The sequence below is a fragment of the Roseovarius sp. CAU 1744 genome (assembly GCF_039839345.1).
In the GTDB taxonomy this organism is placed as follows: Bacteria; Pseudomonadota; Alphaproteobacteria; order Rhodobacterales; family Rhodobacteraceae; genus Roseovarius.
Genome location: NZ_JBDOQV010000011.1, coordinates 1 through 56,765, shown reverse-complemented (window position 1 = coordinate 56,765; position 56,765 = coordinate 1). Strand labels below are relative to the sequence as shown.

The following is a 56,765-nucleotide window of genomic DNA, read 5'->3' as shown; positions in this document are numbered from 1 at the left end:
CAGTCTCTGCCACAGATCCGCCAGCAAATCCTCGTCGGCCCCGCCGCCGATGAAAACGGCATCCGGGCGCGGCAGCGCCGCCAGCTGTGCGGGCGCGCGGCCCTCGATCACGTCGATCCGGTGGGTCAGCCCGAAGCGCCGGGCGTTTTCGCGGATGAATGCCAGCCTGTCGGCGCGCGGTTCGATGGCTGTGGCTGTGCACCCCGGTGCGCTCAGCGCCCATTCGACCGAGATCGAGCCCGACCCGGCCCCGATATCCCACAAATGCCCGCCGGCGCGCGGGGCCAGCGCCGACAGGGTCAGCGCGCGCATCGGGCGTTTGGTGATCTGCCCGTCCTGCGCGAATAATTCATCCGCCAATCCGGATGCACGCGGCAGCCCGGCGGCGCCCCGGGGCGTGATCGCCATTGCCACCGGCGCGGTGATCCCGGTAACGGCAAACCCCTCGGCGGTTGTCTGGCGCAGCTGTTCACGCGGCCCGCCAAGTGCCTCCAGCACCGTAAGTTCGGACGCACCGAAACCTTCCTTGGCCAGCCATTCGGCCAGCGCCGCGGGGGCGGCACCGTCGCGCAGGGTACACAGGATGTTCTGGCCGGGGGCAAGCAGCGACACCAGCTGTTCGAATGGCGCGGCGTGCAGGCCGATGCAGACCGTGTCCTCGAGCCGCCAGCCCAGCCGTGCGGCGGCCAGCGAGAATACCGATGGTGCGGGCAGGGCGCGCCAGCTTTCGGGCGGCAGATGCGCGGCCAGAGAGCCCCCGGCGCCATGCCAGAACGGATCGCCCGAGGCCAGCACCGCCACCTTCTGCCCGGCCAGCGCCAGCACCGGCTCGACCGTAAACGGCACCGGCCAGGGGCGGCCTTTCTTTCCCGCGCCGACCAGTTCCAGGTGGCGCGGCCCGCCAAAGATGATTTCGGCCTCCGATAGTGCCTCGCGGCTTGCATCCGACAGGCCCGCCGGTCCATCTTCGCCGATACCGATGATGGTCAACCAGGGGTCAGCCATGCCACGCATCCTTGTTCTGGGCGGCACCAGCGAAGCGTCGCGCCTGGCACGCGCCCTGGCCGAACGCGGTGATGAGGCGGTGTTTTCCTATGCCGGGCGTACCTTGTCGCCGGTGACGCAGCCGCTGCCCACGCGGATCGGCGGGTTTGGCGGCGCGGACGGGCTTGCGGCCTATTTGCGCCACGAGAAGGTCACTGCGGTGATCGACGCCACGCACCCCTTCGCCGCGCAGATGAGCACCAACGCGGTTCACGCCTGCGCACAGGCCGATATCCCGCTGGCCGCGTTCGAACGTGCGCCGTGGCAGGCCGCGGAGGGTGACAGATGGCAGCATGTGCCGGATATCGAGGGCGCCGCCGACGCGCTGCCCGACGGGGCAAGGCGGGTGTTCCTGGCGATCGGCAAGCAGAATCTCGGCGCCTTTGCCGGCAAGGCCCAGCACCACTACCTGGTGCGCCTGGTCGATCCGCCCAAAGCGCCGCTGCCCTTCGCCGATGTGGAGGTGGTGATCGCGCGGGGCCCGTTTGAGGCGGACGAGGACCGGGCGCTGATGCGCAAGCATCGCATCGACATCATCGTGGCCAAGAACTCCGGCGGCACCGGCGCACGGGCAAAGCTTGATGCCGCCCGCGCGCTTGGCCTGCCGGTGGTCATGATCGACCGCCCCAAGGTGCCCGCGCGCAAGACCTGTGCGCGGCTCGGGGATATCCTGCACTGGCTGGATCATTCCGCCCGCCTTGGGGTGTAGACATGCCGCCCGACCCGGCGCGTATCGGCATTGCCCAGGATCACGACGGTGCGCATATCCGCCATCTCAGGTGTCGCCTCGGACAGGGTGACGGTGGTCATTTCCTCGCCCTCCTTCGAAACGTTCCGCGCGAAAGAGATCAGCCGCTCCGGGCCGCATTCCGCGCGCAGGATGGCCAGCGCCTCGGCGAACTGATGCGGGCGTGAGGCCGAGCGCGGATTGTAGAAGGCCATCGCAAACCCGGCCTGCGCGGCCAGCCGCAGACGATGTTCGATCAGCGACCAGGGCTTCAGGTTGTCCGACAGGTTGATGGCGCAGAAATCATGGCCCAATGGCGCGCCCAGCCGGGCGGCGGCGGCCAGCATGGCGGTGATCCCGGGCAAAACGCGGATGTCCAGCGACAGCCACGCGTCGGGGCCCGCCTCCAGCGCCTCGAACACGGCGCTGGCCATCGCGAAAACGCCCGGATCGCCCGAGGACACGACCACCACGCGCTTGCCCCCTGCGGCCATTTCCAGCGCATGGGTCGCACGCTCGACCTCGACCCGGTTGTCGGTCTCGTGCAGGGTCAGGCCGGGGCGCGGGGCAACGCGGCGCACATAGGGGATGTAGCCCACCACATCGGTGGCCGCCTCCAGCGCGGCGCTGACCTCGGGCGTGACCAGCGCGTCGTCGCCCGGCCCAAGCCCGGCTATGACCACCCAACCGCTCATGGCCGCCGCCCGTTCCCGTGCACCAGGGCGATCGAGAAATAGGGGACATCGTCCGGCGCATCGACCAGCCGCTGCACGGTCTGGTCCGGCATCGTGCCGCGTTCGACCAGCCAGGCATCCTCCAGCCTGCCCGCGGCGGTCAGCGCGCGGCGCAGCTTGCCGATATTGCGGCCGATTTTCATCACCACCAGCGCGTCGGTATTGGCCGCCCGCGCGGTCAGCTCTTCCTCGGACAATGTCGCCATCGCGACGGTCAACACGTCATCGCCCCAGGTGATCGGCACATCGGTCGCCGTCCAGCAGCCCGACATCCCGGTGATCCCCGGCACGACCTCGACCATCGCCTTGCCCCGAAGACGGCTGTGCAGGTGCATGAAAGAGCCAAAGAAGAACGGATCGCCCTCGCACAGCACGATCACATCATCCGTCCGGCTCAATTCGGCCAGCTGTTCCGCCCAACCCTCGTAGAACTCGGCCAGAACGCGGTTGTATTCCGGGTCATCCAGCGGGATTTCCGTGGTAACGGGATATTCCATCGGGTGCTCCGCCACATCCCCGGCCAGAAGCCCCTCGACGATCTTGCGGGCTTGTCCGCACAGGCCCTTCTTGCGGAAGAATGCGACATGGCGCGCAGCCGAGATCAGCCGATGGGCGCGGACGCTCATCAGATCGGGATCTCCGGGGCCCAGCCCGACGCAGATGACCTTGCCCATGCTCATTCCTTCCAGCTTGCCAGCGCGTTGACGGCAGCCACGGTGATGGCGCTGCCGCCAAGACGGCCCTGGACGATCATCGACGGCACCGGCAGGACCTGCATCAGCGCCTCTTTCGATTCCGCGGCGCCGACAAAGCCGACCGGGCAACCGATGATGGCCGCAGGACGCGGGCAGGCGGGATCTTCAAGCATGTTCAGCAGGTGAAAGAGCGCGGTGGGTGCATTGCCGATGGCCACGACCGCGCCGTCCAGCTTAGGGCGCCACAATTCCAGTGCGGCGGCTGACCGGGTGTTCGACATCTCTTTGGCCATGTCCGGCACGCGCGGGTCGCGCAGCGTGCAGATAACCTCGTTATCCGCAGGCAGGCGCGGACGGGTGATGCCCTCGGACACCATATAGGCGTCACAGAGGATGGGCGCGCCGGCCGCCAGCGCCGCCCTGGCCGCCTCGGCCATGCCGGGGGAGAATCGCACATGTTCCTCCAGCCCGACCATGCCGGCGGCGTGGATCATGCGCACCACCACGCTTTCCTCATCGCGTGAGAAACGCCCGAGCGTGGCCTCGGCCCGGATGGTGGCAAAGCTTTCGGCATAGATCGCGGCGCCATTGGTTTCGTAAAGATGCGGCATTCACAGCTCTCCGCTTAGAAGATCGGTCAGGGACAGCCCGGGGCGGGCGGGCCGGTCGGTGGTACGGCCGTCGCGGATCAGGTCGAACCTGTCGCCGCCGGTGGCGACGATGGTGTGGGCGGCGGGGCCGGGATGAGCACAGCCCTTGGCGCAGCCCGACACATGCAGGTCGCCGGGGGCTCGACCCGCCAAGGCGCGGGCGATGTCGCGCGTGGCCGCCAGCGCCTGTGGGCATCCCGGTGCGCCGGTACAGGCGGTGACCTGCAGCCGCGGGTCGTCGGGATCCGCGATCAGGCCGGGCAGTTCCGGGGCCTGCGCCGCACCCTCGATCAGTACCATGCGCCAAGGCGTCAGGCGCAGGGCGCCAAGCTTTGCAAGACCATCCAGCGTTTCCGCCGGTATCTGCCCGAATTCCAGGGCCACCAGAAAACCGCGGTCGCATTTTCCGGGCTTTGGCTGGGTGACGCCGGTCACCCGTTGCGCATCATGTCCCTGCGGCGCGCCAATCCGGTCGATATGCGCGGCCATGCGGCCCCGCCCACCCGGCGCGCCACCCGTTTCCAGGAACCAGCGGGCCATGCCAAGGGCCATGCCGGCGGCGGTATTCTCGGTCACGGGCTGTCCGGTTTCGGCGCCGTCTGCGCGGCAGATCAGCACGTCCTCGACATGCTCGATACGGATATCGGCAGAGGTATCCTGCAGGCAGGGAGTCGGCCCGCAATCGACGGCAAAACCGAATTTGCCGGGCAGGTCGGGCGCGTCCGGGGCGGCCAGCGCGCGGGTCAGCGACTGGGCAATGATCTGGGTCGCGTCGCCGGCGGACCAGAAGGGCTGGATGACCAGGTTGCGGCGGGTTTCCACGGCAATATCGCGGTCGATCAGGCCGAGACCGCGCAGCGCGTCGATCAGGGCCGGGTGCGCTTCTTCCCGCAGGCCGCGGATCTGGATATTCGCCCGGGCCGACAGGTCAATCAGCCCGTTGCCGTGGCGTGTGGACAATGCCGCGATACCGCTGGCCTGAACGGGTGTCAGCCGCCCCATCGGCGCGCGCACCCGCATCACCAGCCCGTCGCCCGACATCATCGGGCGCAAGGCACCCGGACACCAGCCATAGACGCGGGGGGCGCTCATGCGATCCGCTCCAGGTCGGCGGCGATGGAATTGCGGCGTGTCTGCCACAGCCCCGCATCACGCAGGGCATTGAACCTGTCGCGCATGGCGGCCAGTGCCTGCGGGTTCTCCGTCTTCATGAACTCGACCAGCGTGTCGCGGCCCAGAGTGGCCTCGTAGTAAAGGTCGAACAAATGCGAGGGGACCACCCCGGCGAGATGCGCGAAGGCGGCCATGTGATCCAGCGTGGCGGCAACCTCGGCAGCGCCGCGGAACCCATGGGCCATCATGCTGCTGACCCAGTCGGGATTGGCGGCGCGGGCGCGGGTGACGCGGGCAATCTCTTCGCCCAATGTACGGGCGCGGGGCGTGTCGGGGCGGGTGGCATCTAGGTGATAAAGCGCAGGCGCGGTCTGGCCCAGCCGCGCCATCGCGGCGGCGAACCCGGCCTCGTGCGCGGCATAGTCCGAGGCCAGCAGCAGATCGGTCTCGGGCAGATCCTGAAGATGCACAAACGCATCTGCGCCCTTCAGGCGCAGTTCCAGTGCCTCGCGCGCCGGGTTGACCTCACCGGCCGCGTCGATCGCGTAGGAGGAGGCCGCGAGCCAGGCCTCGCCCGCGGCTGTCCGGCCAGCCTCGGAATAATCCTCCAGCGTTTCGGTCATGTTCAGCCCGTACTGGCCGGGCCGGGGGCCAAAGACGCGGGGGGCGACCGACAGGTAGGGGTTGTCCGGCGCGGCCTCGTCGCGTTCGGCCAGGGCCGCCGCTGCCGCTTCGAACATCTGCGCCAGGCCGGGAAACACGTCGCGGAAAAGGCCCGAAACCCGCAGGGTCACGTCGATGCGCGGGCGACCCAGCAGCGCAAGCGGGATCACTTCGAAACCGCTCACCCGTTCCGAGCCGTCATCCCATGTCGGTGCAAGGCCCGCCAGGTGCAGGGCCATGGCGAATTCCTCGCCCGCCGTGCGCATCGTAGCCGAGCCCCAGAGGTCGACGACCAGCCCCTGCGGCCAGTCACCATGATCCTGCAGATGCTTGCGCAATAGCTCTTCGGCCAGTTTCACGCCCTGCGCATGGGCGGCGCGCGAAGGCACGGCGCGGGGGTCGGTGGTAAAGAGGTTGCGCCCGGTGGGCAGCACGTCGGCGCGCCCCCGGAAGGGCGAACCCGAGGGGCCGGGGGCCACGAACCGCCCGGCCAGCGCGGTGGTGATGCCCGCAATCTCTGCGGCGCCGCAATCGCCGGTGCCCAGCACATGCAGCCCCTCGCCATACTGGCTTTCCTTGATATCACAGACAAAGCGGTCGATGCGGGTGATCGCCTCGGCGGCACAGGCATCACTTTGCAGGCCCAGATCGGCCTCGACCCCGCTGGCCTGTGCTTCTGTCCGTATGTCGGCGATCAGGCGGTCACGGCGGCCCGGGTCCAGACCGTCGGCGGTGGAATATTCATCCAGCAGGCTTTCCAGACGGCCCATGCCCTCGGGCAGGCTGGTCTGCGCCAGCGGCGGTGGCAGGTGGCCCAGGGTGGCGGCGCCGATGCGCCGCTTGGCCTGCGCGGCCTCGCCCGGATCGTTGACGATGAACGGGTAGACCACCGGCAGCGCGTCGATCAGCGCCTCGGGCCAGCAATCCTCCGACAGCGCCACCGACTTGCCCGGCAGCCATTCCAGCGTGCCATGTGCGCCCATGTGGATCAGCGCATCCGCCTGTTGTCGCAGCCAGAGGTAGAAGGCGACATAACCGTGGCGGGGCGTGCGCGACAGGTCATGGTAATCGTCGTCGCGCGTCTTCACATTGCCGCGCTCGGGTTGCAGGGCGATCAGCGTCTTGCCGGAACGGATCGCCGGGAAATGGAAAGCCCCGTCGCGGATCATCGGATCGGCCTCGGGGTCGCCCCAGGCGGCGGCGAGGTCTTCGCGCAGGGTTTCGGGCAGGCTGGCCAGTGCCGCCTGATATTCCCGCAGGGGCCACGTTAGGGCCTCTTTCGTCAGGCGATGGCCAAGTTCCGGCACGGGTTCAATGTCATATCCCGCCCGCGCCAGCTCGTCCGAGAGGGCCGAAGTTGAGGCCAGCGCATCCAGCCCGACCGCATGGGCCAACTGATAGGTCTTGCCGGGATAGGTCGACAGCACCAGCGCCAGCCGTTTATCGCCATTGCCAAGCTTGGACAGGCGGTGCCACGCCGCCACCCTGTGGGCCACGGCAGCGACCCGCGCCGCGTCCGCCCGGTGGGCAAAGCGGCTATATTCCAGATCCGGATCGCGTTTGTCCGGTTGTTTGAAGCTGACGACCCCGGCAAACAGCCGCCCGTCGACCTCGGGCAGTACCACGTGCATCGCCAGATCGGCGGGGGACAGGCCGCGTTCCGCCGCGGCCCATTCCTTTCTGCGTGCGGTCGAAAGAGCGACCTGAAAGACCGGGCAGCCGGCAATATCCAGAGGTGAGGGGTGCCCGTCGCCCGCCTTGGCCGAAAACGCCGTCGCATTCACGATTGCCGCCGGTGCAAGCGCCGCGATCTGGTCGCGCAGCCAGCCGGTGCAGGACGGCGCCTTGAGGCTGGGCGCAAAGATACCAAAAGCGTCGAATCCCTGTGATCGCAGTGCGTCGATCAGCGCGTCGACAGCGTCGGTGTCCGCCGCCGTCAGGTACGACCGGTAGAAGCTGACCAGCACCAGCGGCCGGCCGGTTTGTTCCGGGGCGGCGACGACACCCAGACCGGGCGCATAGAACCCGGCCTCGGGCACGGTCTTGGCCCCGGCCACCGGCCCGGCATAGAGCCCCGCGGCCAGCGACAGTTGCGCCAGCGCGGCCTGGGCGGCCACCGCACCGCCGGTGTCGCACAACGTCTGCAGCCGCCGCAGGGTCGATACCGGCAGGGTCGACAGCGCATCCAACCGCTCATCGGGCTGGCCATCCGCAGGCAGGATCGCCAGCGCGATCCCTTGCCGGCGGGCCATGTCCTGAAGCGTTGCCAGCCCGTAGGGCCAATAGCTTTCGCCGCCGATCAACCGCACCAGAACCGCCTTGGCACCGCTGAGCGTCTGTTCGGCATAGGTGTCGACCGACAGGGGATGTTTCAGCGCCACTAGATTTGCCAGGCGCAGCGTGGGCAGCTTGCCGGCGGCCCGATGCCAGCCTGCCGCGAAAGCCCCCAGGTCGCTGTCGGAGAAAGACAGCACCACCAGATCCGCCGGGCTCTGGCCCAGGTCCCGGGGGGTGTCGGTCTCCTCTAACCCGTGGCTTTCGCGAAAGACGACATGCATGGATCAGGCGGCCAGGACCGCGCGAATGGCATCGGGATTGATATCGTCATGCTCGGCGATCACCACCAGTTGCGAACGGCGCGGCGTGTCGCCCCAGGGCTGGTCGAACTGGGCGCGCAGCCGTTCGCTGACGGCCTGGACCAGCAGGCGCATCGGCTTGTCCCTGACCGCGACATAGCCCTTGACCCGCAGGATGTTCTGTTCGCGCGCCAACCGGATGATCGACGCCTTCAGCGCTTCGGCATCCTCGACCTCGCCCAGTTCGATCACGACGCTTTCGAAATCGTCATGCTCGTGGTCGTCATGTCCGTCATGGTGCGAGGGACGGGCGTCCAGGTCATCCTCGGCGGCGGCGCCCAGCCCCAGCACCACGCGCGGGTCTATGATACCGTCGGTCATCGGGATCGTTGGCAGGCTGCGCGGGGTTTCGGCCTCGATCACGGCGCGGGCCCTGGCCAGGCCTTCTTCCCCGGCCAGGTCGGCCTTGGACAGAAGCACGATATCAGCGCAGGCGATCTGATCCTCGAACACCTCAGACAGTGGCGTTTCGTGGTCCAGGCTGTCATCCGCTTCGCGCTGCGCCTGAACGGCATCCTCGTCGGGCGCGAAACGTCCCGCGGCGACGGCCTCGGCATCGGCCAGGGCAATCACGCCGTCCACCGTGATGCGCGAGCGGATCGCGGGCCAGTCGAACGCCTTCAGGAGCGGTTTCGGCAGGGCCAGACCGGAGGTTTCGATCAGGATATGATCGGGGGTTTCCGGCAGCGCCATCAGCGCCTCGATCGTCGGGATGAAATCATCGGCCACGGTGCAGCAGATGCAGCCATTTGCCAGCTCGACGATATTTTCCGCCGGGCAGTTCTCGTCGGCGCAGGTCTTGAGGATATCACCATCCACGCCGGCGGTGCCGAACTCGTTGACCAGCACCGCCAGGCGCTTGCCCTGCGGGTTCTGCATCAGGTGGCGAATAAGCGTCGTCTTGCCCGAGCCGAGAAAGCCGGTGACGATGGTGACAGGAATTTTCGTGAGATCGGACATGGGGGCTTACTCCTGCGGGGGGATACGGGCGATGGATTGCTTGCGAAAGACTTCGGGGCGCTCACGCCAGGGAACAAGGCCGTCTTCGGTGCCGGCATAGGCGCGGATGCCGTCCACGATCTGTGGCACGTGCAGGTCCGGGTCCATGTCGCCATAGATGTAGGTCCAGCGGTCCGGTCCGCCGGCCACGATCATCGAACAGCCGCGCTTGCAGGCCGACAGGCACTCGACCGGGCGCAGGCGCACACCCTCGGGCAGTTCCTCGCCCGACAGCGCCTGATAGAGGCGCGAACCGGGGCGCGGCCCCTCGTCATCGGTCGGCTGGCCCGCGCGGCAGGTGGTGCAGATCGTCACGACAACCTCGGCCATCTTATCCCTTTCATCTTGTGGCGAATGGGGAATAGGCCAGCAGGGACACCACGTCAGGTCGTCCAACAGCCGGTCGCGACACACCCCGTTCGCCCGTCACATCACTTGCGCTGGCAGGTTTCCCGGCTTGCGGATTCCGGGCCATCGGCCCATCGGGTTGCCCACCTTCCCAGCTTGCGGGCCAGTGGTTGGGCACCCTCTCCGGTCACGGTCGCGGGGGCGGCTGCGGTTCGGCTTTGACCTTGCAAAGGTCGCCTGGCCTATCGCATTCCCTCTTCGTCTGTCCTAAGACAGAAACCAGCACGTGCCTCACCTGCGGCATTGCGCCCCGTTTTGTCAAGCAAAGGATACGCCATGTCAGATGCCGATACCGACGACGAAGCCCGCCACGCGGCGAAAATGGCCAAGAAAAAGGCCGCGCGCGACAAGCTGATGGCGGACAAGACCGATGAGAAGGGGTTGATCATCGTCCATACCGGGCCCGGGAAGGGCAAGTCTTCCTCGGGGTTCGGGATGATCCTGCGCTGCATCGCGCACGGGATGCCCTCGGCGGTGGTGCAGTTCATCAAGGGCGCGTGGCAGACCGGCGAGCGCACGCTGATCGAGGCGCATTTCAGCGATCTCTGCCAGTTCTACGCGATGGGCGAGGGGTTCACCTGGGAAACCCAGGACAAATCCCGCGATATCGCCGCCGCCCGCAAGGGCTGGGAAAAGGCCAAGGAGTTGATCCGTAATCCCGAAAACCGCATGGTGTTGCTGGATGAAATCAACATCGCCATCCGCTATGAATACCTGGATATCGACGAGATCGTGGACTTCCTGAGCACCGAGAAGCCCGAGATGACCCATGTGGTCCTGACCGGCCGGAACGCCAATGAGAAACTGATCGAGATCGCCGATCTGGTCACCGAAATGGCGGTGGTCAAACACCCGTTCCGGGCCGGCATCAAGGCACAGAAGGGCGTGGAATTCTGAGATTTCACGCCGGGCATACCTTACACCTTGTCAAGTTCGGGCTTCCGCGCGGAATCAAGGCCGCAGGCCGCCGCGCGATCGCCGGCGCGCCCCCACGCGGCGGCGATTGATCGAAGTGAAGAAACTGCGGTGAAGCTATCACCCCGCCCGTGGCGCGTCTCTGGCGCGACGGCGGGCGCTTCGCTTCCGCCCGCGGTCAGGCGATGTCCTTTAGGTGGGAAGTGGTGCGTGCTAGCACACAAATTACGCTTGCTATTCTTCACGACCTAGGAATGTTATCGCCGCCACGCTTTCCCACGGTACCTGCAACACGTTACCTGTATTGGGATTATAAACCACTGGGCCGCGCTCTAAGTTTCGCAACATTAATGCTGCAGATTTCCCGTTGTTCAAGGCGAGTACTTCAGGTGCGGCATCTCGCTTGATCGCTACAAATGCTCCCAATTGAGAACTCATTGCGAATGTGATTGGGACACTGACGACTCCAGCAAAGAAAACAATAATCGTAACAGAACACAGAAGTCTGCTTATTCTAAGAAGAACGCGAATTTCAAATGTCTCCTGCGCTTCTATGAAACGACTAATGACGAAGTCCAAAAAGCCGAACAAAACCGTCAAACCGCCAGCAAAGGCTACGCTCATTGGCAGATCACCATACGCCCAGCTTATCAACAACAGCGGACCCGATATCAAGAAAAGCCAGTCGAATCTTGAGCGAGTCTCATATTTTTTCCCCGGGGCAGGATTTCTAATCCCAGCGGCCAATAGCGCTAGAATGACCACTAACAAGATGACAGGAGCCGAAAAGAACAACGCGCTCCTAACCAAGTCTGATACAGAAAATGTATAAGCAAAGTTGGCATTGAGTGTCGCGAAGAAAGCCCACTCGAACACAAACGCATATGCAATGCTAATTGGCGGAACAAAAGCGATTAGCTTTAAGAGTTTGTTGAGCCAATTGTTTTCACTCAAACATCCAACTCCTCCACGAACCGCGCGTTTTCCTGGATATACTGGAACCGCAATTCCGGCTTCTTGCCCATGAGGCGTTCGACGAGGTCTGAGGTCTCGCCCGGTTCGTCCTCGTCGATGGTCACGCGGATCAGTTTGCGGGTCTTGGGGTCCATCGTGGTTTCCTTGAGGTCCTTGGCGTCCATCTCGCCCAGACCCTTGAAGCGCTGCACATCGATCTTGCCCTTTCCGCCCAGGCCCTTTTCCAGCAGCGCGTCTTTTTCCGCGTCGTTGGCGACGTAGACGCGTTTCGCCCCCTGCGTCAGCCGGTAAAGCGGCGGGCAGGCGAGGTAGAGATGGCCTGCGTCGATCAGCGGGCGCATCTGGGTGTAGAAGAAGGTCATCAGCAACGAGGCGATATGGGCGCCGTCCACGTCGGCGTCGGTCATGATGATGATCTTCTCATACCGCAGATCGTCGATGTTGAATCGCGTGCCCATGCCGCAGCCGAGGCTTTCGCAAAGGTCGGAAATCTCGGCATTCGAGCCCAGTTTCGAGCTGGCCGCCCCAAGCACGTTCAGGATCTTGCCCTTGAGCGGCAAGAGGGCTTGCGTTTCGCGGTTGCGTGCGCCCTTGCCGGAGCCGCCCGCCGAGTCCCCCTCGACAATGAACAGTTCCGTGCCCTCGCGGTCTTTTGACGAACAATCGGTCAGCTTGCCGGGCAGGCGGAGTTTCTTGGTGGCGGATTTGCGTTGGGTTTCCTTTTCGGCGCGGCGGCGCAGGCGTTCCTCGGCCCTGAGCACGAGGAAATCGAGGATCGCGCCGGCGGATTTGGTGTCGGCCGCCAGCCAGTTGTCGAAATGGTCACGGACGGAATTTTCAACCAGCCGCTGCGCCTCGGTCGTGGCGAGGCGGTCCTTGGTCTGGCCCACGAATTCCGGCTCGCGGATGAAACAGGAGACCAGCGCGCAGCCGCCCGCCATCAGGTCATCGCGGGTGATCTGGGCCGCCTTGCGGTTATTGACCAGCTCGCCATAAGCCTTGATCCCCTTGAGGATCGCGGCCCAGAAGCCCGCCACATGGGTGCCGCCCTCGGGCGTGGGCACTGTATTACAGTAGCTTTGCAGGAAGCCGTCGCGGGAAGGGGTCCAGTTGATCGCCCATTCGACCTTGCCGGGGGTCTGGAAACGCTCCTGGAAATCGACCGTGCCGGCAAAGGGGTTCTCGGCATAGGTCGAGGCGCCGTTCATCGACTCGCGCAGGTAATCGGAAAGCCCGCCGGGGAAGTGGAACGTGGCCTCGGTCGGGGTGTCGCCGTCCTGAATCGCCGATTTCCAGCGGATTTCGACGCCCGAGAAGAGATAGGCCTTGGAACGGATGGATTTGAACAGCCGCGCGGGTTTGAACCGGTGGTGGCCAAAGATCTCCTCGTCCGCGTGGAAGGTGACGGTGGTGCCGCGGCGGTTGGGCGCCTGGCCGACCTTCTCGACCGGGCCAAGGGGGATGCCGCGTGAAAACCGTTGTTCGTACAGTTCCTTGTTGCGTGCGACCTGCACCACCATCGAATCGCTGAGCGCGTTGACGACCGAGGCGCCGACCCCGTGCAAGCCCCCCGAGGTCTGGTAGGCTTTGCCTGAGAACTTGCCGCCTGCGTGAAGGGTGCAGAGGATGACCTCCAAAGCGGATTTGTCGGGGAATTTCGGGTGCGGGTCGATCGGGATGCCGCGGCCATTGTCGCGAATGGTGATCGCGTAGTCGTCATGCAGCTCGACCTCGATCCGATTGGCGTGGCCAGCCACGGCCTCGTCCATCGAGTTGTCCAGAACCTCGGCCACAAGGTGGTGCAGCGCGCGCTCATCGGTACCGCCGATATACATGCCGGGGCGCTTGCGGACCGGTTCCAGCCCTTCGAGCACCTCGATTGAATGGGCGTCGTAATCGTTCGGATCGGGCTGCCCGGAAAGGAGATCGTTCATACCGCTGCTCTTTGTTTTCTTGATTGGCGGACATTATGGCAGAGCATGGCGCGCTGGAAAAGCGGCTTTGAACAGAAGTTGGCCCGGAATATCAATCGACCGGCGGCATACCATCCTGTGGATCGGGCCGGTCGTGCTGGCCGCGAACGCTGCCCAAACCTCAACCTCGCTAAAGGCAGTCTGGATATTGCGCCCTTTGATGGGAAGGTTTTTCGCTGCCGATGTGCCGGGCCTTCTGGGGTTGCAGAGCCGAATGGACGCTTTCGGCGCCATCGCGCAGCCGTTGACGGGGATCACCTATCCAGCCGGAACGAACATGCGCGGTATTCGCGACAACAACAACGATTCCGCCTTGATTACGGGGGACGGTTTCACCCTGCGCTTCAGCCTTGCCTCCGGAAGCGGATTTGTTGACGGGTTTCGTATCCATCGTGACCACCGGTCACACGATGATCCCGGTGCAATTGGCGGCAGAGACTGCTGACAGGTTTTGTGAGGAGGGAGCAACAAAGCGCTTCGGAACGCTAACGTTTCGGCATACCGTCGGGATCGGGCGTTTTGCCAGTATCGAAGGAGGTCGGACATGCGGGATTTTCAGGAGATCTTCGAGATCAGCGCCGAACGGCAGGGCGGTGCCGGGGCGCTGGAGGAAAAGCTGGGCAAGCCCAAAACGTCGGCGGAACTGGCGGCGATACCGGAGGATCGCTGGCTGGCGGAGATGTCGAAATTCGTCTTTCGTACCGGGTTGAACTGGAGCGTGATCGAAAACAAGTGGCCGGGCTTCGAGGCGGCGTTTCATGGCTTTGACATCGGCCGCTGCGCGATGATGGATGACACGATGTTCGATGCCTTGCTGACCGACACGCGGATAGTGCGCCATGGGGCCAAGATCGCCTCGGTGCGCGATAATGCGGCGTTCATGCTGGAGCTGCGCGACGAGGGCGGCATTGGCAGGGTCGTGGGCGACTGGCCCAATGAGGAATATGCAGGGCTGCTTGAGATGTTGAAGAAACGCGGCTCGCGGCTTGGCGGCACCACGGGTGCCTATGCGCTGCGATTCATGGGGCGCGATGGTTACATCCTGTCCAAGGACGTCGTGGCCCGCCTGGTCGCCGAAGGCGTGGTGGACAAGCCACCCACATCGAAATCCGCGATGAAAGCCGTGCAGGACGCATTCAACACCTGGGCCACACAATCCGGGCGATCGCTGACCGAGATCAGCCGGGTTCTGGCCATGAGCATTGGCTAGGGGCCGATGAACACCCGGTAAGGCAAATCCATCATTGGCCCCGGCCCTGACGTCCGGTGAGCGCCCCGCGGACCGGCAATAAGCGGTTTCGGACAGGCAAGTTGAACGGCAGCTCAGCTGGGTTTCGTCGGCATTGTGTGCCTATCGCACCGGGTTCCGATGCCCAGGGCAGGTCGTGACGACATCCCGGGTCTGCGTTCGGTCAATGCGCGGCCAGTAATTGCCGCAGGTAGCGGGCGCAGCCGTGCAGGGCGGCGCTGTCGTCGTCGATGAGGAAAACCGGTATGTCCCGCATGATCGGCGTGTAAGGCCCTTTGGCGATGAAGTGATCCAGGAATCCCAGCCCGGCCAGGTGCGGGGCCACGGCGCGGGCGGTGCCGCCGATAAGATAGACCCCTCCCATCGGCAGATGCGCCAGCGCGATGTTGCCTGCGACCGTGCCCAGTATCTCGGAAAACAGTGTCAGCGCGGCGGTGGCCTCGATATCGCCCCGGGCGTGCCAGTCGACAATGTCGGCAGCGGACAGCGTGTCACCGGTGAGATAGCGGAAGATGCGGGACAGTCCAGGCCCGGAAAGCGCCGCCTCGAGCGGCTTGTGGTAATGGGTCTGGGCAAGGTGGCCGATCAGCGCGCCCGCATCGCCCTCCAAATGCGGCAGGCTGGAATGGCCGGTCTCGGACGGGGGCACAAAGAGCCCACCGGCCAGGCGATGCGCCACGGCGATGTTGCAGCCTGTACCAAGGCCCAAAACCAGCCGGCTGGAATCCCGCGGGGCGGGAGCGCCGGGAAAGAGGCGGATGACACTTTCGGGTGCCAGGTCGTCCAGCGCATAGCCCTGCGCCTGGAGGTCGTTGAGCAAATGCACCGTTCCGGCGCCGGTGATCCGGCGCAGATCCTGCGTGTCGATGAGCCAATCAAGATTGGTCAACTGGGCTTTCCCGCCCCGAACCGGACCGGCGACACCTGCGCAGAACGCCGTTACCGGGCCGGGTTCCAGCGCCAGATAGATATCCAGAATGGCGCCAAGATCCGCGTGTCCGGCATTGCTGAATATCTGCACGCTGGCGGGATCGACCCCCTGGGCATCGCCCAACCCGACGCGGGTATTGGTACCGCCGACATCGGCCAGAAGGTACCTCTCAGCCATCGCGCCAGCGGTTCATGGTGGTGCGCGCCGCGCTGGCCAGCATCAATACGTCGATCCCCACCGCCAGAAACTGCGCGCCCCAGTCGCGATAGGTAAGCGCGGTGTCATGGTCCACCGCCAGGATACCCGGTGCCTTGCCCGCCGCGCGGATATCCGACAGGGCGGTCCTGATCGCGGCGCGAACCTCGGGATGGGTGCTGTCGCCCAGATGGCCCATATCCGCCGCCAGATCAGAGGGGCCGACAAAAACGCCGTCCACGCCCTCGACATGGGCAATCTCATCCAGCGCGGCAAGGCCTGCACGGGTTTCGACCTGCACCAGCAGGCACATCCGGTCATTGGCCGTGGCGGCATAATCGCCGATATCGGAGAACCGCGAGGCGCGCGCCAGTGCCGCGCCCGATCCGCGGATGCCCTGCGGCGGATAGCGCATGGCGCGTACCAGGTCGCGGGCTTGGGCAGCGCTTTCCACCAGAGGGATCAGCAGGGTTTGCGCCCCGGCATCCAATACCTGCTTGATCTGCCACGGCTCGCCCATCGGCAGGCGCACCACCGGGGCCGAGCGCCTGCCCTCAAGCACCTGCAGCTGTGCCATAATGGTGCGCAGATCGTTGGGGGCGTGTTCGCCGTCAATCACCAACCAGTCAAAGCCGGCGCTGGCCAGGATTTCGGTCGCGTAAGCATCGGCAAACCCCGCCCAACAGCCATAGAGCATCCGGCCCGAAGCAAGTGCCGCCTTGAACGTGTTTTCCGGTGCGGGCATGTGGCGTCCCCTCCCTGTCTTCAAGCATTACCCGGGCGTGGTGGGAAAGGCGAGGGGGGATCGTCGGGTACCGTTGAGATGCGTCCAACGACCTTGGGCGGTGGTGCCTATCGTCCCCGGAGGCGCGGATCGAGCGCATCGCGCAGACCGTCGCCCATGTAATTGACGCTGAGCACGGTCAGCGAAATCGCGAGCCCCGGCCAGATCACCCGCTCGGGGTAGTCCTGAAGATAGACCGTCGCATCGTTCAGCAGCCGCCCCCAGGTGGGGAAATCGGGCGGAAATCCCAGCCCCAGGAAACTGAGCGCGCTTTCGGTGATGATCGCGTTGGCGATGCCCAGTGTGGCCGAGACCATGATCGGGGACATGACATTGGGCAGGATGTGGCGGGTTATCAGGTGGAAATTCGATGTTCCGATGGACCGGGCGGCCAGGATGAACTCGCGTTCCTTGATCGCCAGCACGTCGCTGCGCACGATCCGTGCGGTGGGCATCCAGCTGGTGATCCCGATGGCAAAGACGATGAGGATGAAGATCCCGGTCTCGGGTCCGAAACGGGCGTTGAGCGCCTCGCGGAAGAGCATGACCATGACCAGCAGCAGGGGCAGCAGCGGCAGCGACAGGAACAGGTCGGTCAACCGCATCAACGGCCCGTCGAGCCAGCGGAAGAACCCGGCCAGCACGCCGATCAGGCTGCCCAGCACCAGCGCCAGCAGCATCGCCGTCAACCCAACCGTGATCGAGCTGCGCCCCCCCGACATGATCCGCGCCAGCGTATCGCGGCCCAGTTGATCGGTGCCGAATGGATGTGCCCAGCTGGGCCCCTGGTTGCGGGCGCGGATGTCGATATGGGTGGCGTCTATGCTCCAGATCAGCGGGCCCAGGAACACCGTGACGATGATGAACAGGAATACCCCCATGCCGATCAGCGCCCCGCGATGGGCGCGGAACTGCAGCCAGACATCACGCCATTGGCTGCGCGGCGGGGTGGCGATGGCGGGTTCAGTCATAGCGGATCCTCGGATCCAGCATGCCATAGAGCAGGTCGGCAATGATGTTGAAGAGAACGATCAGGACCGCCAGCATGAAGGTGACGGTCTGGACCATCGGCAGGTCGTTGGCCTGAATCGCGGTGATCAGCAGCTGCCCCAGCCCGTTTACCTTGAAAATCTGCTCGGTAATGATGGCGCCGCCGAAAATCTGCGGCACGCCAAGGGCGATCACCGTCACCACGGGGATCATCGAATTGCGCAGCACATGCACCATCACAACCGTGCTTTCGCCCAGCCCCTTCGCCCGTGCCGTTCGGACGTAATCCTGCCCCAGATTGTCCAGCATCGAGGCCCGCATGAAGCGGCTGATCTGCGCCGTGGTCTGCAGCGCCAGCACCATCACCGGCATGACCATCTGCTTGAGCTGAATGACGAAACTGTCCCAGTCCACGACCCGGTGGGTGGTGTCGTAAATCGACGGCAGCCAGCCCAGCTGCACCGAAAAGATCACGATGACCAGCACGCCCGAGAAGAAAGGCGGCACCGAATAGCCCACCATGGTGACGAAGGTGCCGACCTGATCGAAGACCGAATATTGCCGGTAGGCCGAATAGATGCCGATGGGCAGGGCGATCAGGATGCCGACCACATAGGACATCGCCACCACCCAGAGCGTCTGCGGCATCCGCTGAATGACGATATCCATGACCGGCGAGCGCGTCTGCCAGCTGATGACGCGCTGCTCGCCGGCTGCCAGTGCGGTGCCGAATGTACTGTCAAACCAGACCGACGGTTCGACCACGAAGAACTGATAGAGCCATTTGCCGAACCGGATATGGGTGGGCTGGCCCAGGCCCAGGGCCTCGCGCATCTGCTGCTTGACTTCCGCGGGGACGGTCAGCGGCACCTGCGCCATCGGGTCGCCCGGCGCAAGTTCCAGCAGCAGAAAGATGACAAGTGCGATGAAAAGCAGCGTCGGAACGGACAAAACCAGTCGCCGGACGGTGTAAGTCAGCATTCGAGGGCGCCTTCAAGGATCGGGTGTTTCCTGTATCCACGCTTGCGGCGGAAAAATCAACGTGGGGCGGCGCTTGGATGAAAGCCGGCCTCATGAATTTTCCGGCACCCCCCGCTTTCGTTGGTGTCAAAGCGGCGGCGGGGAGCGGCATTCTGCGGCAGCGGCCAGTGATGACCGCTGGCCGTCTTATGCCCGAACTGCGCCGGTCAGCGCAGGCGGCTTTCGATCAGCTGGTCCGCGATCACGTGCGGCGGCTGGTCTGTTTCATCGGCGCGAACGAACACGTCTTCCAGGGTCGTCGCCAGCCCTGCGATGCGGCTTTCGCGATAGGCAGGGTCCGAGATTTTCAGAATTTCCATTGCCACGTTCACGATACCGCCGCCGTTGACGATGTAGTCGGGCGCATAAAGGATCCCGGCATCCTTCAGCCGCTGACCGCAAGTATCGTCGGCAAGCTGGTTGTTCGCGGCGCCAACGACAAAACGTGCCTTCAGCGCGGCGATGGCATCTGCGGTCAGCGCACCGCCCATGGCGCAGGGGGCAAAGACATCGGCGCGCTGATGCAGGATTTCATCCGGCGCAACAACCGTCGCCCCGAAACTGTCTTGCGCGATGCGCACGGCCTCGTCGTTGATGTCGCTTACGATCAGCTCTGCGCCGGCCTCGTGCAGCATTCCCGCAAGGCTCATGCCGACATGGCCCAAACCCTGGATCGCGATGACCTTGCCGGTCAGATCATCTGATCCCAGGCCGTGTTTCAGGGTCTGCTTCAGGCACAGGAACACCCCGCGCGCGGTGACCGGTGACGGATCGCCACTGGCAAATTCGCCGCCTTCAAGACCCGCGACATACGCGGTTACTTCGGCGACATGCGCCATGTCCTGCGGCGAAACGCCGACATCCTCGGCGGTGTAATAATCGCCGGCCAGCTGATCGATGAACCGGCCGAAGGCACGCATCAATTCGGGCGACTTCTGGGTTTTGGGGTCGCCGATGATCACCGATTTCCCGCCGCCGAGGGGCAGTTCGGCCGCGGCGTTCTTGTAGGTCATGCCGCGCGACAGCCGCTCGACATCATAGATGGCGTCTTCGATCTTGGCATAGTTGAACATCCGGCAGCCGCCCGCGGCCGGCCCCCGTTTCAACGAGTGGATGGAGACAAGCGCGTGCAGTCCCGTATCGGCATCACGCGCCTCGACCAGCCGTTCGTAACCGGCACTGGGTTTGAGTTCGCGGATGATGACGGATGTGTCGGTGGCGGCGTCGTTCATGTGCTGACCCTCATGATGGCAAAGGCTGTATGGTCAGGACGCGCCGGTTTGCGGCAAGCTGCACCTTTCAGCCGGGATTTTCATTTGTTACCCGCGCATTGTCAGAATAGGTGTTTGAACTTATAAGAGATACGCTCGGATTCAAAATCTGATTTTGCCGCACCGTCAAACAACGAAAGAAAATTCGTGAAACCTTTGGACTCGACAGATATCCGAATCCTTCGTGCCTTGCTGAAAGAAGGCAATATCCCCAACACGAAGCTTTCCGAGATCGTGTCGCTGTCGACCAGCCAGTGCTGGCAGCGCGTACAGCGGTTGCAGCGCGACGGATATATCAAGGGGTACAATGCGGTCATCGACCACCAGTTGCTGGGGTATTCCGATATCGTGCTGGTCGAGATTTCGGCGGCGCGAGACGAGGTCACCCGGATTACCGAGCTCTGTGAAGAGTTGAGCAAGATCCCCGAGGTTCTGGAAGTCCACCTGACATCGGGCGAATTCGATTGTTTCATCAAGGTGGCCGTTGACGGCACGCGGGGTTATGAGCATTTCCTCAACCAGAAATTATATCGCATCAAGGGAATTCAGAACTCGCGGTCGTCATTCTCGCTAAAGTGCTTCAAGAACGAGACCGGGTTTGTGCCTGATACGATGTAGCGAGGCGGGTAGGCAAATTAAATTTTGCATACGGCTACCTGGGCAAAATAAAAACCAGAGTTACTAGTGTTTGCCCCTAAAGAACGGGCAGATATTTGATTGGTGATAAACTATGTTCGACCTATGGGATTGGGTGCGAATACGCATCCCTTGCGCTGCTGGCAGTCGGTGCGGGAAATCGCGCGGCCAGGCCGGCAGGCAGGGCGGCTGCATCGCCAATCACAGCTAAACCGAGGACGCCATGAACGACACGCCACCGCTTTCACTCAAGGTTCCACAGCCCGAATACCGGCCGGGCGACACGCCGGATTTTTCCGGGCTCGAGATCCCCGCCGCGGGATCGGTGCGCCGGCCACCGGTGGATGCGAACCCCGAGGATATGCGCGATCTGGCCTTTACGATCATCCGCGTGCTGGATGACGCGGGCAAGGCGCAGGGCGACTGGGCCGGCAGCCTGAGCGATGACGAGATCGCCCAAGGGCTGCGGGACATGATGACGCTCCGCATTTACGACGCGCGGATGATGACGGCGCAGCGCCAGGGCAAGACCTCTTTCTACATGCAGCATCTAGGCGAAGAGGCGATCAGCTGCGCGTTTCAGCGGGCGTTGCAGAAGGGGGACATGAACTTTCCCACCTATCGGCAGGCCGGTCTGCTGATCGCCGCGGGCTATCCGATGGAAACCATGATGTGCCAGATCTACTCGAATGAGGCGGATCCGTTGCACGGCCGGCAATTGCCGGTGATGTACAGTTCCCGGGAATACGGGTTCTTCACGATCTCGGGCAATCTGGCGACCCAGTATATCCAGGCGGTCGGCTGGAGCATGGCCTCGGCGATCAAGGGCGACACCAAGATCGCCGCCTCGTGGATCGGGGACGGGTCCACCTCTGAGAACGATTTTCACGCGGCGATGGTGTTTGCATCGACCTACACCGCGCCTGTCGTGCTGAATGTCGTCAACAACCAGTGGGCCATCTCGACCTTTCAGGGTATCGCCCGGGGCGGCGCGCATACATTTGCCGCGCGCGGGCACGGGTTTGGCATCCCGTCATTGCGCGTGGATGGTAACGACTATCTTGCGGTCCATGCCGTCGCGAAATGGGCGGCCGACCGCGCCCGGCGCAATCTGGGCCCCACGCTGATCGAACACGTCACCTATCGCGCCGGGGGGCATTCCACCTCGGACGATCCGAGCGCTTACCGTCCGAAGAGTGAAAGCGAGGCCTGGCCGCTTGGTGACCCGATTGACCGGCTCAAGAACCACCTGATCGCCAAAGGTGCGTGGTCCGAAGAGCGTCACAAGCAGGCGGAGGCCGAGATTACCGACATGGTGATCGACTGCCAGAAGCGCGCCGAGGCCATCGGAACGCTGAATTCGGGCCATGTGCCGTCGCCGCGCGACATGTTCGAGGATGTCTATGCCGAGATGCCGCCGCACCTGGTCCGGCAACGTCACGAAGTGGGGTATTGACCATGACACAGTTGACGATGATCGCGGCAATTCAGAATGCCCATGATCTGGCCATGGAACGCGACGACAACGTGGTCGTATTCGGCGAGGATGTCGGATATTTCGGCGGGGTGTTCCGCTGCACCGCGGGTTTGCAGCAGAAATACGGGCCCGAGAGATGCTTCGATGCGCCGATCAGCGAATTGGGGATCGTCGGCGCCGGGATCGGCATGGCGGCCTACGGCCTGAGGCCGGTCGTCGAGGTGCAGTTTGCCGACTACATGTACCCCGCCTATGATCAGATCGTGTCAGAGGCCGCGCGCCTACGCTATCGGTCCGCTGGTGAATTCACCTGCCCGATGGTCATACGCATGCCGACCGGCGGCGGCATCTGGGGCGGGCAGACCCACAGCCAGAGCCCCGAGGCGCTGTTTACCCATGTCGCCGGGCTGAAAACGGTCATTCCGTCCAATCCGCAGGACGCCAAGGGGCTGTTGCTGGCGGCGATCGCCGATCCGGATCCGGTGATCTTTCTGGAACCGAAGCGGCTTTATAACGGCCCGTTCGACGGCCACCATGATCGCCCCGTCCAGCCGTGGAAAAAACACGCCCTGGGCGAGGTTGATCCCGACTATTACGAGGTGCCGCTGGGCAAGGCCGCGGTGGCGCGTGCAGGCAGCGATCTGACCATCGTGACCTATGGCACGATGGTTCACGTGGCGATAGCAACGGCCGAGGAAACCGGGATCGACGCCGAGGTGATCGACCTGCGTACCCTGATTCCGCTGGATACGGAAACGGTGATGGCCTCGGTGCAGAAAACCGGGCGCTGCCTTGTCCTGCATGAGGCGACGCTGACCTCGGGCTTTGGCGCCGAACTGGCCGCGCAGATCCAGCAGGAATGTTTCTATCACCTCGAAGCGCCGGTGCTGCGGGTGGCCGGCTGGGACACGCCCTATCCGCATGCGCAGGAATGGGCCTATTTCCCGGGGCCTGACCGGGTGGGGCGCAACATGAAGAAACTGATGGAGGCGTAGATGGGAATTCATACCATAAAGCTGCCGGATGTCGGTGAAGGCATCGCCGAGGCCGAGCTGAGCGCCTGGCACGTCAAGGTCGGGGATGTCGTCAGGGAAGACGACCTGCTGGCCGAAGTGATGACCGACAAGGCCGCCGTCGAAATCCCGTCGGCGGTTGCCGGCAAGGTCGTCTGGCTCGGCGGCCAGGCCGGTGACACGCTGGCCATTGGCGCCGACCTGGTCAGGCTGGAGGTCGAGGGCGCGGGCAACACGTCACCCGAAGAGGCGGCCGCAGCCGCATCCGGGGCGAAACCCGACGAGCCTGCCGCCGAAGAGCCGGCCCCGTCCCGGGCCGAACCGGCCGCACCGCAGCTTGACCTGCAGGTTGCCGAGGGCAGGGGGGTTCATGAGATCAAGGTGCCCGATGTCGGCGAAGGCATTGCCGAGGCAGAGCTGACAGGCTGGAATGTCTCGGTCGGCACAGAGATCAAGGAAGACGACATCATCGCCGAGGTGATGACCGAGAAAGCGGCGGTCGAGATCCCGTCGGACATTTCCGGCAAGGTTCTTTACCTCGGGAGTGAAGCCGGGGAAACCGTTGCCATCGGAAGCACATTGCTGCTGATCGAGGTGGACGGGCCCGGCAACATCTCGATCGAGGAAGCCGCCAGGAAGCTGGCATCGGCTGCGCCTGCCGCCACCGCGGCACCGGCAAAACCGGCCGCGCCGGCCCCCGCGCCCAAGGCGAAAGAACCTCAGGCCTCCGCACCCAGGGCGAAACCGGCCGCGCCCGTATCCGGCGGCACGCAGCGCCGCGCCGAGGGTGAAAGACCCCTGACGACCCCATCCGTGCGCAAGCGTGCACGCGAGATGGGCGTGGATCTGCGCCAGGTGATGGGCAGCGGCCCCGCCGGGCGGATCAGCCATGAGGACCTGACCCATTTCCACCAGACCGGCGGGCAGGCCGCGGCGGGGGCCGCGCGCCCGCGGCTGACCGGCGAAACCGAGGAAAAGGTCATCGGCCTGCGCCGCAAGATCGCCGAGCGCATGGCCCTGTCGAAATCCCGCATCCCCCACATCACCATCGTCGAAGAGGTGGATGTCACCGATCTGGAAGATCTGCGCGGCAAGCTGAACGCGGCCAGGGCCGAGACCAGGGGCAAGCTTACCGTGCTGCCCTTCGTGATCCGCGCGATCGTGAACGCGGTCGCGGAACAGCCCAACCTGAACGCGCATTTCGAAGATGACGACGGCATTTTCCGCAAGTTCGAGGCTGTGCATGTGGGCATCGCGACTCAGACGCCGAACGGACTGATCGTCCCGGTGGTGCGCCATTCCGAGGCGATGTCACTGTGGGAAAGCGCGGCAGAGCTTGGCCGCCTGGCCAATGCTGCCCGCGACGGCAAGGCCAAGGCAGAGGAACTGAGCGGTTCGACCATCACCATCACCTCGCTCGGGCCGCTTGGGGCGCTGGCCACGACGCCCATCATCAACCACCCCGAGGTGGCGATCGTGGGCATCAACAAGATGGCAGTGCGGCCGCATTGGGACGGGAACGCGTTTGTGCCGCGCACGCAGATGAACATCTCCTGCAGCTTTGACCACCGCGTCATCGACGGCTGGGATGCGGCGGTTTTTGTCCGCAAACTGAAATCGCTTCTCGAAACGCCCGCGCTGCTGTTGCTGGAGGACTGATGATGGAAGAACTGAGTTGCCAACTGCTGGTGATCGGCTCGGGGCCGGGGGGCTATGTCTGTGCCATTCGCGCCGGGCAATTGGGTGTGGACACGATCATCGTCGAGGCCAAGGCCCATGGCGGCACCTGCCTGAACGTCGGGTGCATCCCGTCCAAGGCGCTGATCCACGCCGCCGAGGAATATTCGCGGGCCGTGCATTTCACCGGCGACAACAATCTTGGGATCTCGGTGCAGAAGCCGCGGATCGAGCTGAAGAAAACCGTCGCCTGGAAGGATGGAATCGTGGCGCGGCTGAATGGCGGCGTCACGGCGCTGCTGAAACGTGCAGGGGTTCGGGCGATCATCGGCCAGGCCCGGTTTCGCGACGGCAAATCCGTGATCGTCGAAACGGATATGGGCAAACAGCTGATCCGTGCGCAAAAGATCGTCATCGCGACGGGCTCGGAACCGTTCGAAATCCCGTCTCTGCCGTTCGGTCGCGATGTGATCTCGTCCACCGGGGCGCTGGCGCTGACCGAGGTGCCGAACCGGCTGATCGTTGTCGGCGGGGGGTATATCGGGCTTGAGATCGGCACGGCGATGTCCAAGCTGGGCGCCGAGGTGACGGTGGTTGAATTCGTGGATCGCATCCTGCCGCAATATGACAGGGAACTGACCAGACCCGTCGCCGACCGGCTGGCCGCGCTTGGCGTCACCGTGATGCTGAACGCCAAGGCCGAGGGGCTGAACGCCGCCAAAGATGCGCTGAAGGTCACGCTGGAGGGCGGTGACGAGGCCGCGCTGCCCTTTGACAAGATCCTGGTCGCGGTCGGGCGCAAGGCGCGGACCCATGATTGCGGGCTGGAGGAACTGTCGCTCAGGATGAACGGGCCGTTCATCCAGATCGACGACCGATGCCAGACCTCGATGCACGATGTCTACGCCATCGGTGACGTGACCGGCGAGCCGATGCTGGCGCACCGCGCGATTGCACAGGGCGAGATGGTCGCCGAGATCGCCGCCGGCGGCCCGCAGGCCTGGGACAGGCAATGTATCCCGGCGGTGTGTTTCACCGACCCCGAAATCGTCACGGCGGGCCTGTCGCCCGACGAGGCCGTGGAACAGGGCCACGAGATCGTGACCGGCAAGTTTCCCTTCACCGCCAATGGCCGCGCGATGACGATGGAGAACGAAAGCGGCTTCATCCGCGTGGTTGCCCGGGCCAGCGATCATGTGATCCTGGGCATTCAGGCAACTGGCGGCGGCATTTCCGAACTGGCCGCATCCTTTGCGCTTGCAATCGAAATGGGGGCCCGGCTGGAAGATGTTGCCGGCACCATTCACGCCCATCCGACCCAGAGCGAAGGTTTCCAGGAGGCCGCGCTGAAGGCGCTGGGCCACGCGATCCACATCTGAGGCGGAAACCGCCACATCACCGTCCACGCCGCGGGCTTGCCGCGAAGCTGAACCGACAGAAAGGCTGAATTCATGGATTTTGCGCCTACGGAAGAACAGAACGCCATTTTCGAGATGGCATATGATTTTGGGCAGGAACATGTCGCGCCCTTCGCCACGAAATGGGAGGTCGACGGCACCATCCCCAAGGACCTGTGGCCCAAATTCGCCGAACTGGGGCTGGGCGGCATCTATGTTTCGGAAGAATATGGTGGTTCGGGTCTCACGCGGCTTGATGCCACGCTGGTCTTCGAGGCGCTGTCGATGGCCTGCCCCGCCGTTGCATCGCTCTTGTCGATCCACAACATGTGCGGCGGCATGATCGACAAGTTCGGCTCGGCCGAGACCAAGGCAAAGTGGCTGCCGCAGCTTTGCGGGATGGAAAAGCTGTTCTCCTACTGCCTGACCGAACCCGGCTCGGGCTCGGACGCGGCGGCGCTCAGGACACGGGCCGACCGGACCAATGCGGGCTACAGGCTCAACGGCACCAAGGCCTTCATCTCGGGCGGCAGCTATTCCGATGTTTACCTGACCATGGTGCGCACCGGCGATCATGGCCCGCGCGGGATCTCGGCGGTGCTGGTCGAAGCGGGTAGCAAGGGCCTGTCCTTTGGGGCGCTGGAACAGAAGATGGGCTGGAAGGCCCAGCCGACCGCACAGGTACAGTTCGACGATTGCGAAATTTCCGCCGATAACCTGGTGGGCGAGGAAGGCCGCGGGTTTACCTATGCCATGGCCGGGCTGGACGGCGGGCGGCTGAACATCGCGGCCTCTGCCCTTGGCGGGGCGCAGGCGGCGCTGACGGCGGCGTTGAATTACGCCGGAGAGCGCAAGGCGTTCGGCAAGACGATCGACCAGTTCCAGGCGCTGCAGTTCCGCCTGGCCGCCATGGAGATCAAGCTTCAGGCGGCGCGGGTGTTCCTGCGGCAGGCGGCATGGAAGCTGGACACCAAGGCATATGACGCGACGAAGTACTGCGCGATGGCAAAGACCTTCGTGACCGACGCAGCTTTCGAGGTTGCCAATGACGCGCTACAATTGCATGGCGGCTATGGCTATCTGGCCGATTACGGCATCGAAAAAATCGTGCGTGACCTGCGAGTGCATCAGATTCTGGAAGGCACCAACGAAATCATGCACCTAATCGTGTCGCGGCAACTGATCGCAGATCGGGGCTGACCCGGCAGCAAGGAGGAACCAATGGACCAGAACGTGATGAAAAAACTGTCCGAGCTGATGAAATCCGCCGCCAGATCGCACCCGCTTTTTGCCGCGATGGAGCCATCGAAATCATCCGATTTCGCCAAAGGCTGGGCCGAGGCCGCGCAGGCGATGCTGACCCCGAACAATGATGCCTGGGCAGAATGGGCAAAGGCCTGGTCCAGCTACCAGTCCGACATGACGGCGCTTTGGCTGTCCGGTCTGCAAGGCAGCACTGTAGGTTCGGAGCCCGGCAAGGATCCCAGGTTCAAGGATGAGGCCTGGAACGAAGGTATCTTCCCGTTTCTGCGTCAGTCCTACGAGCTGACATCCAAGGCCATGGTGGACATGGCCGACAAGGCGGGTTTGCCGGAACATGAACAGCGCAAGCTGAGCTTTTATGCCCGCATCACCGCCGACGGGCTTTCGCCGTCCAATTTCCTGATGACCAATCCCGAAGTGCTCAAGCTGGCACAGGAAACCCGCGGCCAAAGCCTGATCGACGGTTTCCGCAACATGCTTGCCGATCTCGAAAAGGGTTACATCACCACGACGGACGAAACCGCGTTTGAACTTGGCAAGAACCTGGCCACGACGCCGGGCGCCGTGGTCTATCGCAACGAACTGATCGAACTGATCCAGTACACGCCGGTGACGCCCAAGGTGCGCGCCAACCCGATCCTGATCGTGCCCCCTTGCGTGAACAAGTTCTACATCTTCGACATCAACGAGAAAAAGTCGATGATCCGCTACCTGCTGGAAGAGGGCAATTCGGTCTTCACCATCTCCTGGCGCAATGCCGGGCCCGAGACGCAGGATTATGACTGGAACGATTATATCACCCAAGGGGTGCTGAGCGCGATGGATGCCACCGCCGGCATCGCCAAGGCCGAGAAACTTGATCTACTGTCCTGGTGCAATGGCGGTACCTTGCTGCTGGCGGCGCTGGCGGTGATGCCCAAGGCGCAGAAATCCCTGGTGGGCTCGGCCACGTTCCTGTCCTCGATGCTGGATTTCAGCGATCCGGGCGAGGTCGAGGTGTTCATCGACGAACCGCAGATCGAGGCCTACAAGCGGCGGCTTGACGCGGCCAAGGTCGCTCCCGGACGGGACATCGCACGGGCCATGGCGATGCTGCATGTCAACGAATCCATCTGGGGCTTTGTCGTCAACAACTACCTCAAGGGCAAGACCCCGCCGCCTTTCGATATCCTTTACTGGAACGCCGATACGTCGAACCTGCCGGCCCGCTGGTATTCCTATTTCGTCGAAGAGATGTACCACGCCGACAAGCTGAAGGAACCCGGCGCGCTGACATTGCTGGACCAGCCGGTTGATTGCGCGAATATCGACGTGCCCTGCTGTTTCGTGTCGGCCACGGGTGATCACATCGTCCCCTGGAAGACATCGTATTCGTCGACAACACTATTGCCGAACGTGACCGAGTTCATCCTGACCTCGGGCGGGCATGTGTCGGGCACGGTCATCAATCATCCGGCCGGGAATCGCCGCTATTTCCTGTCGGGGGGCGATCAGACGGGCACCGCCGAGGCATGGCAGGAGACGGCCGCGCGGACCAATGGCAGCTGGTGGCCGCATTGGCTGGGGTGGCTGGACAAGACCAGCGGCGCGGACAAGCGCAGCGCGCCGCGTGGCCTGGGTGACCGAAAGCACCCCGAACTGGCCCCGGCGCCCGGGACATATGTGCTGGAAAAAGTTCCGCAGGACGGATAGTTATCGGCCTGCTGATGGGCCGCATTCCGGCGTGTTTGGAGAGTAACCAGTGACGCATACAGGCGAAAACCGGGAAAACGGCCGCTTTCAGATGCTGTCTGCGGGTGGCGTTAGTCTGAGGGTTTATACCCGGGATCCCGGAACCTCGGGCGTGCCATTGGTCATTTGCAACGGCCTCGGGCAATCGGTCGAGATACTCTATCCGCTCATGCAGGAGCTGCCCGACCGGCCGATCATTGCCTTCGATGCGGCTGGTACCGGACACTCGGACGTCCCGGCGGACATGACCACGATCCCGCAGCATTCCGCGATGCTGGGCGAGGTTCTGGATCAGCTGGGCGTGCAGCAATTCGATGTCATGGGAATATCCTGGGGCGGGGCGGTGGCACAGCAGATCGCCCATGATCAGCCCGACCGCGTGCGCCGGATGGTCCTGGCGATCACTTCGGCAGGTGGCCCCGGCAGCTGGTGGGGGTCGCCCCTCGCCGTTTCCGAGATCATGTTTCCGTGGCGCTACGCAAGCAAGGCCTACGGCAATTTCATCGGCCCGTTCATGTATGGCGGCGAAGCCATCCTGCACCCTTCGCTGTTCCGTGAATATGCCCGGAACGCGATCAGCCCGAGCATGAAAGGGTATTTCGCCCAGGTGAATGCCCTTTGTACCTGGAGCAGCATTCCCTGGCTTGGCCAGCTGACGCAGCCCGCGCAGATCATCGGCGGTGCGCTGGATACGCTGATCCCGATAGCCAACCAGATGCTGTTGGCCTCGCTGAAACCGAATTCCAGTTTCAGGGTCTTCAATGCCGGACATCTGCTGATGTATTCACGCCGCGCCGAGGTCGGGGCACTGGTTACGGAATTTCTGGATCGCTGACCGCCTGAGGGCCGTGGCTCTGCGGTTACGCCCGTCACCGCGGCGGTAGATGCGGCGTAGCGGTCGACGCCCCGGCACCTGGATGCCGTCGCGCTACGGCATGGCCGGCAATCTTTTGGAAGACGCCAACTATGAGCAATATTCGCTCAGGTCTTTCGGTGCATGAAGCAGGGTACCGTCATACTTGGGAAGATCATCGTTCATGCTGAGCCACGGGAGCTTGCTTTGGTAATTCACGTGGAAGGTCGGCTGGAAATCCAGCGGGTTTTCCAGTGAAGCGGCATAAAGACGCATTCCGCCGCGATAGTGGTTTGCCTCAAACCCCATCGGCGCGCCGCAATTCCGGCAAAAGTGCCTTTGCACACCTTCCGAACTCTCCAGTGTCTTCGGGGCATCGCCAGTCCACTTGAAATTCTTCACCGGCACGCCAAGCCAGGCAACCACCGGCGCGGCGCAGTTTCGGCGGCAATCGTCGCAATGACAGTAACAGGCCCAGGTCACCTCGCCCGAAAATTCCCACCGCGTTTTCTTGCACAGGCAATGGCCGCGTGTTTTCAATTGTCCCTCCGGGTTTCTCAACCGCTGACCGGTTCATTGCACAAAATGCATCGGCGCAGCCTGCGCCAAACAAACCATGTGGCTTCGGCTGCGGTCTGATCCGGAACAGACCGTTTGCGATAGAGAAGCGGCACCGGTCTATTGCCGGGCCTTGTCCGGCGCGCTGGCTGCGAATTCACGCGCCAGGCTACAGCGTCACTTTACCCGGTACCAGTCCGCGGCATTCCACAGCTCGCTGTCCCAGATGTTCAGGATAACGCCGCCCAGTGCGTTGGAGTGACCAGACACGCGGCCCCGATCAACCAGCGGCAGGATCGCGTATTCCTGCATCAGTATGTCGTTCATCGCCTTGGCCAGGCTGGCGCGCTCGTCCAGATCCGCGGTCGTGGCCATCTCTGCGACCAGCGCGTCGTATTCGGCTGAACAGAACCGGCCCATATTGTTGCCCTGCCACTGGTTCTCCGGTGATGGCGCCTGATCGCAGGCCCAGCGAGCCATGTAGTTCTCGGGGTCGGTTCCGTCGAAGTTGTTGGCGAACATCTCGACATCGGCAAAGAACTTCTGGAACGTGTCGGGGCTGCCCGGATCCCCGCCGAAAAACACCGACGCGTCGATGTTGCGCAATTCGGTTTCCACGCCAATCTCGCTCCACCATTGCTTGATAAGCGCCTGAAAATCCTGGCGCACGGCATTGGTCGAGGTCTGATAGAGTAGTGACAGCCGCTTGCCGTCCTTGGCGCGGACACCGTCAGCGCCCCTGACCCATCCGGCCTCGTCCAGCAGCGCGTTGGCGCCGGCGATATCCTGTACCTTGCAGGATTCGTTGGCGGTCGAGGCGTAGATCTCGGGCGCGGGCAGCACGTTGCATGTAACCCGGCCCGCATCGCCATAACCGATCTCGACCAGAAGCTCGCGGTCAATCGCCATCGACAGGGCCTGGCGCACGGCCTTGTCGGTGAGGATCGGGTGCGGATGCGCGACGGTGCCGCGCTCGTCGCCCAAGGCCGGGTCCGGGTTGGTGAAGTTGATCATGATCCGTTCAACCAGTGTACCGAAGGTCGACACGATCTTGCCCTTGCCTGCGGCTTCCATGTTTTTCAGCACATCGGGGGCCAGTTGCAGGTTCCAGGCGTAGTCGAACTCACCCGTTTCCAGCACCGCTCGCCCGGCCGCCATGGCATCGCCCCCGCCCTTGAACAGGATGGTCTGGAATGCGGGTTTGGCGGGGTCACGATAGTTTTCGTTGGCGGTCAGCTGAATTACGTCATTGGGCCGGAAATCCGTGACCGTGAAGGGGCCCGTTCCGATGGGATAGAAATTGGCCTCGGTGCATTCGGGTGCCTTCGGCCCCAGGCAATCGGCAAATTGCGCCTTCTGAATGATCGGTGCCTGGCCGCCGACAAACGGGCCATAGGGGAATGGCTTGGGAACGCCAAAGGTGACCACGATGGTGCGGTCATCCGGCGTGTCGACCGAAGTGACGTCGATATATTTCTCGGCCTGGGCACAGCCGCCGCCCTCGGCCGTGCAATATTCCCACGTAAACTTGACATCTTCCGAGGTGACCGGGCTGCCGTCGGACCATTTCAGGCCCTCTTTCAGAACCCATGTGATCGCGGTCAGATCCTCGCTGACGCCGCCATTGCCAACGGTCGGCACCTCTTCGGCCAGCCACGGCACCAGGTTGCCGCCCTCGTCATAGCGCGCCAGCGGTTCGATCACCAGGCTGGCGGCCTCCATGTCCTTGGTCCCGCCCGACAGGTAGGGATTCATGATCGACGGGGCCTGCCAATAGAGAATGCTTGCCTGTCCGTCAGCACCGCGTTCCGCCTGTGCCGAGCTTGCCAGCGCCAGCACCGTTGCGGCGGTGTATGTTGTGGCGGTCAATCGCATCTTCTTCCTCCAGTTCTCAGGCAGAGCCGAGCATGTCTCGCGTGTCTGCAATCAGGGCCTTCCCGACCTCAAGATACCACCAAAACCGTAAACCCAAAAACCTGCGTGCGAGAGATCGGCGCTGTTAACCTTTTTTGTCTGCTGTCTTGCCCATCTCAGACCGGTTGAGCAAAAAATGCAAGGCTTCCGTTGGTGCCCTCTCGCCCAGGGGGTGCAGGTGGTTTGACGCGATCAGCGGCGCTCTGTAGCGTGGCGCCAGATGATCGGACGAAAAGGCCACTTGCAGCATGTCGGCGCACCCCATTGCCCGTATCGAAAACTTGCGGGTCACGTTCGAGACGCGCGACGGCCCGGTGGTGGGGGTCGAGGATGTTTCATTCGACATCGGCGCGGGCGAAACCGTCTGCGTGGTGGGCGAATCCGGGTCCGGCAAATCGGTATCCTCGCTGTCGCTGATGCGCCTGGTCGAATTTGGTGGCGGCCAGATTGCGGGCGGGCGGCTGATCTTTGACCGTGCCGAGGGCGGGCAGACCGACCTGGCGGGCGCGGGCCAGGGCCTGATGCGGCATGTTCGCGGCAATGAGATCGGAATGATCTTTCAAGAGCCGATGACGGCGCTGAACCCGGTCTTTACCATCGGCCGGCAGTTGACCGAAGGCCTGCGGCTGCACCGCGGATTGGATCGAGATGCGGCGAGGTCAAGGGCGCTGGAGTTGCTGCGCGAGGTCAGGATCCCCGAGCCGGAGCGCCGCCTCAGGCAATATCCGCACGAATTGTCCGGCGGGATGCGGCAGCGCGTGGTCATCGCGATGGCGCTGGCCTGCCGTCCGCGCCTGCTGATCGCGGACGAGCCGACCACGGCGCTGGATGTGACCATTCAGGCGGAAATCCTGGCGCTGATGGACCGTCTGAAACGCGAAACCGGCACGGCGGTGATGTTCATCACCCATGATATGGCGGTGGTGGCGCAGATGGCCGACCGGGTGGTGGTGATGTATCGCGGCCGCAAGGTCGAGGAAGGCCCCGTCGAGCAGATTTTCGAGGCACCGCAGCACGCCTATACCCAGGCATTGCTGGCTGCCGTGCCCCGCCTGGGAGAGATGCGCGGCAAATCCGCGCCCGAGCCGATGCGGCTGGTCGGCAGTGACCTTGACGCCGCGCCGGTCCGGGGCAGCGATACGACGCTGTTGCAGGTCGAAGGGCTGACGACGCGGTTCCCGGTCACCGGCGGGCTGATGCGCCGCAGGGTTGCCAATGTCCACGCGGTCGAGGATGTGTCCTTTACGCTCAACAAGGGCCGCACCCTGTCGCTGGTGGGCGAATCAGGCTGTGGCAAGTCCAGTGCCGGGCGGTCGATTCTGCGCCTGGTCGAACCGACGGGCGGGCGGATCATGCTGGACGGGGTGGATGTCATGGCGCTTGATGCGCGCGGGCTGAGGCGGGCGCGGGCGGATATGCAGATGGTGTTTCAGGATCCGTTCGCCAGCCTCAATCCGCAGATGAGCCTGGCCGACCAGGTGGCCGAGCCGATGCGGAATTTCGGCGTTCCGGCGCCCGAGCGTCAGACCCGCGTGGCGCAGCTTTTTGATCGGGTCGGCCTGCCAAGAACCTTTCTGAACCGCTATCCCCACGAACTTTCCGGTGGGCAGCGGCAGCGGATCGCGATTGCCCGCGCGCTGGCGCTGAAGCCCAAGCTGATTGTCGCGGACGAGGCGGTAAGCGCGCTTGATGTCAGCGTGCAGGCGCAGGTGCTGAACCTGATGATGGAATTGCAGGCGGATCTGGGGCTGTCCTATCTGTTCATCAGCCACGACATGGCGGTGGTCGAACGGGTCAGCCATGACGTGGCGGTGATGTATCTGGGCCGGATCGTCGAAAAAGGCCCGCGTTCGGCGGTGTTCGAGAACCCGCAACATCCCTATACGCGCGCCCTGATGCGGGCCGTGCCGATAGCGGACCCACGCCAGAGAAAAGCGGAAAGAGAGTTGACCTTCAAACCGATACCGTCCCCCATTCATCCGGTCGGATATGCGCCGCAACCGTCTGAATATGCCCAAGCCAGCCCCGGCCATTTCGTCCTGACAAGCGAGAGCGGATATTGACCGGGTTCCCGATTACCGAAGAGTCCCCGGCCGAGCACAGCGCGGACCTGCCGGACCGCGCCGATGTGGCGATCGTGGGCGGCGGCATCATCGGCGTGATGACGGCCTATTTCCTGGCGCGAAAAGGGCGGCGCGTGGTGCTGCTGGAAAAGGGCCGGATCGCCGCAGAACAGAGCGCGCGCAACTGGGGCTGGGTACGCCAGACCGGGCGCGATGCCGCCGAACTGCCGATCATGGTCGAGGCCAACAGGCTCTGGCCGGAATTGCAGCGCGACATCAACGAGGACCTCGGGCTGGTGCCGTCCGGCCTGACCTATCTGGGCGTGACGGACAGGGACATGGCCGAGTTCGAGGAATTCCTGCCGCTGGCCCGCGCAAACGGGGTCGACAGCCGCATTCTGAGCGCGCAGGAGGTGGCCGGGCTGTTGCCGGGGGCGTCGCGCCGTTACCTGGGCGCGCTGCATACGCCGTCCGACTACCGGGCCGAGCCCTGGGTGGCGGTGCCGCGTCTGGCGCGTGCGGCGGCGCGGGCGGGGGCGGTGTTGATCGAGGATTGCGCCGTGCGCGGGCTGGATATGGCGGCCGGCCGGATTGCCGGCGTCATCACCGAAAAGGGCCGGATGGCCGCCGATCAGGTTCTGGTCGCGGGCGGGGCATGGTCCTCGCTTTTCCTGCGGCGTCACGGGGTTTCGATCCCGCAGATTTCGGTGAAATCGACGGTGGTTGCCACCCGGCCGGTCCCCTCCGTGCACGAGGGTGGGGCGGCAGATCACACCATCGCGTTCCGGCGCCGCGCGGATGGCGGCTATACGCTGGCGCCCGAAGGGTTCCATGAATTCTACCTTGGTCCGGACGGATTCAGGGACATGTTCAAATACCTGAAACCGCTGATGAAAAACCCGTTCAGCCGTGTCTACCTGCCCGCTGCTCCCAAGGGGTTCCCGGACGGCTGGGGGACGCCGCGCCGCTGGTCGATGGAGGCGCACTCACCCTTCGAGGCGATGCGCATTCTTGACCCGACGCCGCGCCCGGATCGCGTGCACAAGATCCTGTCCGACTTTCAGACGCTGTTTCCGGGCCTCGGGTCTGTCGAGATGCGCGCCAGCTGGGCCGGGATGATCGATGCGATGCCCGATGTCGTGCCGATTGTCGACCAGGTGCCCGATCTGCCCGGCCTCTGGGTGGGAACGGGGATGAGCGGGCACGGTTTTGGTATCGGCCCCGCCTTTGGCCGCATCCTGGCCGACATGATGACAGGCGCCCCGCCCGGGCACGACATGGCGCGTTTCCGGTTCGGGCGCTTTACCGACGGCTCCAAGCTGGTGATGGGGCCAGGAATGTGATCGCGAATGTGAACTGGCGGGCCTTGCCGCAGGGCGCGCTATGCGTCAGGTTGCGCGCAGGCCCCGAACCCGGAGGAGCGCGCCATGCCCGTCAAGAACCGATTTGCCGAACTTCATGACCAGATCACGGAATGGCGGCGCGATCTGCACCAGCATCCCGAACTGTTGTTCGATACCCACCGGACCAGCGCGCTGGTCGAGGAACGCCTGCGGGCCTTTGGCTGTGACGATATCGCCACCGGGATCGGGCGGACCGGTGTCGTTGGGGTTATCAAGGGAAAATCAACCGGTTCCGGCAAGGTGATCGCGCTTCGCGCGGATATGGACGCACTGCCCATTCACGAGGAGACGGGTGTTGATTATGCCTCCAAGGTGGAGGGCAAGATGCATGCCTGCGGCCATGACGGGCATACGGCGATGTTGCTGGGGGCGGCGCAATACCTGGCCGAGACCCGCAATTTCGATGGTACTTGCGTGGTCATCTTTCAACCCGCCGAAGAGGGCGGTGGCGGTGGCCGCGAGATGTGCGAGGACGGTCTGATGGAACGCTTTGGCGTACAGGAGGTCTATGGGATGCACAACTGGCCCGGCGTGCCGGAGGGAGAATTTGCCATTCGTCCCGGGCCGTTCTTTGCTGCCACGGATGTGTTCAACATCGAGATCGAGGGGCGGGGCGGACACGCGGCCAAACCCAATGAGACCATCGACCCGATCGTGATGGCCGGGCAGTTGGTGACGGCGCTGCAGACGATCACGGCGCGCAATGCGGATCCAACCGAACAGCTGGTTGTCTCGGTGACATCCATTCAAAGCTCTTCCAATGCGTTCAACGTGATACCGCAATCCGTCCATCTTCTTGGCACGGTGCGCACGATGAGCGCCGAGATGCGCGACCTGGCGGAAACGCGGATGCAGTCGCTGTGTGATGGCGTCGGCACCGGGTTCGGCGGCAAGATTACCCTGGACTACAAGCGCAGCTATCCGGTCATGGTCAATCACGAGGAACAGACCGCCTTTGCCGCCGATGTGGCCCGGTCGGTCAGCGGAGACTGCGCCGAGGCGCCGCTGATCATGGGGGGCGAGGATTTTGCCTATATGCTAGAAGAACGTCCCGGCGCCTATATCCTGATAGGCAACGGCGACACTGCCAAGGTGCACAGCCCCGACTATAATTTCAACGACAACGCCATTCCCGCCGGGTGCAGCTGGTGGGCCGAGATCGTCGAGCAGCGGATGCCGGCCTGACGCCGAGAGGGTTCGAACGGCTGCAAATCGCGCCTGGCGGGTCGCGCGGCTGCCTGCGGCGCTGAACTCGTGCGGGCTCCTTACTAAAACCCCGTGCCTGGGCCTGATGCGGGTGTTGCCGTCTTGCCCGCGGTCTTGCCCCGCATGAACGGGTATTTTGCGGGTGGGTCTGGACAGAACGAACCTCGCGTGATTCAAGATCGGCCATGCGTCATCAACATCATCTGCCTTACCTGGTGACCGCGGCGGTGGTCCTGGCCACGCTTGTCATCCTGCTGGCGATGGGGCGCGTGCCCTGGTGCCAGTGCGGGCATGTCGATCTGTGGGGCACGGTCGGGACCAGCGAAGGATCGCAGCAGCTTTTCGACTGGTATACGCCCAGCCACCTGCTGCACGGTTTCATCTTCTATGCCGCCTTGTGGCCGTTGGCGCGGCCGGTGCCGTTGGGCTGGCGGCTGGTGATCGCCACGCTGGTCGAATGCGCCTGGGAGATCGCCGAGAACACCGATGCGGTGATCGAACGCTACCGCGAGGTCACGATCTCTCTCGATTACTACGGCGACAGCGTCCTGAACTCGGCCTCGGATATCGTTGCCATGCTGGCAGGGTTCTGGCTGGCGCACCGGTTGCCGGTCTGGGCCAGCCTTGCCATCGTGGTGGGGTTCGAGCTCTTGACCCTGTGGGTCATCCGCGACGGGCTGGCTCTGAACGTGGTGATGTTGCTCTATCCGCTCGACATCATCCGCGACTGGCAGGGGGGCCTTTGATCCGGGTTTACTTTCGCGCGGAAAATCCGCACAGATTTTCCCATGAATGATCATGCCAAAGGATTGCTGATTACAACGCTGGGGGTGCTCTTTGTGGTCCCCGACTCGCTGTTTGTGCGTCTGATCGTGGCGGACCCGCTGGTCGTGGCGTTCTGGCGTGGCATGACTGCCGGGGTGATCATTCTTCTGGGATTGCTGGTCGTGCAGGGCATCAAAGGGGTCCGGGATGTTCTGGGCAGTGGCTGGCCCGGTATCATCTACATGGTCCTGATCGGATCGACCGCCCCCGGTTTCGTGCTGGCGGTGACACAGACCAGTGTCGCCAACGTGGTATTCATCTTTGCCTCCATGCCGGTTTTTTCCGCCATTTTCAGCCTGATCTTCCTGGGTGAGCCGATCAGGCGGCGCATGGTCCTGACCATGGCGGCGGTCATGGTCGGGCTGGGGATCATTGCCTACGGGTCCGAAGAATCCGAGATCGCCTCGTGGAAGGGCGATCTGTGGGCGCTTTACGTGACCATCGCCTATGCGGGTGCGCTGACGGCGGTGCGCATGGTCAAGGAAATCTCGATGATCCCCGCGATCCCGATCGGCTATATCGGCTCGGCGATGGTGATGTGGCCCTTCGTGACGCCGATGGCCGTCTTTCCCGGTCAGTGGGAGCTTTTCCTGGGCCATGGCGGGTTCATCGCGATCGCGACCTGTTTCCTGACGCTGGGGCCGCGCTACATCAGTTCGGCCGAGGTCTCGCTGCTGATCTTGCTTGAATCCGTTCTGGCGCCTGTGCTGGTTTGGGCGGTCGTCGGGGAAGATCCCGGCCACTGGGCGCTGGTTGGCGGCGCGGTGGTGATCGGTGCGCTGTTCGTGTCGAACCTGATTGTCCTGACGCGAAAACGCCGCCAGCGGCCGTGTTGATCGCGCCCGGTGGGCCCGGCGACCGCAATGTCGGTTCTCGTTTTGAAAGAAGGCCCAATCCGAATAGTCTCGCGGCGGAACACTGACCGGGGTGCGCGTCACGGACACCTCAGGCCTGCCACGGAAAGGATCCAGCATGTTTCGCGACAGAATGCGCCGCTTTCAATCAAACCTTGCCGAAAGCGGTATTGATGTCGCGCTGATCACCGATGACGACAATGTCTATTACCTGACCGGCTATTACGACTATCTGCACATGGAATTTGGCCGCCCGACCATCCTGGTGGTTCCCAGGGATGGTGACACGTTGCTGATCACGCCCATTATTGATCTGAACGCCGCCGAAGCCGCGGCGCGGGTGGATCGCATCGCCCCCTGGAATGACGGCATGGGCAACGAATGGCGCGAGGAGTTGCCGGGCGCGCTCGGATCCGCATCCCGGATCGCGATCGAGCCGGATCACATGCCGCCGGTGGTCCGCGCATATGTGAACGATCTGGCAGGCACGGGAAAGCTGGACAGCGCGACGCCGCTGCTGGCCGAGATGCGGATGATCAAATCACCCGAAGAGCTGCAGATCGCGCGCCATGCCGGGCAGGTTGCCACGGCGATGATGGCGGCCGGACGTGCGGCGATCGGCGACGGGGTGCCGGAATACGAGGTTGCAATCGCCACCTCGCAGGCGGGCACCCGCAAGGCGGCCGGGTTGCTGGCCGCGCATTATGACGATGCCGACATGTCGCCCAACACCCATTTCCTGCAGATCATGGCCTCGGGACGCGAGATCATCAAAACCCATCACCGCGCGTCAACCCGGACCATGCACCGGGGGGAGCCGGTTTTCCTCTGTTTTTGCGGCATGACCAATTTCCACCGCTTCAAGCTGGGTTTCGACCGTACCTTCTGGATCGGTAACGCCGATCCTGCGCAGGTGGCGGTCTATGAGGTGGCGGTGGCCAGCCAGAAGGCCGCGCTGGATGCGCTGCGCCCCGGTGTCACCGCCGAAAGCATCCATGCCGAATACGCCGAGGTCATCCAGAGCGCCGGTTTTGAATACCCGTTCCGCTGTGGCCGTGCGACGGGGTTCAGCTTTCTCGAATCGCCGCAGCTTGTGACCGGTGACAAGACCATCATCAAGCCGGGTATGGTTCTTGCGGTGGACGGGTCGGTTTCGGTCGAGACGTTCCGGGCGCAGGTGGGTGACAGCGTCATCGTCACCGGGGACGGCTGGGAGCCGCTTACGGATCACCCGAAATCCGTGGCCGAGGTCATTCTTTGAAATTCACGCAGCCGCCCGGGGGTCAGCGCGTGGGTACGGGTTCCTCGCCGCGATAGTCATAGAAGCCCCGGCCGGTCTTGCGGCCCAGCCACCCGGCCTCGACGTATTTCGTCAGCAGGGGGCAGGGACGGTATTTCGTGTCCGCCAGCCCGTCATGCAGCACGTTCATGATCGCCAGACAGGTATCCAGCCCGATGAAATCCGCCAGTTCCAGCGGCCCCATCGGGTGGTTCGCGCCCAGCCGCATCGACTGGTCGATCGACCGCACGTTGCCGACACCCTCGTAGAGCGTGTAGACCGCCTCGTTGATCATCGGCATCAGGATACGGTTGACGATGAACCCGGGGAAATCCTCGGCCGTGGCAGAGGTTTTCCTGATCTGTTCGACCACGTTCATGCAGGCGTCGAATGTTTCGCTGTCGGTGGCAATGCCCCGGATCAGCTCGACCAGCTGCATCACCGGCACCGGGTTCATGAAGTGAAAACCCATGAATTTCTCGGGCCGGTCCGTGCGGCTGGCCAGGCGGGTGATCGAGATGGAAGAGGTGTTGGAGGTCAGGATCGTATGCGGCTGCAGATGCGGCAACAGCTCATCGAATATGGCCTGTTTCACGGCTTCGCGCTCGGTCGCGGCCTCGATAACCAGGTCTGTCTGGCCCAGGTCGGTCAGTTTCAGGGTCGTCTTGATCCGCCCTAGCCCGGCAGCCATATCTTCCTGGCTGATTTTTCCGCGGCTCACCTGGCGTTCCATGTTGGTGCGGATCGTCTCCATCGCCTGGTCAAGCGCATCCTGGCTGATGTCGGTCAGCAGGACGTTGTAGTTTGCCAGGGCCATGACATGGGCAATCCCGTTGCCCATCTGACCCGCTCCGATCACGCCAATCGTCTGGATTGCCATTTCAACGTCCCCTTGCGTCACTTGCCGACAACATAGGCCCGCCGGGGGATCAGCCGCAAGGGCTTCGGATCGCTAAAAACTGTGATGAATTCGCGCATTAGATAATTCTCAACCGGTTTGGCCGAATCTGATCCCGGGTGAAAAGAGATTGGTGGGAATCATGGCCTATGAAAGAATGGGGGACAGTCCCCTTACATATCAACCGTGCGGCTATCCGGGGTCGAAACTCAGGTTTCGCGGCCCGCGCCGGAAACTGAACGGTCCGTATGCGGCGTTTCTTGGCGGCACGGATACGTACGGAAAATTCATCGAACGGCCCTTCCCGGCGCTGATCGAGGCGCGAACCGGGGTGAAATGTGTCAATTTCGGCTGGCCGAATGCGGGGGTCGATGTCTATCTGAACGATATCGGCGTGCTGATGGCCACGGCGAATGCCGACGTGACCATCGTGCAGGTGCCTTGCGTGACCAATATGACGAACCGGTTCTATTCGGTTCATCCGCGGCGCAATGACAGGTTCCTCGAAGCATCGGGCACGTTGCGCGCCATCTACGGCGAGGTGGATTTCACCGAGTTTCATTTTGTCCGGCACATGCTGCAATGCCTCCAGAAAGTATCGAGCGAGCGTTTTGCCACGGTGATCGAAGAGATTCAGACAGCATGGGTTTCGCGGATGCAGCTGTTGCTGCACAAGGTGGACAGCAAGGTCATCCTGCTGTGGATGTCTGCGCGCAGGCCCGAGGATGACGCGGACAGGACCGAGGTGGAATTTGACCCGATCTGCGTCACCCGGAAGATGCTCGAGACGTTGCGCCCGATGACCGACCAGGTGATCGAGGTCACCGCAAGCGAAGAGGTCAGGGCCGACGGGACCAACGGGATGCGGTTTTCCGCGCTGGAAGCACCGGCGGCGCAGGAAGTAATGGGGCCCAGATGCCATTACCAGGTAGCGGAGGCATTGGGGCCGCTGGTGGCGCAGATGGTCGCCGAAACGAACAAGGCCCGCTAGTTCAGCGGGCCCTGTTGCCGGGTACGAGGTGGTGTCCCTCGTCCTACAGTTTTTCGGTCAGTTCCGGGACGGCGTCGAAGAGGTCTGCGACGAGGCCGTAATCGGCGACCTGGAAGATCGGGGCCTCTTCGTCCTTGTTGATGGCGACGATGATCTTGCTGTCCTTCATGCCCGCAAGGTGCTGGATCGCGCCCGAGATGCCGACGGCGACATAGAGGTCCGGGGCAACCACCTTGCCGGTCTGGCCCACCTGCCAGTCATTCGGGGCAAAGCCCGAATCGACCGCGGCGCGGGACGCACCGACGGCGGCGCCCAGCTTGTCGGCCAGTTTCTCGATCAGGGCGAAGTCCTCCTGCGAACCCACGCCACGGCCGCCCGATACGACCACGCCGGCCGAGGTCAGCTCGGGGCGGTCGGATTCGGCGACCTTGTCCTCGACCCATTCGGACAGGCCGGGGTTGTCGGCGGCCGAAACCGTTTCGACCGGGGCCGCGCCGCCGGTCCCGGCGGCGTCGAAGGTCGAGGTGCGGATGGTCACGACCTTCTTGGCGTCCGAGGATTTCACCGTCTGGACCGCGTTGCCCGCGTAGATCGGGCGTTCGAACGTGTTGGCGTCAACCACGCCCGAGACGTCCGAGATCACCATCGCATCCAGCAGCGCCGCAACACGCGGCATGACGTTCTTGGCGTCGGTGGTGGCGGGGGCGACGATGTGCTCGTAATCGCCCGCCAGCGACACGATCAGCGCCGCGGTCGATTCCGCCAGGCGATGACCCAGCGAGGCATCCTCGGCAACCAGCACCTTGGAAATACCGTCGATCTTGGCGGCGGCCTCACCGGCCGCGGCGGCATGGCCTCCGGCGCAAAGCGCGGTCACATCACCCAGTTTGCTTGCGGCGGTCACGGCCTTTGCGGTCGCGTCCAGCGCCAGTTCGCCATCGGTTACTTCGGCGAGAAGAAGAACAGCCATTACACAGCCCCCGCTTCTTTGAGTTTGGCAACGAGCTCGTCCACCGAGCCCACGATTTCACCGGCCTTGCGGGCCTCGGGTTCGTCGGTCTTGACGATTTCCAGGCGCGGGGTGACGTCGACGCCGTAATCGGCGGCGGTTTTCTCGTCCAGCGGCTTTTTCTTGGCCTTCATGATGTTGGGCAGCGAGGCATAGCGCGGCTCGTTCAGGCGCAGGTCGACGGTGATGATCGACGGCATCTTGACCTTGATCGTCTGCAACCCGCCATCCACCTCGCGGGTGACCAGCGCATGATCGCCTTCGATGTCCAGCTTCGAGGCAAACGTGCCCTGCGACCAGCCCAGCAGGGCGCTGAGCATCTGGCCGGTGGCATTCATGTCATTGTCGATCGCCTGCTTGCCCGCCAGCACGATGCCGGGGCCCTCTTCTTCGACGATCTTGGCCAGGATCTTGGCGACGGCCAGCGGCTCGATGTCGGTGTGCACGTCATCGGCGGCCACCACCAGGATCGCGCGGTCCGCGCCCATCGCCAGCGCCGTACGCAGGGTCTCCTGCGCCTGCTTGACGCCGACCGAAACGGCAATCACTTCTTCGGCTTTACCGGCTTCTCTCAGGCGGATGGCCTCCTCGACGGCAATCTCGTCAAAGGGGTTCATCGACATTTTGACGTTCGCAAGATCAACACCCGATCCATCCGCTTTGACACGGACCTTCACGTTGTAGTCAATCACGCGCTTGACAGGCACTAACACCTTCATTGGCATGGTCTCCGTTAAAATGACGGAGAGCCGCGCTCGCGACTCCCCAGAAAGCTCTCTGGCGTTTGATACAGATTTGTTAATCGGGGAAACAGGGTAAAATCGTCACGTTTGCGTCTTGCGACGTCGCGTTTCCGGTATGAACATGAGAATTTTGCAGGAATGTTGCCGTTTGCAGCGAAATTCCTGCCGCGCGTACCTGCAGGGGGAAAAAGAAAAGGGGCGGCCGCAACCGCCCCTTGGTGATTTGATAGCCGTCCCCGCCAGGTCAGCGGTTCAGGAACTCCAGGTCAAACTTGTCCTCGACATCCGGCACCGGGTGATCTTCGTAAAGCGACTTGACGATGCCGTAGACCATGAAGAGCAGGATCACCGCAATCGGCAGGCCGGCGACGATTGACGCGGTCTGCAGGGCGCTCAGCCCGCCGGCCAGCATCAGGACACCCGCGACGATCCCCGCGGTCAGCCCCCAGAAGACGCGGAACTTGACCGGCGGATGTTCGTCGCCCATCGACAGCATCGTGCACATCACCAGCGTGCCCGAGTCCGAGGAGGTGACGAACCACGAGATCAGCAGGATCGTTATCAGAACCGTGATCGGGTAGGTCAGAAAGTCATAACCGAACCCGGCCACCGTCTGGAACACGCCCCTGGCGTAATCATCGTTGACCGCATCCACGACGCCTGCGTTATAGAAAAGGTCGACACCGGCGGCAGCCCCGCCAAACACGCCCATCCACAGCATCACCACCGAAGTCGGGATCAGCAGCACGCAGAAGCAGAACTGCCGGATGGTGCGCCCCTTGGACACGCGGGCGATGAACAGGCCCACGAACGGGCACCATGCGATCCACCATCCCCAGTAGAAGATGGTCCACCAGCTTTGCCACTGGTTTTCCGGGTCGCCGTTGATCCAGAAGCCCATCGGGATGACATTCCACAGGTAATCGCCAAAGCCCGAGATGGTGATGCCCAGCAGGAAGGCCGTCGGGCCCAGAACGATGAACAGGATCAGCAGCCCGATCGAGGCCATGACGTTGCATTCGCTGAGGATACGCACGCCCTTGCCCACACCCGATGCGGCCGAGGCCGTTCCGAGGCAGGTGATGATCGCCACCAGGATCAGCTGGTTGGTCTGCGTATTCGACATCCAGCCCAGGTTTTCCAGGCCGGCGGCGATCGGGGTCACGCCCAGCCCCAGCGACGTTGCCAGGCCAAAGATCGTTCCGAAGACGCCGATCAGGTCGACCATGTGGCCCCAGGGTCCGTAGACTCGCTCTTTCAGCACCGGGTAGAGCGCCGTGCGCAGGGTCAGCGGCAGGTCACGCCGATACGAGAAATAGGCAAGGCTCAGCCCGACCAGCACATAGAGCCCCCAACCATGAAACCCCCAGTGGAAATTGGTCACCGTGACCGCGGCAATCGCCGCGTCCACGCTGCCCGCCTCGGCACCGGCGCGTTCCATGAATGGGCTGCCCTGGATGTGGTACATCGGCTCGGCCACACCCCAGTAGATCAGGCCCGAGCCCAGCCCCGCACTGAACAGCATGCAGATCCAGGAGAAGGTCGAAAAATCGGGTTCGTCGTCATCCTTGCCCAGCTTCACGTCGCCGAACCGGCTGACAAGCAGCCAGAAGACGAAGAAAAGCGCGACGTTGACGACGATGACATAGAACCAGTCCATCGTACCGATGATGAAATCCTTGCCCGCCGCGAAGACCTCGCTGGAGCGTTCGACATCCATGATCGTATAGACCACGAAGCCGATGATCATGACCATCGACAAGATCCCCATCAGCGGGTTCATCCCGGCGAACAGCCCGGATTTGGCGACAAGGGTGTCGGGTTTGATTGTGGTTTGGTCACTCATTTCTTGTTACCTCTCTGTCCCGTTCATGCCGCTCAGCGGACCGTACCCGAGGCACCCCTGCGGGCACCGGCGGACAACCAGATGTCAAACTGTTCTTCCAGGCGGGCGTGGTTTTCTGCCCACCATTGCGCGTCCGACATGATATGCAGCTTGTCCTCGTAGGCGGGGCCGTTGGGGATTTGCTGCAGCGTGTCGTCCGACAGCCGGGACAGGGACGATTTGCGCGTGGGTCCGTTTGGCAGGAAACCCACCATGTTGGCCAGCGAATTGGTGCTGCTGGCATAGCGGATGAAATCCTTGGCGGCCTCCACGTAGCGGCTGCCCTTGGGGATGCCGAACAGATCCAGTTCGATCACCCGGCCATCCATGTTGACGGTGAAATCCGCGCCCTCCTCGCGCGAGGCGACGACACCGGTCGTGGCCCAGATCATCGACATCGTGACCTCACCCGCGTTCAGCATCCGCACCGGTTCACGGCCCGCCTGCCAGGTCTGCAGACCGGCCCTGATCGCGTTCATCTTCTCGAATGCGCGCTCGACCCCCTCGTCGGTTTCCAGCGTCGCATAGACATCTTCGCGCGCCACGCCGTCGGCCATCAGCGCCCATTCCATGATCACGGTGGGATCGTTGCGGATCGCACGTGCCCCGGGGAAATTGTCGGTGTCGAAGAAATCGTTGATGGTTGCCGGCGTCTTTCCGTCGAAAGCGTCGTTCTTATAGGCGAATGCCGTGCCCCAGACGATCACGCCCACGCCGCAATCGTTCAGTGCGCCTTCGACGAAATCATCTTTGGCGGGGGTGCCGTCGGCGCCGGCAGGCAGGGAGATGTCGGAAAGATCCTCGAGAAGACCTTCATTGCAGGCCCGCAGTGAATCGGCCTGCGTCAGGTCCACCACGTCCCAGATCACATTGGCGGATTCCACCTGGTCGCGGATCTCGTCGATGCCGCCGTTATAATGCGCGACATGGACCCGCGAGCGTGTTTCCCGTTCATAGGGACGCACGAAGCCCAGCATCTGGCTGCGCATATAGGGGCCGGTCCAGGACGTGAAGGTGATTTCCGGGGGCGCCGAATCAAGCCCGGCCGTGCTCTGTGCATGGACGGCTACCGGTGGTGCCGCGATTGCCAGGGCCGAGCAGAGCACTCCTGCCCGTACAGGCAACAGGTCGCGAATAAATTTCATTTGGTCCTCCCTTGTTTCTGCGTCATCCAGAATTTGCCTCCGCTCAGACCGCGGGGGCAGAGCAGGGTGGATGTTATTGCCGGCGGTCATTTCAGAATAACTGAAGCTGCCTTCAGTGGAGCTTGAATTGGAACCGGCGCTTTACTGCCGCAGGAATCGACTCAAAATCGAGAGAAACCGACACTATCTGAGGGGCTGATGCGAATTATCGGGTGAAGGCAGCGCCGTTGAGGACAGTGGATGTTGCGCTCCCGGCCTGACGGGCCGGGGCTTTGTCCTACCCGGCGCCGGTCCGTCCCCCGGACGGTCCCCCGCTGTCAGCGGTTCGCGCCAGGAACCCACAAAACGTCGTCCTTGCCGTCATTATTGGCCATGCGGGCCGCGCAGAAAAACCAGTCGCTGAGGCGGTTCAGGTATTTGACCGCCGCCGGGTTCACCGGCTCGGCGCCGGCCAGTTCGACCGTCAGCCGCTCGGCCCGGCGGGACACGGTGCGGCAAAGATGCAGATAGGCGGCCAGTTCTGAGCCACCCGGCAGGATGAAGCTCCGGAGCGGTTCCAGCGCCTTGTTCATCACGTCGATCTCCGCCTCGAGCCGGTCGACCTGGGCGTCGCTCATGCGCAGGGGCGGGTACTCGGCCTCGGCATCCTTGTCCATGTCCGGGCGGCACAGATCGGCGCCAAGGTCGAAAAGATCGTTCTGGATCCGGGCCAGTGCCGCATCAACGTCGCCCGACGCGTGAAGACGCGCCAAACCGACCGTCGCGTTGACCTCGTCCGTGGTGCCGTAGGCACTGACGCGGGCCGAGTGTTTGGCCACCCGGTCGCCATTGCCAAGCGCGGTTTCACCGGCATCACCGGTGCGCGTGTAGATCTTGTTCAGGACGACCATGTCGTTACCCTCCCTGCCTGCGGATGAACACGAACAGCAGAATAAGCAGAACCGCGACGAATTGCGCGCCGATGCGCCAACGCATGATCTTGTTGGCGTGTTTGCGGTTGAACTCCCCGCCCCTGCCGAAGGTCAGAATGCCAAACAGCAGGATGCCGGCAACCGCCAGGCAGGCCACTGCCACGATGTAAAAGAGCGGGTCGTCGGCCATCTGGTCTGTCCTTTACAGCGAATCTGTCTGCACATGTAGTCGGCGCGGCGGGAAAAGCAAAATGGCAATGGTGACGCAGGTCAGCTTTTCGACAGCACCCAGTCCAGCGCGCGGGTTGGCAGAATGCGCCTTAGCGTGCCCATCATGTAGGTGGGTGTGGTGACATAGTACCGTGCGCGCGGGCGCGGCGATTCGAGGGCGTGGACAAGCTTGTTCGACACCGCCGAGGCGGGCAACTCGAAACGGTCCTTGGTGCCGTCATGTTCATACAGCCGTTTGAGCAGACGGTTGCGGTACTGATCGGCACGCGGGGAATTTTCCCAGTCGATCCAGCGTTCGAAATGCGGGATCGAATTGACGCGGATTTTGGATGTGACCGGGCCGGGTTCGATCAGGGCGACCTGAACCCCGGTTCCTCTCATTTCGATCCGCAGCGTGTCGGTAAGCCCCTCAAGCGCATATTTCGTACTGTTATAAGCGCCGCGCCAGGGCAGGGTGACAAACCCCAGCACAGACGAGCATTGCACGATCCGCCCATGGCCCTGAGCCCGCATGACCGGGATCACCTGGCGCGTCAGCTCGTGCCAGCCAAAGAAATTCGCCTCGAAGATGTCGCGCAGCGCATCGCTTGGCAGGTCTTCGACGGCGCCCGGACAGCCGAAGGCGCCGTTGTTGAAGAGCGCGTCCAGCGTGCCGCCCGTGGCATCGAGCACCTGCGCCACGGCCGCGGAAATGGTGGCCTCGTCCTGGTAATCCAGTAGCGGGCTTTCCAGCCCTTCGGCGATCAGCCGGTCGCAATCAGACTGCTTGCGGCAGGCGGCGAAGACGCGCCAGCCCCGCGTTCTGAGCGCATGGGCGGCGTCGTAACCGATGCCCGACGAGCAACCGGTGATAAGGATGGATTTCTGCGTCATGAACCGGACATTGGCCCGAGGAGTGCCGCGTTGCAATCAGTTTGCGGCGCTGCTGACCAGCCAATCGGCCATCCAGCCCTCTTGCCCGCTATCGGTTGCCCGGATTTTCAACCAACCGTCGCCGGAGTTTTCCAGCACCTCGACCTGGGCACCCTTCCTGAGTTTGCCGATTGCAAGGTAGAAGGTGCTGGGGCCGTCGCGCATGTTCACGACCGTGCCGGTTACGCGTCGCAGATCCTGTGCCGGCGATGCCTGTTCGTCGATGGTCGCGGTATCGGTGGCGATGTCAGGCGACCGGGTCAGCGTGTCGACCTTCTGCGTATCGGCCTCGAATTCCGGCTCAGATGTCGCATCGCTTTGCAGGGCGGCGAGCGTCACGTCGGCAGGGCCGTCCTTGGACAGTTCCAGATCATCCAGGCTGGACAATGCCCGTGTTACCTCGGTGGTCTCATCGGCCGCCTCTGTCACCCCGGGCGCCTGCGCCACGTCTTCCGCTGCCGGGCGCGCCAGCGGGCGCAGGTCGTTCAGCTCCGCGCGTGCCTGCAACGACTGCAAGCCCGGTTCGTAATCGGCCCCGCCGCTGAGTACATAGAAAGACCAGCCAAGAAAGGCGAAAGTTATCAGAATAAAGCGCCACATCTGCGCGACCCCTGTTTACCATACCACGTCAAGCACGTTGTCATCATATACGATCTGCCGGTGAAATTCATGGGAAAAGCGGAAAACTTTCCCATGCAACCCGCTTTACGGGCAAATCCGCCTTGGGTACACAGCATCTATGAGCGATTTGCTGGATGACCCCAATATCGGCCCTGAAACGGTTTCGGAACCCCTGCGCCGTGCCATCGGCGAGAGGTACCTGACCTACGCGCTGAGCACGATCATGCACCGGGCCCTGCCCGATGCGCGCGATGGGCTGAAGCCGGTGCATCGCCGCATCCTCTATGCCATGCGCGAATTGCGGTTGAGCTCTACCGGGGGGTTCCGCAAATCCGCCAAGATCAGCGGTGACGTGATGGGTAACTATCACCCGCACGGCGATGCGGCGATCTATGACGCGATGGCGCGGCTGGCTCAGGATTTCGCCGTGCGCTACCCGCTGGTGGACGGGCAGGGGAACTTCGGCAATATCGACGGCGACAACCCCGCCGCCAGCCGCTATACCGAGGCACGGATGACCGCCGTGGCCGAGGCGCTGCTGGACGGGCTGAACGAGAACGCGGTCGATTTCCGCGACAATTACGACGGCACGCTGACCGAGCCGGTGGTGCTGCCGGCGACCTTCCCGAACCTGCTGGCCAACGGCGCCAGCGGCATCGCCGTGGGCATGGCCACCAACATTCCGCCGCATAACATTGCCGAGTTGTGCGATGCTTGCCTGCATCTGATCCGCACGCCGGATGCCCGCGACGACACGCTGCTGAATTATGTGCCCGGCCCCGATTTCCCCACTGGCGGGATCGTCGTGGAACCGGCCGAGAACATCGCGCAGGCCTATCGCACCGGGCGCGGCTCTTTCCGGCTGCGCTGCCGCTACGAGGTCGAGGACCTTGGCCGCGGCCAGTGGCAGATCGTTGTCACCGAAATCCCCTACCAGGTGCAGAAATCCAAGCTGATCGAGAAGATCGCAGAGCTGATCCAGACCAAGAAGGTGCCGATCCTGGGCGATGTGCGGGATGAGAGCGCCGAGGACATCCGCCTGATCCTCGAGCCGCGGTCCAAGAACGTGGACCCCGAAGTGCTGATGGGGATGCTTTATCGCAACTCGGATCTCGAGGTGCGGTTCTCGCTGAACATGAACGTGCTGATCGACGGGGTCACGCCCAAGGTCTGCAGCATGAAGGAAGTGCTGCGCGCCTTCCTGGATTTCCGACAGGAGGTGCTGATCCGCCGGTCGAAACACCGGATGGAGAAGATCGACCACCGGCTGGAAGTGCTGGAAGGGCTGGTCGTGGCCTTCCTCAATCTCGACCGGGTGATCGACATCATCCGCTACGATGACGATCCCAAGGCGGCGCTGATGCGCGAGGATTGGTCGAAAACCCATGTCCGCGCCCGCGATGAGGTCGATTATGTGCCACCCGCCCCGGGCGAGGGCGAACTCTCGGAACTTCAGGCCGAGTCGATCCTCAACATGCGGCTGCGCAGTTTGCGGCGGCTGGAAGAGATGGAATTGCTGCGCGAACAGGCCGAGCTGATGGAGGAACGTGCCGGGCTTGAGGACCTGCTGGACAGCGAGACCCTGCAATGGCAGTCGATCGCGGATCAACTGAAAGAGGTCAAAAAGACCTTCGGCAAGGATTACGAGGGCGGCGCGCGCCGCACGCTGATCGAAGAGGCCGCCGAGGTCGAGGACGTGCCGATCGAGGCGATGATCGACCGTGAGCCGATCACGGTCGTCTGCTCGCAGATGGGCTGGATCCGGGCGATGACCGGCCATATCGACCTGACCCGTGAGCTGAAGTTCAAGGATGGCGATGCCCCACGTTTCATGTTCCATGCCGAAACAACCGACCGGCTGCTGGCCTTTGGCAGCAACGGGCGGTTCTACACGGTCAGCGCCGCCAACCTGCCGGGCGGGCGCGGCATGGGAGAACCGCTGCGCCTGATGGTCGACCTGCCCAACGAGGCCGAAATTGTCGATCTGTTCATCCATCAGCCCGGGCGGAAATTGCTGGTGGCGTCCAGCGCGGGCGACGGGTTCGTCGTGCCCGAGGACGACGTGCTGGCGCAGACCCGTTCGGGCAAGCAGGTGCTGAACGTCAAGGACGGTGTGTATGCGCGGGTCTGCCGCCCGGTGAGTGGCGATCACATCGCCTGCGTCGGCGAAAATCGCAAGGTACTGGTCTTTGCGCTTGAGGAACTGCCCGAGATGGGCCGCGGCAAGGGTGTCAGGCTGCAGAAATACAAGGATGGCGGGCTGAGCGACGCCACGACATTCACGCTGGCCGAGGGGCTGAGCTGGCTTGATCCCGCCGGCCGCACCCGGACCGAGACCGAACTGGCCGAATGGACAGGCAAGCGGGCCGGCGCCGGGCGCATGGCGCCGCGCGGGTTCCCGCGGGACAACAAATTTACCTGAAAACTGCCTAAAAGAGATCGTATTTGCGCCAGATAAGCCCATGGTAGAGCGGGGCCTTATCGTCTATGGCGCCACAGTATAAAGATCAAGGAAGGGTAATCATGAGTGATACGACACGCGATATTTTCGGGCGTTACTCCGGTAACAAGGGTGAATTGTTCAATCTTGCGCTGGTGACATCGTTGCTGACGCTGGTGACGCTTGGCATCTATCGTTTCTGGGCCAAGACGCGGATTCGCAAATATATCTGGTCGTCGATCGACGGCGACAGTGACAAGTTCGAATATACCGGCACCGGGATCGAGAAGCTGCTGGGTTTCCTGGTCGCCGTGGTCATCCTGGCGATCTACCTGGGCATCATCCAGATGATCCTGTTCTATTTCGGCCTGAACCTGTTCAGCCAGCCGACCACGATGGCCGAGGCGGTGGCGCAGACGCTGGCGGTCTATATCAGCTTCTTCGCGGTCGTGCCCCTGATATTCTTTGCGCAGTACCGGGCGCGCCGCTACAAACTGGCCCGCACCCGCTGGCGGGGGGTGCGTTTTGGCGCCGAACCGGCCGCCTGGGGCTATGCGCTGCGCGCGATCGGGCACTGGCTGCTGACCATCCTGACCCTGGGGCTGCTGCTGCCGCGCCAGACCTTTTACCTTGAAAAATACATGACCGACCGCAGCTGGTACGGCACCGCGCGGTTCGAACAGCAGGGGCGGTGGCAGGAACTTTATCCGGCGATGAAGCATCTCTTTATCGGTGCCCTGATCATCGTACTGGCCGTTGTTCTGGTGGCGACCACGAACTCGCCGGGTATCGGCGGAGTTTTCTTCGTCGTCGGGTATATCTGGGGCATGATCGGCCTTGTCTCCTACCGGGTTCAGTCCTTTACCTATCTGACCGGCCACAAGGTGCTTGACGGCAGCATCAGCTTCCGCGCCGATCCGCAGACCTCGACCGTTGTCGGGCATGTCCTCATTGGCGGCCTTCTGGTCGGTCTCGCCACCGGCGCGTTGCTGTTCGTTGCCGGCCTGATCGCGACAGCAATGATGAGTCCGGCAGCGCTGACCGGTTCGGCCGGAGCGGGTCTGGCCGCCGTCGCACTGACCGCGATCCTCTATTTGGCGGCGCTTGTCATTGCATCGGCTCTGTCATTGGTCTGGATCACCCAGCCGATCATCGACCATATCGTATCATCAACGGCTGTCGAAAATGCGGACGCGCTGGACGCCATCCATCAGCGGGCCATGGACAGCGGCGCCGATGCAGAGGGCTTTGCCGATGCGCTGGATGTCGGGGGCGCCATCTGATGACGGTCGCGGCGGGCAGCTATTTTGACGGCCAGTCCGCCGCGCGCCACAAGGTTGAGGTCAGGATCGAGAATGACGCGACGCTGGTGCTGACTGGCGCGACGCTGCCGCAGCCCCAACACTGGCCGCTGGACCGGTTGCGCGCGCTTGCGGATCAACCGGGTGTCGATGGCCTGACTGTCACCCTATTCAGCGAAGAGGGTGACGAATCCCCGCGCGAACCCGCCCGCCTGACCCTGCGCGATGGCGAGATGAATGCCCGGATCAGGCGGCTTTGCCCGGATCTGCACCGCCGGGATGTCTCGCGCGGCACATGGGGCAGGGTGATCCGCTATGCCACGCTGGCAACGGCGGCGGTTCTGCTGATGCTGTTCGTGATCCTGCCGCGCATGGCCGATACGCTGGCCGATCTTATCCCGGTGGAAAAGGAGATCGCGTTCGGAAAATCGATCACGCTGCAGATCGAACGCGCGCTTGGCGCGACCGATCTGGGTGATCTGCATTGCGAGGGACCGGAGGGGCAGGCGGCACTGGACAAGATGCTGACGCGGCTCACCGCCGACCAGACGCTTGAATACGATCTGGACGTGACCGTGTTCGACCACCCGATGCTGAACGCCTTTGCGGCGCCGGGGGGGCAGGTCATCATCATGCGTGGATTGCTCGATCAGGCATCCGGCCCTGACACGGTTGCCGCGGTGCTTGCCCATGAGATCGGCCATGTCGAGCGCCGCGACCCCACCCGCCACGCCCTGCGAACGGTCGGGTCGGCGGGCCTGCTTTCGATGGTTCTGGGGGATTTCAGCGGCGGCACCATCGCCGCGCTTCTGGGTGAGCAGCTCTTGCGGGCCAGCTATACCCGCGAGGCCGAAGCCGATGCGGACGGTTTCGCGCTGGATATGCTGAACGCCGCCGACATCGACAGCTCCGGCATGGCGGAATTCTTCGAAAAGCTCGAGAAGCTGGAGGGCGGCCTGCCCGAAGTCGCGGCCTATTTCGCCACCCACCCCGCCAGCGCAGCAAGGGCGCAAAGAGCGCGTGACAACGCTGCGCGCAACGACAATGCCACACCGGCGCTCAGCCCGGCCGAATGGCAGGCGCTCAAGAACATCTGCGGCTAACCTGCCGGGCTGACCGGCTCCGCTTCCAGCCAGACGCCGCCTTCGGGCCGCAGCGTCAGGATCATCACCGGGTCGGGGTCGCGGCCTTCGACGCGGGTAAACCGGTAACGTGACAGCAGCGTCGCCAGGATGATCACCGCCTCCTGAAGGGCAAAGCTGGCGCCGATGCAGATGCGTGGGCCATCGCCGAACGGCAGGTATGCGTAGCGTTCAATCGTCTTGCGATCCGCAAAACGCTCGGGCCGGAAAGAATTTGCGTCGTCCCACAAGCGCTCGTTCCGATGCAGCGCGTAGATCGGGATGATGACCGTATCCCCCGCCTTCACCTCGCGCCCGCAGAGCGTATCCGCCGCCTGCGCGGTGCGCGAGATCATCGCGGCGGGCGGGTAGAGCCGCAGCGCCTCGTCGGCGATCATCCGGATGAACGGAAGCTCGGCCACATCCTCGCCGGTGGCGGTCCGACCCTGAAGAACCGATTGCGCCTCGGCGCGGGCGCGGTCCTGTACGTCGGGGTCGAAGGCACAGAGATAGAGCGACCAGGCCAGCGTCAGCGCCGTGGTTTCATGCCCTGCCACGATAAAGGTCAGAAGGTTGTCGCGCAGCTCGGCCGTATTCATCCGTCGCCTGGTTTCAGGGTCCTCGCCGGCCAGCAGAAGGTCAAGCAGATCCGGCACCCCTTTGCTGCCGCGCACCCGGCGCGCCTCCACCGCCTCGTCGGCGACCCGTTTCATCTGGGTTACGGCCTTGCCGGTCATCATCCGCCCCGGGCGCGGCACCCAGTCGGGAAACCCGAGAATGTCGAAGAGCGAGATCTTGCCCGCTTCGGCGATATAGGCGTCGATGGACCGGTGCACCGCCTGCCCGTCAAAGGCGCCATCGCCGGAAAACGTGACCTCGCTGATGACGTCGAATGTGGTGCGGACCATATCCTCGGCCATGTCGATGGCGCGGGGGCCAGCGGCGGCAATGCGGTCGCAGCTGCGTTCGGCCGCCGCCGCCATGATCGGCGCAAGGTTCTGGACGTTGCGATGCGAGAACACCGGCGCCGCGGTGCGCCTCTGCCATCGCCAATGGGCGCCCTCGGCAATGAACAGGCTGTCGCCGATCGCCGGGCGCAGCAGGTTCTTTGTGACCACGGATTTCGGATAGTTGTCGAGGTTTTCCAGCAGCATCCGGCGGATCGCCTCGGGGTCCATGACCATGTGCCAGCGCTTGCCGGTGCGGCCGGTGACCATCGGCTGCTTGGTGGCAATCTGCGGGATGATGCTGAGCAGGTTGTGCCGCGCCGCCTGGAGGCTTCGCCAGATGCCCATCGGCTCGGTCACGAGGGGTACATGAACGGGGAGTGGCGCGGCGGACATCGGCGGACCTTTCGTTGCTATCCCTGATATAGGAAGGACCGGCCAACAGGGCAAATCATTGCGCTGCGACCCGTGCTGCGGTATCCGGTTGAAAAGGGTCGAGGGGATGAGAATGTTTCGTTTGGCAGCCGTAATCGTGACCGCCCTGGCGCTGGCGGCCTGCACCAATCCCGATGATCTGGAGGAAAAGCCGGTCTACCTGGGTAATTTCAACCTGGGCCATAATGTCGTTGTGGCTCCCAACCTGACCAAGGGGCCGGCGTCGCGTGATGCCAGCAAAGGCGAGTGGATCGGGGTGATGAAAACGGCGATCGACGAGCGGTTCTCTCGCTATGACGGCGACAAGCTCTATCACATCGGTATCAGCCTCGAAGGGTATGTGTTGGCGATTCCGGGCGTGCCTGTCGTGGCATCTCCGAAGTCGGCATTGATTCTGAACGTGACCGCGTGGGACGACGCCAGCCAGACCAAGCTGAACGAAAAGCCGGAGCTGATCACGGTGGTCGAATCCGTCTCGGGGCGCACGGTTCTGGGGTCGGGTCTGACGCAGTCCAAGGAACGGCAGATGCGCAACCTGACCCGGAATGCCGCCAAACTGGTGGAAAACTGGCTGGTGAGCCAGAATAACGAACATGGCTGGTTCGAAGCAGACGGGCGCCCGGCGAAGGAAAAGAACGATATTCTTGGCAATCGGGTCATGGATACGGAAGCCTCCGACGGAACAGCGGATGTTACCGATGACCCAGCCGGAGAGGCCGGCGCCGCGCCCGGCGCTTCAAGTGACGCAGCCGCGGCTGCGGCCGCCGCAGCGGTGGTGCTGGAAGAACCCGAGGTGGCCCCCCTGGACGAGGATGGCTGATCCGGGTGTTTCGGCACGAACTGCTTGATTTTCCCTGCGCAAGACAATAAACGGCGCGCGGAGAACACAATCGGGCCGATAGGGCCCCCCAACAGACAAGGCGCCTCGAGACATGGCAAAGGAAAAGTTTGATCGTTCGAAACCGCATGTGAACATCGGGACCATTGGTCACGTGGATCACGGGAAGACGACGCTGACGGCGGCGATCACGAAGTATTTCGGTGATTTCAAGGC

At 63.4% G+C, this 56,765-nt stretch carries 51 protein-coding genes and 1 riboswitch (1 of these 52 running past the window's edge); of the genes, 24 read left to right on the top strand and 27 right to left on the bottom strand.

Translation table 11 applies throughout. The annotated features are described in order from the left end of the window. On the bottom strand, window positions 1-1,005 hold the 5' portion of the coding sequence (cbiE, locus tag AAFO92_RS19995) for a precorrin-6y C5,15-methyltransferase (decarboxylating) subunit CbiE (RefSeq protein WP_347538229.1). 183 nt of this gene lie to the left of the window's left edge; the window shows 1,005 of its 1,188 coding nt (coding positions 1-1,005); the start codon lies at window positions 1,003-1,005; its stop codon lies off the left edge, out of view. Between cbiE and AAFO92_RS19990 the strand changes: the two genes are divergently transcribed. Beyond that, window positions 1,004-1,753 carry a cobalt-precorrin-6A reductase gene (locus AAFO92_RS19990; protein WP_347538227.1) on the top strand — a complete coding sequence of 250 codons (750 nt, stop codon included), beginning with the start codon at window positions 1,004-1,006 and terminating at the stop codon, window positions 1,751-1,753. The genes cbiE and AAFO92_RS19990 overlap by 2 nt on opposite strands. On the opposite strand, the gene cobJ is transcribed toward AAFO92_RS19990, so the two are convergent. From cobJ to AAFO92_RS19955, 7 genes are read right to left on the bottom strand one after another with little or no spacing between them, the layout of a single operon-like run. Next, complete coding sequence (gene cobJ / locus AAFO92_RS19985) at window positions 1,729-2,466, bottom strand: precorrin-3B C(17)-methyltransferase (protein WP_347538225.1); 738 nt, start codon at window positions 2,464-2,466, stop codon at window positions 1,729-1,731. The two genes, AAFO92_RS19990 and cobJ, sit on opposite strands and share 25 nt — an antisense overlap. After that, window positions 2,463-3,179 (bottom strand): precorrin-2 C(20)-methyltransferase, encoded by a 717-nt coding sequence (gene cobI, locus AAFO92_RS19980; protein ID WP_347538223.1) that lies wholly within the window; start codon window positions 3,177-3,179, stop codon window positions 2,463-2,465. Before cobI ends, cobJ begins: the two co-directional genes overlap by 4 nt. A 2-nt stretch (window positions 3,180-3,181) precedes the next feature. Further along, the gene (locus AAFO92_RS19975) at window positions 3,182-3,811 is read right to left on the bottom strand and encodes a precorrin-8X methylmutase (protein WP_347538222.1); all 630 of its coding nucleotides are present in this window, start codon (window positions 3,809-3,811) and stop codon (window positions 3,182-3,184) included. Further along, window positions 3,812-4,942 (bottom strand): precorrin-3B synthase, encoded by a 1,131-nt coding sequence (gene cobG, locus AAFO92_RS19970; protein WP_347538220.1) that lies wholly within the window; start codon window positions 4,940-4,942, stop codon window positions 3,812-3,814. Further along, the gene (gene cobN / locus AAFO92_RS19965) at window positions 4,939-8,184 is read right to left on the bottom strand and encodes a cobaltochelatase subunit CobN (RefSeq protein WP_347538218.1); all 3,246 of its coding nucleotides are present in this window, start codon (window positions 8,182-8,184) and stop codon (window positions 4,939-4,941) included. The genes cobG and cobN overlap by 4 nt, the downstream gene beginning before the upstream one ends. 3 nt (window positions 8,185-8,187) lie before the next feature. After that, window positions 8,188-9,222 carry a cobalamin biosynthesis protein CobW gene (gene cobW / locus AAFO92_RS19960; RefSeq protein WP_347538216.1) on the bottom strand — a complete coding sequence of 345 codons (1,035 nt, stop codon included), beginning with the start codon at window positions 9,220-9,222 and terminating at the stop codon, window positions 8,188-8,190. Between the two features lie 6 nt (window positions 9,223-9,228). Next, the gene (locus AAFO92_RS19955; RefSeq protein WP_347538214.1) at window positions 9,229-9,591 is read right to left on the bottom strand and encodes a DUF1636 domain-containing protein; all 363 of its coding nucleotides are present in this window, start codon (window positions 9,589-9,591) and stop codon (window positions 9,229-9,231) included. A gap of 94 nt (window positions 9,592-9,685) precedes the next feature. Next, window positions 9,686-9,908: riboswitch (cobalamin riboswitch) on the bottom strand. A gap of 37 nt (window positions 9,909-9,945) precedes the next feature. Between AAFO92_RS19955 and cobO the strand changes: the two genes are divergently transcribed. After that, window positions 9,946-10,566 (top strand): cob(I)yrinic acid a,c-diamide adenosyltransferase, encoded by a 621-nt coding sequence (gene cobO / locus AAFO92_RS19950; protein WP_347538212.1) that lies wholly within the window; start codon window positions 9,946-9,948, stop codon window positions 10,564-10,566. Between the two features lie 252 nt (window positions 10,567-10,818). Here cobO and AAFO92_RS19945 read toward each other — a convergent pair whose 3' ends face one another. Both AAFO92_RS19945 and parE read right to left on the bottom strand, forming a co-directional pair. Next, window positions 10,819-11,538: a hypothetical protein gene (locus tag AAFO92_RS19945; protein WP_347538210.1), complete on the bottom strand. Its 720-nt coding sequence runs from the start codon at window positions 11,536-11,538 to the stop codon at window positions 10,819-10,821. Beyond that, window positions 11,535-13,493, bottom strand: coding sequence for a DNA topoisomerase IV subunit B (gene parE / locus AAFO92_RS19940; protein WP_347538208.1), 1,959 nt, complete (start codon window positions 13,491-13,493; stop codon window positions 11,535-11,537). Before parE ends, AAFO92_RS19945 begins: the two co-directional genes overlap by 4 nt. Before the next feature lie 133 nt (window positions 13,494-13,626). Between parE and AAFO92_RS19935 the strand changes: the two genes are divergently transcribed. Continuing rightward, on the top strand, window positions 13,627-13,977 hold the full coding sequence (locus tag AAFO92_RS19935; RefSeq protein WP_347538206.1) for a hypothetical protein: 351 nt from the start codon (window positions 13,627-13,629) through the stop codon (window positions 13,975-13,977). 99 nt (window positions 13,978-14,076) lie between these two features. Beyond that, window positions 14,077-14,742 (top strand): DNA-3-methyladenine glycosylase I, encoded by a 666-nt coding sequence (locus AAFO92_RS19930; protein ID WP_347538204.1) that lies wholly within the window; start codon window positions 14,077-14,079, stop codon window positions 14,740-14,742. A 202-nt stretch (window positions 14,743-14,944) separates the two neighbouring features. Here the strand turns inward: AAFO92_RS19930 and AAFO92_RS19925 are convergent, their stop codons facing one another. From AAFO92_RS19925 to AAFO92_RS19905, 5 genes are all read right to left on the bottom strand, one after another. Further along, window positions 14,945-15,889, bottom strand: a complete 945-nt coding sequence (locus tag AAFO92_RS19925) for a glucokinase (protein WP_347538202.1) — start codon at window positions 15,887-15,889, stop codon at window positions 14,945-14,947. Further along, the gene (locus AAFO92_RS19920) at window positions 15,882-16,652 is read right to left on the bottom strand and encodes an HpcH/HpaI aldolase/citrate lyase family protein (RefSeq protein ID WP_347538200.1); all 771 of its coding nucleotides are present in this window, start codon (window positions 16,650-16,652) and stop codon (window positions 15,882-15,884) included. The genes AAFO92_RS19925 and AAFO92_RS19920 overlap by 8 nt, the downstream gene beginning before the upstream one ends. 107 nt (window positions 16,653-16,759) lie before the next feature. Further along, complete coding sequence (locus tag AAFO92_RS19915; protein WP_347538198.1) at window positions 16,760-17,662, bottom strand: ABC transporter permease; 903 nt, start codon at window positions 17,660-17,662, stop codon at window positions 16,760-16,762. Further along, window positions 17,655-18,662: an ABC transporter permease gene (locus tag AAFO92_RS19910; RefSeq protein WP_347538196.1), complete on the bottom strand. Its 1,008-nt coding sequence runs from the start codon at window positions 18,660-18,662 to the stop codon at window positions 17,655-17,657. Before AAFO92_RS19910 ends, AAFO92_RS19915 begins: the two co-directional genes overlap by 8 nt. A gap of 206 nt (window positions 18,663-18,868) precedes the next feature. Then, a complete protein-coding gene (locus AAFO92_RS19905; protein WP_347538194.1) occupies window positions 18,869-19,933 on the bottom strand; it encodes a Glu/Leu/Phe/Val dehydrogenase dimerization domain-containing protein in 1,065 nt (354 codons plus the stop codon). A 186-nt stretch (window positions 19,934-20,119) separates the two neighbouring features. Between AAFO92_RS19905 and AAFO92_RS19900 the strand changes: the two genes are divergently transcribed. The 8 genes from AAFO92_RS19900 to AAFO92_RS19865 all read left to right on the top strand — a co-directional run bounded on the left by AAFO92_RS19900 (window position 20,120) and on the right by AAFO92_RS19865 (window position 30,001). Continuing rightward, window positions 20,120-20,590: an Lrp/AsnC family transcriptional regulator gene (locus AAFO92_RS19900; protein ID WP_347538192.1), complete on the top strand. Its 471-nt coding sequence runs from the start codon at window positions 20,120-20,122 to the stop codon at window positions 20,588-20,590. 241 nt (window positions 20,591-20,831) lie between these two features. Further along, on the top strand, window positions 20,832-22,064 hold the full coding sequence (locus tag AAFO92_RS19895; protein WP_347538190.1) for a 3-methyl-2-oxobutanoate dehydrogenase (2-methylpropanoyl-transferring) subunit alpha: 1,233 nt from the start codon (window positions 20,832-20,834) through the stop codon (window positions 22,062-22,064). A gap of 2 nt (window positions 22,065-22,066) precedes the next feature. Continuing rightward, window positions 22,067-23,080, top strand: a complete 1,014-nt coding sequence (locus AAFO92_RS19890; RefSeq protein ID WP_347538188.1) for an alpha-ketoacid dehydrogenase subunit beta — start codon at window positions 22,067-22,069, stop codon at window positions 23,078-23,080. After that, on the top strand, window positions 23,081-24,757 hold the full coding sequence (locus AAFO92_RS19885; protein WP_347538186.1) for a 2-oxo acid dehydrogenase subunit E2: 1,677 nt from the start codon (window positions 23,081-23,083) through the stop codon (window positions 24,755-24,757). It abuts the gene before it with no gap. 2 nt (window positions 24,758-24,759) lie between these two features. Further along, complete coding sequence (lpdA, locus tag AAFO92_RS19880; RefSeq protein WP_347538467.1) at window positions 24,760-26,154, top strand: dihydrolipoyl dehydrogenase; 1,395 nt, start codon at window positions 24,760-24,762, stop codon at window positions 26,152-26,154. A gap of 72 nt (window positions 26,155-26,226) precedes the next feature. Then, complete coding sequence (locus tag AAFO92_RS19875) at window positions 26,227-27,372, top strand: acyl-CoA dehydrogenase family protein (RefSeq protein WP_347538184.1); 1,146 nt, start codon at window positions 26,227-26,229, stop codon at window positions 27,370-27,372. 21 nt (window positions 27,373-27,393) lie between these two features. Then, window positions 27,394-29,127: an alpha/beta fold hydrolase gene (locus tag AAFO92_RS19870; protein WP_347538182.1), complete on the top strand. Its 1,734-nt coding sequence runs from the start codon at window positions 27,394-27,396 to the stop codon at window positions 29,125-29,127. Window positions 29,128-29,176: 49 nt separating this feature from the next. Beyond that, window positions 29,177-30,001, top strand: coding sequence for an alpha/beta hydrolase (locus AAFO92_RS19865; protein ID WP_347538180.1), 825 nt, complete (start codon window positions 29,177-29,179; stop codon window positions 29,999-30,001). Between the two features lie 129 nt (window positions 30,002-30,130). Here AAFO92_RS19865 and AAFO92_RS19860 read toward each other — a convergent pair whose 3' ends face one another. Beyond that, window positions 30,131-30,559, bottom strand: a complete 429-nt coding sequence (locus tag AAFO92_RS19860; RefSeq protein WP_347538178.1) for a GFA family protein — start codon at window positions 30,557-30,559, stop codon at window positions 30,131-30,133. A 195-nt stretch (window positions 30,560-30,754) separates the two neighbouring features. Continuing rightward, window positions 30,755-32,446, bottom strand: coding sequence for a peptide ABC transporter substrate-binding protein (locus AAFO92_RS19855; RefSeq protein ID WP_347538177.1), 1,692 nt, complete (start codon window positions 32,444-32,446; stop codon window positions 30,755-30,757). 293 nt (window positions 32,447-32,739) lie between these two features. On the opposite strand from AAFO92_RS19855, the gene AAFO92_RS19850 reads away from it, so the two are divergent. The 6 genes from AAFO92_RS19850 to AAFO92_RS19825 all read left to right on the top strand — a co-directional run bounded on the left by AAFO92_RS19850 (window position 32,740) and on the right by AAFO92_RS19825 (window position 40,103). Further along, window positions 32,740-34,554, top strand: a complete 1,815-nt coding sequence (locus tag AAFO92_RS19850) for an ABC transporter ATP-binding protein (RefSeq protein WP_347538175.1) — start codon at window positions 32,740-32,742, stop codon at window positions 34,552-34,554. After that, a complete protein-coding gene (locus tag AAFO92_RS19845) occupies window positions 34,551-35,897 on the top strand; it encodes an FAD-binding oxidoreductase (protein WP_347538174.1) in 1,347 nt (448 codons plus the stop codon). Before AAFO92_RS19850 ends, AAFO92_RS19845 begins: the two co-directional genes overlap by 4 nt. Before the next feature lie 84 nt (window positions 35,898-35,981). Further along, on the top strand, window positions 35,982-37,142 hold the full coding sequence (locus tag AAFO92_RS19840) for a M20 aminoacylase family protein (protein ID WP_347538172.1): 1,161 nt from the start codon (window positions 35,982-35,984) through the stop codon (window positions 37,140-37,142). Window positions 37,143-37,348: 206 nt separating this feature from the next. Next, window positions 37,349-37,909, top strand: a complete 561-nt coding sequence (locus AAFO92_RS19835) for a DUF2585 domain-containing protein (RefSeq protein WP_347538170.1) — start codon at window positions 37,349-37,351, stop codon at window positions 37,907-37,909. 42 nt (window positions 37,910-37,951) lie between these two features. Further along, entirely contained in the window at window positions 37,952-38,824 is an 873-nt protein-coding gene (locus tag AAFO92_RS19830) for a DMT family transporter (RefSeq protein ID WP_347538168.1), read from the top strand. Between the two features lie 136 nt (window positions 38,825-38,960). Next, the gene (locus AAFO92_RS19825) at window positions 38,961-40,103 is read left to right on the top strand and encodes a Xaa-Pro peptidase family protein (protein WP_347538166.1); all 1,143 of its coding nucleotides are present in this window, start codon (window positions 38,961-38,963) and stop codon (window positions 40,101-40,103) included. A 22-nt stretch (window positions 40,104-40,125) separates the two neighbouring features. Here AAFO92_RS19825 and AAFO92_RS19820 read toward each other — a convergent pair whose 3' ends face one another. Then, window positions 40,126-41,001 (bottom strand): 3-hydroxybutyryl-CoA dehydrogenase, encoded by an 876-nt coding sequence (locus AAFO92_RS19820; RefSeq protein WP_347538164.1) that lies wholly within the window; start codon window positions 40,999-41,001, stop codon window positions 40,126-40,128. Between the two features lie 160 nt (window positions 41,002-41,161). Between AAFO92_RS19820 and AAFO92_RS19815 the strand changes: the two genes are divergently transcribed. Continuing rightward, window positions 41,162-42,010 carry a DUF6473 family protein gene (locus AAFO92_RS19815; RefSeq protein ID WP_347538162.1) on the top strand — a complete coding sequence of 283 codons (849 nt, stop codon included), beginning with the start codon at window positions 41,162-41,164 and terminating at the stop codon, window positions 42,008-42,010. 43 nt (window positions 42,011-42,053) lie between these two features. Here the strand turns inward: AAFO92_RS19815 and AAFO92_RS19810 are convergent, their stop codons facing one another. From AAFO92_RS19810 to AAFO92_RS19775, 8 genes are all read right to left on the bottom strand, one after another. Next, entirely contained in the window at window positions 42,054-42,980 is a 927-nt protein-coding gene (locus AAFO92_RS19810) for an FAD-binding protein (RefSeq protein WP_347538161.1), read from the bottom strand. Then, window positions 42,980-43,738, bottom strand: coding sequence for an electron transfer flavoprotein subunit beta/FixA family protein (locus AAFO92_RS19805; RefSeq protein ID WP_347538159.1), 759 nt, complete (start codon window positions 43,736-43,738; stop codon window positions 42,980-42,982). The genes AAFO92_RS19810 and AAFO92_RS19805 overlap by 1 nt, the downstream gene beginning before the upstream one ends. Window positions 43,739-44,006: 268 nt before the next feature. Continuing rightward, window positions 44,007-45,608, bottom strand: a complete 1,602-nt coding sequence (locus AAFO92_RS19800; protein ID WP_347538157.1) for a BCCT family transporter — start codon at window positions 45,606-45,608, stop codon at window positions 44,007-44,009. 32 nt (window positions 45,609-45,640) lie between these two features. After that, window positions 45,641-46,792: an extracellular solute-binding protein gene (locus AAFO92_RS19795; protein WP_347538155.1), complete on the bottom strand. Its 1,152-nt coding sequence runs from the start codon at window positions 46,790-46,792 to the stop codon at window positions 45,641-45,643. Window positions 46,793-47,109: 317 nt separating this feature from the next. Further along, window positions 47,110-47,682: a cob(I)yrinic acid a,c-diamide adenosyltransferase gene (locus tag AAFO92_RS19790; RefSeq protein ID WP_347538153.1), complete on the bottom strand. Its 573-nt coding sequence runs from the start codon at window positions 47,680-47,682 to the stop codon at window positions 47,110-47,112. Window positions 47,683-47,686: 4 nt separating this feature from the next. After that, complete coding sequence (locus tag AAFO92_RS19785; protein ID WP_347538152.1) at window positions 47,687-47,893, bottom strand: twin transmembrane helix small protein; 207 nt, start codon at window positions 47,891-47,893, stop codon at window positions 47,687-47,689. Window positions 47,894-47,973: 80 nt separating this feature from the next. Next, complete coding sequence (locus tag AAFO92_RS19780) at window positions 47,974-48,807, bottom strand: SDR family oxidoreductase (protein WP_347538150.1); 834 nt, start codon at window positions 48,805-48,807, stop codon at window positions 47,974-47,976. Between the two features lie 36 nt (window positions 48,808-48,843). Next, complete coding sequence (locus tag AAFO92_RS19775) at window positions 48,844-49,446, bottom strand: SH3 domain-containing protein (protein ID WP_347538148.1); 603 nt, start codon at window positions 49,444-49,446, stop codon at window positions 48,844-48,846. 139 nt (window positions 49,447-49,585) lie between these two features. On the opposite strand from AAFO92_RS19775, the gene parC reads away from it, so the two are divergent. The 3 genes from parC to AAFO92_RS19760 all read left to right on the top strand — a co-directional run bounded on the left by parC (window position 49,586) and on the right by AAFO92_RS19760 (window position 54,311). Beyond that, a complete protein-coding gene (parC, locus tag AAFO92_RS19770) occupies window positions 49,586-51,889 on the top strand; it encodes a DNA topoisomerase IV subunit A (RefSeq protein WP_347538146.1) in 2,304 nt (767 codons plus the stop codon). Window positions 51,890-51,990: 101 nt separating this feature from the next. Beyond that, complete coding sequence (locus AAFO92_RS19765) at window positions 51,991-53,190, top strand: DUF898 family protein (RefSeq protein ID WP_347538144.1); 1,200 nt, start codon at window positions 51,991-51,993, stop codon at window positions 53,188-53,190. Then, on the top strand, window positions 53,190-54,311 hold the full coding sequence (locus AAFO92_RS19760; RefSeq protein ID WP_347538143.1) for a M48 family metallopeptidase: 1,122 nt from the start codon (window positions 53,190-53,192) through the stop codon (window positions 54,309-54,311). Before AAFO92_RS19765 ends, AAFO92_RS19760 begins: the two co-directional genes overlap by 1 nt. On the opposite strand, the gene AAFO92_RS19755 is transcribed toward AAFO92_RS19760, so the two are convergent. Further along, window positions 54,308-55,672: a cytochrome P450 gene (locus tag AAFO92_RS19755; RefSeq protein ID WP_347538142.1), complete on the bottom strand. Its 1,365-nt coding sequence runs from the start codon at window positions 55,670-55,672 to the stop codon at window positions 54,308-54,310. The genes AAFO92_RS19760 and AAFO92_RS19755 overlap by 4 nt on opposite strands. A gap of 112 nt (window positions 55,673-55,784) precedes the next feature. Here AAFO92_RS19755 and AAFO92_RS19750 point away from each other — a divergent pair, with 112 nt between their 5' ends. Continuing rightward, window positions 55,785-56,531 carry a hypothetical protein gene (locus AAFO92_RS19750; RefSeq protein ID WP_347538141.1) on the top strand — a complete coding sequence of 249 codons (747 nt, stop codon included), beginning with the start codon at window positions 55,785-55,787 and terminating at the stop codon, window positions 56,529-56,531. A gap of 112 nt (window positions 56,532-56,643) precedes the next feature. Continuing rightward, on the top strand, window positions 56,644-56,765 hold a 122-nt coding region (locus AAFO92_RS19745), incomplete at its 3' end, for a GTP-binding protein (RefSeq protein ID WP_347533359.1).

Excerpts from the sequence above, each read along its gene's own strand:
- AAFO92_RS19850 (WP_347538175.1), top strand. The coding sequence starts at position 32,740 with ATGTCGGCGCACCCCATTGCCCGTATCGAAAACTTGCGGGTCACGTTC.
- AAFO92_RS19920 (WP_347538200.1), bottom strand. The coding sequence starts at position 16,652 with ATGCCCGCACCGGAAAACACGTTCAAGGCGGCACTTGCTTCGGGCCGG.
- cobJ (WP_347538225.1), bottom strand. The coding sequence starts at position 2,466 with ATGAGCGGTTGGGTGGTCATAGCCGGGCTTGGGCCGGGCGACGACGCG.
- AAFO92_RS19800 (WP_347538157.1), bottom strand. The coding sequence starts at position 45,608 with ATGAGTGACCAAACCACAATCAAACCCGACACCCTTGTCGCCAAATCC.
- parE (WP_347538208.1), bottom strand. The coding sequence starts at position 13,493 with ATGAACGATCTCCTTTCCGGGCAGCCCGATCCGAACGATTACGACGCC.
- AAFO92_RS19895 (WP_347538190.1), top strand. The coding sequence starts at position 20,832 with ATGAACGACACGCCACCGCTTTCACTCAAGGTTCCACAGCCCGAATAC.
- cobG (WP_347538220.1), bottom strand. The coding sequence starts at position 4,942 with ATGAGCGCCCCCCGCGTCTATGGCTGGTGTCCGGGTGCCTTGCGCCCG.
- AAFO92_RS19805 (WP_347538159.1), bottom strand. The coding sequence starts at position 43,738 with ATGAAGGTGTTAGTGCCTGTCAAGCGCGTGATTGACTACAACGTGAAG.
- AAFO92_RS19925 (WP_347538202.1), bottom strand. The coding sequence starts at position 15,889 with ATGGCTGAGAGGTACCTTCTGGCCGATGTCGGCGGTACCAATACCCGC.
- AAFO92_RS19780 (WP_347538150.1), bottom strand. The coding sequence starts at position 48,807 with ATGACGCAGAAATCCATCCTTATCACCGGTTGCTCGTCGGGCATCGGT.
- AAFO92_RS19975 (WP_347538222.1), bottom strand. The coding sequence starts at position 3,811 with ATGCCGCATCTTTACGAAACCAATGGCGCCGCGATCTATGCCGAAAGC.
- AAFO92_RS19870 (WP_347538182.1), top strand. The coding sequence starts at position 27,394 with ATGGACCAGAACGTGATGAAAAAACTGTCCGAGCTGATGAAATCCGCC.
- AAFO92_RS19825 (WP_347538166.1), top strand. The coding sequence starts at position 38,961 with ATGTTTCGCGACAGAATGCGCCGCTTTCAATCAAACCTTGCCGAAAGC.
- AAFO92_RS19815 (WP_347538162.1), top strand. The coding sequence starts at position 41,162 with ATGGCCTATGAAAGAATGGGGGACAGTCCCCTTACATATCAACCGTGC.
- AAFO92_RS19875 (WP_347538184.1), top strand. The coding sequence starts at position 26,227 with ATGGATTTTGCGCCTACGGAAGAACAGAACGCCATTTTCGAGATGGCA.
- AAFO92_RS19840 (WP_347538172.1), top strand. The coding sequence starts at position 35,982 with ATGCCCGTCAAGAACCGATTTGCCGAACTTCATGACCAGATCACGGAA.
- cobO (WP_347538212.1), top strand. The coding sequence starts at position 9,946 with ATGTCAGATGCCGATACCGACGACGAAGCCCGCCACGCGGCGAAAATG.
- AAFO92_RS19750 (WP_347538141.1), top strand. The coding sequence starts at position 55,785 with ATGTTTCGTTTGGCAGCCGTAATCGTGACCGCCCTGGCGCTGGCGGCC.
- AAFO92_RS19905 (WP_347538194.1), bottom strand. The coding sequence starts at position 19,933 with ATGAACGACGCCGCCACCGACACATCCGTCATCATCCGCGAACTCAAA.
- AAFO92_RS19760 (WP_347538143.1), top strand. The coding sequence starts at position 53,190 with ATGACGGTCGCGGCGGGCAGCTATTTTGACGGCCAGTCCGCCGCGCGC.
- AAFO92_RS19795 (WP_347538155.1), bottom strand. The coding sequence starts at position 46,792 with ATGAAATTTATTCGCGACCTGTTGCCTGTACGGGCAGGAGTGCTCTGC.
- AAFO92_RS19930 (WP_347538204.1), top strand. The coding sequence starts at position 14,077 with ATGCGGGATTTTCAGGAGATCTTCGAGATCAGCGCCGAACGGCAGGGC.
- AAFO92_RS19765 (WP_347538144.1), top strand. The coding sequence starts at position 51,991 with ATGAGTGATACGACACGCGATATTTTCGGGCGTTACTCCGGTAACAAG.
- AAFO92_RS19910 (WP_347538196.1), bottom strand. The coding sequence starts at position 18,662 with ATGCTGACTTACACCGTCCGGCGACTGGTTTTGTCCGTTCCGACGCTG.
- cobW (WP_347538216.1), bottom strand. The coding sequence starts at position 9,222 with ATGTCCGATCTCACGAAAATTCCTGTCACCATCGTCACCGGCTTTCTC.
- AAFO92_RS19785 (WP_347538152.1), bottom strand. The coding sequence starts at position 47,893 with ATGGCCGACGACCCGCTCTTTTACATCGTGGCAGTGGCCTGCCTGGCG.
- AAFO92_RS19810 (WP_347538161.1), bottom strand. The coding sequence starts at position 42,980 with ATGGCTGTTCTTCTTCTCGCCGAAGTAACCGATGGCGAACTGGCGCTG.
- AAFO92_RS19955 (WP_347538214.1), bottom strand. The coding sequence starts at position 9,591 with ATGGCCGAGGTTGTCGTGACGATCTGCACCACCTGCCGCGCGGGCCAG.
- cobI (WP_347538223.1), bottom strand. The coding sequence starts at position 3,179 with ATGGGCAAGGTCATCTGCGTCGGGCTGGGCCCCGGAGATCCCGATCTG.
- AAFO92_RS19755 (WP_347538142.1), bottom strand. The coding sequence starts at position 55,672 with ATGTCCGCCGCGCCACTCCCCGTTCATGTACCCCTCGTGACCGAGCCG.
- AAFO92_RS19890 (WP_347538188.1), top strand. The coding sequence starts at position 22,067 with ATGACACAGTTGACGATGATCGCGGCAATTCAGAATGCCCATGATCTG.
- lpdA (WP_347538467.1), top strand. The coding sequence starts at position 24,760 with ATGGAAGAACTGAGTTGCCAACTGCTGGTGATCGGCTCGGGGCCGGGG.
- AAFO92_RS19915 (WP_347538198.1), bottom strand. The coding sequence starts at position 17,662 with ATGACTGAACCCGCCATCGCCACCCCGCCGCGCAGCCAATGGCGTGAT.
- cobN (WP_347538218.1), bottom strand. The coding sequence starts at position 8,184 with ATGCATGTCGTCTTTCGCGAAAGCCACGGGTTAGAGGAGACCGACACC.
- AAFO92_RS19990 (WP_347538227.1), top strand. The coding sequence starts at position 1,004 with ATGCCACGCATCCTTGTTCTGGGCGGCACCAGCGAAGCGTCGCGCCTG.
- AAFO92_RS19790 (WP_347538153.1), bottom strand. The coding sequence starts at position 47,682 with ATGGTCGTCCTGAACAAGATCTACACGCGCACCGGTGATGCCGGTGAA.
- AAFO92_RS19820 (WP_347538164.1), bottom strand. The coding sequence starts at position 41,001 with ATGGCAATCCAGACGATTGGCGTGATCGGAGCGGGTCAGATGGGCAAC.
- AAFO92_RS19830 (WP_347538168.1), top strand. The coding sequence starts at position 37,952 with ATGAATGATCATGCCAAAGGATTGCTGATTACAACGCTGGGGGTGCTC.
- AAFO92_RS19885 (WP_347538186.1), top strand. The coding sequence starts at position 23,081 with ATGGGAATTCATACCATAAAGCTGCCGGATGTCGGTGAAGGCATCGCC.
- AAFO92_RS19775 (WP_347538148.1), bottom strand. The coding sequence starts at position 49,446 with ATGTGGCGCTTTATTCTGATAACTTTCGCCTTTCTTGGCTGGTCTTTC.
- AAFO92_RS19835 (WP_347538170.1), top strand. The coding sequence starts at position 37,349 with ATGCGTCATCAACATCATCTGCCTTACCTGGTGACCGCGGCGGTGGTC.
- parC (WP_347538146.1), top strand. The coding sequence starts at position 49,586 with ATGAGCGATTTGCTGGATGACCCCAATATCGGCCCTGAAACGGTTTCG.